The 56,891-nt window shown below is 45.0% G+C and carries 60 protein-coding genes and 2 pseudogenes (2 of these 62 cut by a window edge); 27 read left to right on the top strand and 35 right to left on the bottom strand.

The window, feature by feature from the left end:
• On the top strand, window positions 1-589 hold the 3' end of the coding sequence (locus tag NBH16_RS01995; protein ID WP_004300581.1) for a YobI family P-loop NTPase. It extends 3,032 nt beyond the left edge of the window; the window shows 589 of its 3,621 coding nt (coding positions 3,033-3,621); its start codon lies beyond the left edge, outside the window; the stop codon is at window positions 587-589.
• 120 nt (window positions 590-709) lie between these two features.
• Here NBH16_RS01995 and NBH16_RS01990 read toward each other — a convergent pair whose 3' ends face one another.
• The 8 genes from NBH16_RS01990 to NBH16_RS01955 form a co-directional block, all read right to left on the bottom strand.
• On the bottom strand, window positions 710-1,249 hold the full coding sequence (locus NBH16_RS01990; protein WP_005677524.1) for a hypothetical protein: 540 nt from the start codon (window positions 1,247-1,249) through the stop codon (window positions 710-712).
• Window positions 1,250-1,253: 4 nt separating this feature from the next.
• Complete coding sequence (locus NBH16_RS01985) at window positions 1,254-2,465, bottom strand: relaxase/mobilization nuclease domain-containing protein (protein WP_004300579.1); 1,212 nt, start codon at window positions 2,463-2,465, stop codon at window positions 1,254-1,256.
• Entirely contained in the window at window positions 2,462-2,881 is a 420-nt protein-coding gene (locus NBH16_RS01980; RefSeq protein ID WP_032855182.1) for a plasmid mobilization protein, read from the bottom strand. The genes NBH16_RS01985 and NBH16_RS01980 overlap by 4 nt, the downstream gene beginning before the upstream one ends.
• Before the next feature lie 314 nt (window positions 2,882-3,195).
• Window positions 3,196-4,266 (bottom strand): AAA family ATPase, encoded by a 1,071-nt coding sequence (locus NBH16_RS01975; RefSeq protein ID WP_004300576.1) that lies wholly within the window; start codon window positions 4,264-4,266, stop codon window positions 3,196-3,198.
• A 2-nt stretch (window positions 4,267-4,268) separates the two neighbouring features.
• Entirely contained in the window at window positions 4,269-4,643 is a 375-nt protein-coding gene (locus tag NBH16_RS01970) for a helix-turn-helix domain-containing protein (RefSeq protein ID WP_004300575.1), read from the bottom strand.
• Window positions 4,644-4,742: 99 nt separating this feature from the next.
• A complete protein-coding gene (locus NBH16_RS01965) occupies window positions 4,743-5,516 on the bottom strand; it encodes a hypothetical protein (protein ID WP_005677526.1) in 774 nt (257 codons plus the stop codon).
• Window positions 5,517-5,683: 167 nt separating this feature from the next.
• Window positions 5,684-6,799 carry a tyrosine-type recombinase/integrase gene (locus NBH16_RS01960; RefSeq protein WP_250788017.1) on the bottom strand — a complete coding sequence of 372 codons (1,116 nt, stop codon included), beginning with the start codon at window positions 6,797-6,799 and terminating at the stop codon, window positions 5,684-5,686.
• A 117-nt stretch (window positions 6,800-6,916) separates the two neighbouring features.
• Window positions 6,917-7,795, bottom strand: a complete 879-nt coding sequence (locus tag NBH16_RS01955; RefSeq protein WP_004300570.1) for a helix-turn-helix domain-containing protein — start codon at window positions 7,793-7,795, stop codon at window positions 6,917-6,919.
• 1,160 nt (window positions 7,796-8,955) lie between these two features.
• On the opposite strand from NBH16_RS01955, the gene NBH16_RS01950 reads away from it, so the two are divergent.
• The 5 genes from NBH16_RS01950 (at window position 8,956) to NBH16_RS01930 (ending at window position 11,275) form a co-directional block, all read left to right on the top strand.
• On the top strand, window positions 8,956-9,249 hold the full coding sequence (locus NBH16_RS01950) for a hypothetical protein (protein ID WP_151927819.1): 294 nt from the start codon (window positions 8,956-8,958) through the stop codon (window positions 9,247-9,249).
• Window positions 9,250-9,269: 20 nt separating this feature from the next.
• A complete protein-coding gene (locus NBH16_RS01945) occupies window positions 9,270-9,449 on the top strand; it encodes a hypothetical protein (RefSeq protein WP_008771328.1) in 180 nt (59 codons plus the stop codon).
• Between the two features lie 17 nt (window positions 9,450-9,466).
• Window positions 9,467-9,799 (top strand): molybdenum ABC transporter ATP-binding protein, encoded by a 333-nt coding sequence (locus tag NBH16_RS01940; protein ID WP_151927869.1) that lies wholly within the window; start codon window positions 9,467-9,469, stop codon window positions 9,797-9,799.
• A 10-nt stretch (window positions 9,800-9,809) separates the two neighbouring features.
• Window positions 9,810-10,097: an LPD28 domain-containing protein gene (locus tag NBH16_RS01935; RefSeq protein ID WP_008771330.1), complete on the top strand. Its 288-nt coding sequence runs from the start codon at window positions 9,810-9,812 to the stop codon at window positions 10,095-10,097.
• A gap of 797 nt (window positions 10,098-10,894) precedes the next feature.
• Complete coding sequence (locus NBH16_RS01930; RefSeq protein WP_136000356.1) at window positions 10,895-11,275, top strand: single-stranded DNA-binding protein; 381 nt, start codon at window positions 10,895-10,897, stop codon at window positions 11,273-11,275.
• A gap of 679 nt (window positions 11,276-11,954) precedes the next feature.
• Here NBH16_RS01930 and NBH16_RS01925 read toward each other — a convergent pair.
• The 3 genes from NBH16_RS01925 to NBH16_RS01915 form a co-directional block, all read right to left on the bottom strand.
• A complete protein-coding gene (locus tag NBH16_RS01925) occupies window positions 11,955-13,145 on the bottom strand; it encodes a hypothetical protein (RefSeq protein WP_151927820.1) in 1,191 nt (396 codons plus the stop codon).
• Window positions 13,146-13,274: 129 nt separating this feature from the next.
• Entirely contained in the window at window positions 13,275-14,630 is a 1,356-nt protein-coding gene (locus NBH16_RS01920) for a hypothetical protein (protein ID WP_151927821.1), read from the bottom strand.
• Between the two features lie 42 nt (window positions 14,631-14,672).
• Window positions 14,673-15,299 (bottom strand): recombinase family protein, encoded by a 627-nt coding sequence (locus NBH16_RS01915; protein ID WP_196010013.1) that lies wholly within the window; start codon window positions 15,297-15,299, stop codon window positions 14,673-14,675.
• Window positions 15,300-15,569: 270 nt separating this feature from the next.
• Here NBH16_RS01915 and NBH16_RS01910 point away from each other — a divergent pair, with 270 nt between their 5' ends.
• The 8 genes and pseudogenes from NBH16_RS01910 to ltrA all read left to right on the top strand — a co-directional run bounded on the left by NBH16_RS01910 (window position 15,570) and on the right by ltrA (window position 24,069).
• A complete protein-coding gene (locus NBH16_RS01910) occupies window positions 15,570-16,634 on the top strand; it encodes a hypothetical protein (RefSeq protein WP_250788015.1) in 1,065 nt (354 codons plus the stop codon).
• Window positions 16,635-16,663: 29 nt separating this feature from the next.
• A complete protein-coding gene (locus NBH16_RS01905) occupies window positions 16,664-17,110 on the top strand; it encodes a hypothetical protein (RefSeq protein ID WP_196010014.1) in 447 nt (148 codons plus the stop codon).
• Window positions 17,107-17,487, top strand: coding sequence for a hypothetical protein (locus NBH16_RS01900; protein WP_008771341.1), 381 nt, complete (start codon window positions 17,107-17,109; stop codon window positions 17,485-17,487). The genes NBH16_RS01905 and NBH16_RS01900 overlap by 4 nt, the downstream gene beginning before the upstream one ends.
• 104 nt (window positions 17,488-17,591) lie before the next feature.
• Complete coding sequence (locus NBH16_RS01895) at window positions 17,592-18,002, top strand: hypothetical protein (protein ID WP_230328060.1); 411 nt, start codon at window positions 17,592-17,594, stop codon at window positions 18,000-18,002.
• Between the two features lie 86 nt (window positions 18,003-18,088).
• Window positions 18,089-18,937 carry a helix-turn-helix domain-containing protein gene (locus NBH16_RS01890; RefSeq protein WP_250788014.1) on the top strand — a complete coding sequence of 283 codons (849 nt, stop codon included), beginning with the start codon at window positions 18,089-18,091 and terminating at the stop codon, window positions 18,935-18,937.
• A 227-nt stretch (window positions 18,938-19,164) separates the two neighbouring features.
• Window positions 19,165-20,628, top strand: coding sequence for a MobV family relaxase (gene mobV / locus NBH16_RS01885; protein WP_151927871.1), 1,464 nt, complete (start codon window positions 19,165-19,167; stop codon window positions 20,626-20,628).
• Window positions 20,629-20,682: 54 nt separating this feature from the next.
• On the top strand, window positions 20,683-22,179 hold the full coding sequence (locus tag NBH16_RS01880) for an OmpA family protein (RefSeq protein WP_250788012.1): 1,497 nt from the start codon (window positions 20,683-20,685) through the stop codon (window positions 22,177-22,179).
• A gap of 495 nt (window positions 22,180-22,674) precedes the next feature.
• Window positions 22,675-24,069 (top strand): annotated as a pseudogene (gene ltrA, locus NBH16_RS01875) (group II intron reverse transcriptase/maturase).
• A 104-nt stretch (window positions 24,070-24,173) separates the two neighbouring features.
• Here the strand turns inward: ltrA and NBH16_RS01870 are convergent.
• Entirely contained in the window at window positions 24,174-25,238 is a 1,065-nt protein-coding gene (locus NBH16_RS01870) for a nucleotidyl transferase AbiEii/AbiGii toxin family protein (RefSeq protein ID WP_151927826.1), read from the bottom strand.
• The gene (locus NBH16_RS01865; protein ID WP_151927827.1) at window positions 25,235-25,963 is read right to left on the bottom strand and encodes a type IV toxin-antitoxin system AbiEi family antitoxin domain-containing protein; all 729 of its coding nucleotides are present in this window, start codon (window positions 25,961-25,963) and stop codon (window positions 25,235-25,237) included. The genes NBH16_RS01870 and NBH16_RS01865 overlap by 4 nt, the downstream gene beginning before the upstream one ends.
• Window positions 25,964-26,470: 507 nt before the next feature.
• Between NBH16_RS01865 and NBH16_RS01860 the strand changes: the two genes are divergently transcribed.
• The 8 genes from NBH16_RS01860 to NBH16_RS01825 all read left to right on the top strand — a co-directional run bounded on the left by NBH16_RS01860 (window position 26,471) and on the right by NBH16_RS01825 (window position 31,232).
• The gene (locus NBH16_RS01860) at window positions 26,471-26,755 is read left to right on the top strand and encodes an LPD11 domain-containing protein (RefSeq protein WP_151927828.1); all 285 of its coding nucleotides are present in this window, start codon (window positions 26,471-26,473) and stop codon (window positions 26,753-26,755) included.
• A gap of 513 nt (window positions 26,756-27,268) precedes the next feature.
• Entirely contained in the window at window positions 27,269-27,754 is a 486-nt protein-coding gene (locus NBH16_RS01855) for a hypothetical protein (protein ID WP_151927829.1), read from the top strand.
• Window positions 27,755-27,759: 5 nt separating this feature from the next.
• Entirely contained in the window at window positions 27,760-27,951 is a 192-nt protein-coding gene (locus NBH16_RS01850; protein WP_149941803.1) for a hypothetical protein, read from the top strand.
• An 8-nt stretch (window positions 27,952-27,959) separates the two neighbouring features.
• Entirely contained in the window at window positions 27,960-28,400 is a 441-nt protein-coding gene (locus tag NBH16_RS01845; RefSeq protein ID WP_151927830.1) for a PcfK-like family protein, read from the top strand.
• The gene (locus tag NBH16_RS01840) at window positions 28,397-29,662 is read left to right on the top strand and encodes a PcfJ domain-containing protein (protein WP_151927831.1); all 1,266 of its coding nucleotides are present in this window, start codon (window positions 28,397-28,399) and stop codon (window positions 29,660-29,662) included. Before NBH16_RS01845 ends, NBH16_RS01840 begins: the two co-directional genes overlap by 4 nt.
• A gap of 508 nt (window positions 29,663-30,170) precedes the next feature.
• A complete protein-coding gene (locus NBH16_RS01835) occupies window positions 30,171-30,482 on the top strand; it encodes a hypothetical protein (RefSeq protein WP_007850547.1) in 312 nt (103 codons plus the stop codon).
• A 5-nt stretch (window positions 30,483-30,487) separates the two neighbouring features.
• Complete coding sequence (locus tag NBH16_RS01830; RefSeq protein ID WP_122204321.1) at window positions 30,488-30,820, top strand: hypothetical protein; 333 nt, start codon at window positions 30,488-30,490, stop codon at window positions 30,818-30,820.
• Window positions 30,821-30,869: 49 nt separating this feature from the next.
• Window positions 30,870-31,232 carry a hypothetical protein gene (locus tag NBH16_RS01825; protein ID WP_151927832.1) on the top strand — a complete coding sequence of 121 codons (363 nt, stop codon included), beginning with the start codon at window positions 30,870-30,872 and terminating at the stop codon, window positions 31,230-31,232.
• A 59-nt stretch (window positions 31,233-31,291) separates the two neighbouring features.
• Here NBH16_RS01825 and NBH16_RS01820 read toward each other — a convergent pair whose 3' ends face one another.
• The 19 genes and pseudogenes from NBH16_RS01820 to NBH16_RS01730 form a co-directional block, all read right to left on the bottom strand.
• On the bottom strand, window positions 31,292-31,900 hold the full coding sequence (locus tag NBH16_RS01820; protein ID WP_250788010.1) for a hypothetical protein: 609 nt from the start codon (window positions 31,898-31,900) through the stop codon (window positions 31,292-31,294).
• 255 nt (window positions 31,901-32,155) lie between these two features.
• Window positions 32,156-32,686 (bottom strand): DUF7010 family protein, encoded by a 531-nt coding sequence (locus NBH16_RS01815; RefSeq protein ID WP_205126827.1) that lies wholly within the window; start codon window positions 32,684-32,686, stop codon window positions 32,156-32,158.
• A gap of 87 nt (window positions 32,687-32,773) precedes the next feature.
• Window positions 32,774-33,058 (bottom strand): annotated as a pseudogene (locus NBH16_RS01810) (DUF6577 family protein); the annotation flags it as partial.
• 202 nt (window positions 33,059-33,260) lie between these two features.
• Window positions 33,261-34,973: a zincin-like metallopeptidase domain-containing protein gene (locus tag NBH16_RS01805; protein ID WP_196009602.1), complete on the bottom strand. Its 1,713-nt coding sequence runs from the start codon at window positions 34,971-34,973 to the stop codon at window positions 33,261-33,263.
• A 5-nt stretch (window positions 34,974-34,978) separates the two neighbouring features.
• Complete coding sequence (locus NBH16_RS01800; RefSeq protein ID WP_151927836.1) at window positions 34,979-35,590, bottom strand: hypothetical protein; 612 nt, start codon at window positions 35,588-35,590, stop codon at window positions 34,979-34,981.
• Window positions 35,591-35,672: 82 nt separating this feature from the next.
• A complete protein-coding gene (locus tag NBH16_RS01795) occupies window positions 35,673-35,846 on the bottom strand; it encodes a hypothetical protein (RefSeq protein WP_250788008.1) in 174 nt (57 codons plus the stop codon).
• Window positions 35,846-37,384 carry a glucosaminidase domain-containing protein gene (locus NBH16_RS01790; protein ID WP_250788006.1) on the bottom strand — a complete coding sequence of 513 codons (1,539 nt, stop codon included), beginning with the start codon at window positions 37,382-37,384 and terminating at the stop codon, window positions 35,846-35,848. The genes NBH16_RS01795 and NBH16_RS01790 overlap by 1 nt, the downstream gene beginning before the upstream one ends.
• Window positions 37,385-37,396: 12 nt before the next feature.
• Window positions 37,397-39,397 (bottom strand): zincin-like metallopeptidase domain-containing protein, encoded by a 2,001-nt coding sequence (locus tag NBH16_RS01785; protein ID WP_250788005.1) that lies wholly within the window; start codon window positions 39,395-39,397, stop codon window positions 37,397-37,399.
• 13 nt (window positions 39,398-39,410) lie between these two features.
• Complete coding sequence (locus NBH16_RS01780) at window positions 39,411-41,243, bottom strand: hypothetical protein (RefSeq protein ID WP_250788004.1); 1,833 nt, start codon at window positions 41,241-41,243, stop codon at window positions 39,411-39,413.
• A 3-nt stretch (window positions 41,244-41,246) separates the two neighbouring features.
• Window positions 41,247-41,528, bottom strand: coding sequence for a hypothetical protein (locus NBH16_RS01775; RefSeq protein WP_008771370.1), 282 nt, complete (start codon window positions 41,526-41,528; stop codon window positions 41,247-41,249).
• A gap of 23 nt (window positions 41,529-41,551) precedes the next feature.
• The gene (locus NBH16_RS01770) at window positions 41,552-42,382 is read right to left on the bottom strand and encodes a M23 family metallopeptidase (RefSeq protein ID WP_122204329.1); all 831 of its coding nucleotides are present in this window, start codon (window positions 42,380-42,382) and stop codon (window positions 41,552-41,554) included.
• A 29-nt stretch (window positions 42,383-42,411) separates the two neighbouring features.
• Entirely contained in the window at window positions 42,412-43,068 is a 657-nt protein-coding gene (locus NBH16_RS01765) for a hypothetical protein (RefSeq protein ID WP_250788003.1), read from the bottom strand.
• Window positions 43,069-43,096: 28 nt separating this feature from the next.
• Window positions 43,097-43,777 carry a hypothetical protein gene (locus tag NBH16_RS01760; protein ID WP_122204331.1) on the bottom strand — a complete coding sequence of 227 codons (681 nt, stop codon included), beginning with the start codon at window positions 43,775-43,777 and terminating at the stop codon, window positions 43,097-43,099.
• Window positions 43,778-43,797: 20 nt separating this feature from the next.
• Window positions 43,798-44,487, bottom strand: a complete 690-nt coding sequence (locus tag NBH16_RS01755; protein ID WP_122204332.1) for a hypothetical protein — start codon at window positions 44,485-44,487, stop codon at window positions 43,798-43,800.
• On the bottom strand, window positions 44,468-44,953 hold the full coding sequence (locus tag NBH16_RS01750) for a PH domain-containing protein (protein ID WP_122204333.1): 486 nt from the start codon (window positions 44,951-44,953) through the stop codon (window positions 44,468-44,470). Before NBH16_RS01750 ends, NBH16_RS01755 begins: the two co-directional genes overlap by 20 nt.
• 5 nt (window positions 44,954-44,958) lie before the next feature.
• The gene (locus NBH16_RS01745; RefSeq protein ID WP_122204334.1) at window positions 44,959-46,131 is read right to left on the bottom strand and encodes a toprim domain-containing protein; all 1,173 of its coding nucleotides are present in this window, start codon (window positions 46,129-46,131) and stop codon (window positions 44,959-44,961) included.
• 20 nt (window positions 46,132-46,151) lie between these two features.
• Window positions 46,152-47,771: a hypothetical protein gene (locus NBH16_RS01740; protein WP_182320002.1), complete on the bottom strand. Its 1,620-nt coding sequence runs from the start codon at window positions 47,769-47,771 to the stop codon at window positions 46,152-46,154.
• 9 nt (window positions 47,772-47,780) lie between these two features.
• Complete coding sequence (locus NBH16_RS01735; RefSeq protein ID WP_075965714.1) at window positions 47,781-48,005, bottom strand: hypothetical protein; 225 nt, start codon at window positions 48,003-48,005, stop codon at window positions 47,781-47,783.
• Window positions 48,006-48,026: 21 nt separating this feature from the next.
• Window positions 48,027-48,785 (bottom strand): DUF4099 domain-containing protein, encoded by a 759-nt coding sequence (locus NBH16_RS01730; RefSeq protein WP_122204336.1) that lies wholly within the window; start codon window positions 48,783-48,785, stop codon window positions 48,027-48,029.
• A 220-nt stretch (window positions 48,786-49,005) separates the two neighbouring features.
• On the opposite strand from NBH16_RS01730, the gene NBH16_RS01725 reads away from it, so the two are divergent.
• Window positions 49,006-49,683, top strand: a complete 678-nt coding sequence (locus NBH16_RS01725; RefSeq protein WP_182320004.1) for a M23 family metallopeptidase — start codon at window positions 49,006-49,008, stop codon at window positions 49,681-49,683.
• Between the two features lie 280 nt (window positions 49,684-49,963).
• Here NBH16_RS01725 and NBH16_RS01720 read toward each other — a convergent pair whose 3' ends face one another.
• Window positions 49,964-50,944 carry an IS982 family transposase gene (locus tag NBH16_RS01720; RefSeq protein WP_034522583.1) on the bottom strand — a complete coding sequence of 327 codons (981 nt, stop codon included), beginning with the start codon at window positions 50,942-50,944 and terminating at the stop codon, window positions 49,964-49,966.
• Window positions 50,945-51,003: 59 nt separating this feature from the next.
• Here NBH16_RS01720 and NBH16_RS01715 point away from each other — a divergent pair, with 59 nt between their 5' ends.
• Genes NBH16_RS01715 through NBH16_RS01705 form a run of 3 tightly spaced genes read left to right on the top strand, consistent with a single transcriptional unit; the run spans window position 51,004 to window position 54,683 of the window.
• Window positions 51,004-51,552: a zinc ribbon domain-containing protein gene (locus NBH16_RS01715; RefSeq protein ID WP_117589815.1), complete on the top strand. Its 549-nt coding sequence runs from the start codon at window positions 51,004-51,006 to the stop codon at window positions 51,550-51,552.
• A 1-nt stretch (window position 51,553) separates the two neighbouring features.
• A complete protein-coding gene (locus tag NBH16_RS01710) occupies window positions 51,554-52,573 on the top strand; it encodes a BMP family ABC transporter substrate-binding protein (protein ID WP_005832166.1) in 1,020 nt (339 codons plus the stop codon).
• Window positions 52,554-54,683, top strand: coding sequence for a C13 family peptidase (locus tag NBH16_RS01705; protein WP_149920711.1), 2,130 nt, complete (start codon window positions 52,554-52,556; stop codon window positions 54,681-54,683). The genes NBH16_RS01710 and NBH16_RS01705 overlap by 20 nt, the downstream gene beginning before the upstream one ends.
• Window positions 54,684-54,971: 288 nt before the next feature.
• Here NBH16_RS01705 and NBH16_RS01700 read toward each other — a convergent pair whose 3' ends face one another.
• A complete protein-coding gene (locus tag NBH16_RS01700) occupies window positions 54,972-55,910 on the bottom strand; it encodes a hypothetical protein (RefSeq protein WP_250788002.1) in 939 nt (312 codons plus the stop codon).
• A 251-nt stretch (window positions 55,911-56,161) separates the two neighbouring features.
• Between NBH16_RS01700 and NBH16_RS01695 the strand changes: the two genes are divergently transcribed.
• Window positions 56,162-56,566, top strand: coding sequence for a hypothetical protein (locus NBH16_RS01695; protein ID WP_005832157.1), 405 nt, complete (start codon window positions 56,162-56,164; stop codon window positions 56,564-56,566).
• 27 nt (window positions 56,567-56,593) lie between these two features.
• On the opposite strand, the gene NBH16_RS01690 is transcribed toward NBH16_RS01695, so the two are convergent.
• Window positions 56,594-56,891, bottom strand: the end of a protein-coding gene (locus tag NBH16_RS01690; RefSeq protein ID WP_250788001.1) for an IS982-like element ISPrsp2 family transposase. Its footprint extends 677 nt past the window's final position; 298 of the gene's 975 nt are visible here — the last part of the coding sequence; the start codon falls outside the window, past its right edge — the gene reads right to left on this strand; the stop codon is at window positions 56,594-56,596.

Genomic DNA, 56,891 nt, shown 5'->3' with positions numbered 1-56,891 from the left:
TTTTAAGTCGTTACTTTGTGCTGATATGCTTCCATATAGCACATATTATACGACAACAATTAGAGACAATCATAGTGATGTACTTACTTATTATGTAGATAAGTATTTGGATGAGTGTATTATAGAAATAGAGGAGTTGCCTACAGATATGAGGCTATACAAGCATCTTATGAAAAATCCAAGAGTAATCGGTGAAAAAGCTCTAAGTGTAGTTCAACATTTTCTTCCTCATATTGTGTGGGATAACGAATTGGCAAATATCACTCTTCCTGTGTTGAAAAACAATATTGAAAAATTTGATTATGACATAGAGAAGAACATTTTGGTCGCCTCTACTAATTTGCCAGAGCGATTGTCTTTTTTGATAGACTTGGTTGAAAAGTTTAGAGATGATTTTGACATTGTGACAGAATTAATAGAGTCTTTAGGCGATTCTTATCGAAGTATTACAGATAAATCAAAAAAGGCTACTATAGAAAATAATCACATGAATGAAATGCTTTTAGGGAAGCTAAAAACTATTGGATATATCTCATCATATAGAGAAGATGATGATAAACTTCGTGTAAGTCATAAACGTAATCACTAAATCAAATGCAAGAGAATAGAGGAATTTATAACTAAAGTTATGGAAAGAAAAGGGATTGTTTGATAACGAATAAAATAAAGTCTCAACCGATAGCATTCCTATCCGATTGAGACTTTTCGTTTATTTATCCCTGTCCGAAAACTTCTGTATAATTACAGCAATACCAATCCCCAAAACAACCATAAGAATACAACCAATAACAGCCTTCCAAATCAATCCGGAATGCAAAATCTCTGCATTAGCTACTATCATGCACACGAAAAAAGAAGATAGAGCAACTACAATGGTAATCAAAATGTAGAATGCCGTATCTGGGATGGGGATGGCATTGCTGGCTTTCTTTATTCTTCGCTCGGCTTCCTTACATTTGCTCTCAATCTGGCTGAGAAAATTGTATAGAAGGGTCGCACCGAATTCTACTGCTAACTTCTGTATTTCTTCAGAAATAATAGGTTTGCACTCATGTATAGAGTCGGATAGATTTTCAACTTCTGTTCTCAGCTTATATACGTTGTCATTCAGGCTGACAAGTTCCTTTGCGTTGATATCGAGTAACCGCTTTTCTTCCTCCAGATATTCATTCTTGGGAGTGGCTTTTATGGCTTCCGCTTCACTCATTTCCGCGGAAAAATCGAATTTCTTTTTCATGTTCGGTTTCATGGGCTTATCGTTTTAATCCTGTTTTCAGTTTCTTTCCTAACGAACGACTGGCGGCATGAGCGCATCTGCGAGCCCATTGCAAATTGTCTTCATCCTTGTCTCTCCACGGAAGGTCGCTTTGTGAGCCTCCACCACCTCCACCGGTTGTTACGTTGGGGGTATCTATCAGTCCGACAAATATAGCTACTGCCATATCGGTAAGTTCCTGACAGTTGGCAATAAACCTGTAATCAAATTCGTCATTAAAACAGTCAAGTATTTTTTCCGGAATATAGAATCTGTAATCCTTACCTTCATGGCTGAGGGCATAGGAAATCATATCCTGACTATATGTGAGATATTGGGTATAGTCAATAGGAGCAACCTTATGTATCGCTGCCTGTTGAACGGCTTTGGGAGCATTATTTCTAATGACGGTAGCTGACTGATGGTGCAGTTTCTCCCATGTCGCAGGAAGTTTCGAGACCATCAGGTTCCTGCCGATTCCCAATTCTGAAGCCTTGTATTTGGTGTTTCCATTCATGAGGGCATATCCACGAAGAATACCTTTCTTGTCCTCTCTTTCATGGACGGTATAACCTTTCCGTATAAGAGTGTTCTTGTACTCATCCCATGACCATGATGGCATTGCTTTCAACACCTCCATACAGTCCCGGTTCACTTGTGGAATGTTACGATTTCTGATTTGTTCTGCAGTCGTCCAGCCACGTTTCTTTGCCACTCGCTCGGCGGCACGTTGCGCCCGAAGATGAATGTTATGGTCGTTGTTGATATTGCCATTTTCATCCAAACGGCAGACCGCAGCATGGAGGTGGGGAACTTCGCCTTTGGATTCTGTATGCAGCCAAACAGAGTATTTACTGTTAGCTAAATTGGTTGGACAGGAACGGATTTTTCCATCCTTGCCGGTAATCACCTGTTTGTCGAACTCCTCGGCGAAATCTTGCCAAAGTTTTTGCCAATCTTCGATGTCATAGAATTGGGTATGTTTGGGCGATGGACTCAACTCGATTCTGATAACGGAGTTCTTTATCGGGCGATGCTGGGATATGGTCAACTGCATGGAGTTCCATATCCCCATAGCGTCCGGTTCTGAGGGCAACAGATTGTCCAATACCCGATAAATTTTCTCCGGATGCTTCTTATGTTGTGATTCACCGGTAATGTAACGGAGGTCGTTGATGCCGTGCGATATGGCTTTGGCTTTTGCAATCATTCTTCTTCGGATTTAAGGTTGGACGGAATTTTGTTCTTCTCTTTTACAGTATTCAGGAACTGGCAGACACTTTCGGCTACATTGCCAAGTTCCTTGAGCCAGTTGACCATGAACGGAATCTGATTGAACATTGCCATGCGCTGCTTTGTGGACATTCCGTGTAGGGCGGAGGTGTATTTTACGAGGTCTGCCCGACAATCGTCCAGATTCTGCAACAGGGCTGCTTCTTCTTTCGTAAGTCTCACTTTGGGCTTGAAGTTATAGGCACACGACAATAGGTAATCACTTATGGTCATACCGCATTGGGTAGCCATTGATTTTATATACTCCTTTTGAGTAGGAGTGACTTTCGCTCCGATGAAGACGTTTCTGGTTTCTTTAGAGGAGTTCGATGTATTTTCAATATCTTCTTTCATTTGAATCATTGTTATAATTGTGAATAGGTGCGAGCTTGCGAGTACCGCACCGGCGAGGGAACTGAGCAGGCAAGAGTGCCAGTGTACAACCGTAACGTAGTGAGGTTATACCTTGGCATATCTTGCAACAGATACCTGTTGATGCTTTCCGGCAAGCCATATTGGATGTACATACAGAATCGGCAGACGGATTTGAACCAGAAACTAAGATATTCATCTAAAAGAGGGGGGATAGAATGAATACCTTGTGTGCAACCCCTGACTACTTTGCTTTATTCTTATATATACGCCCCGACAATAAAGTAAAGTTGAACTCAATAATGGTATTCTGGATTGAAGGCATAATCTTTCCCTTCTTTTATAACCATTTGTTTGTCACTGAGCAATGTTGCGACCTTTACCGCCTTGTTATAACCGAGTTTTATACCCTGTAATCCGTAACCCTCTTGCAAGCGTTCTATATAATCATCGTAATTGTTGATGTTGCCATTGGCAAAAACGGCATTCAATGCTGGACGATGTACATTCTTTGGAATCTCCTTGTCCGGATCGAACGGTCCTTTGGTTGGTCGTCCGGTCTTCTTCTCTTTTGGCAGATAGGACTCTACCGGTTCGGGTATGGCTTCCTCGTTTATGCGGAAAGCGAAAGGTTCAAACTCACGGTCGCGGATATGCACGGCTTCGACCACGCTTATGGTCTTGTCCTCTTTATCCACCTCGATCTGCATAATGGTTTCCGCTTTATTGTTGAGTTCAGTGCCGATGTGACCACGAGCATGTTCGTCATTCTTGTTCTGATGCAGTACGGTATGGATGTGAATCTGTCTGTCGTCCGTCCACTGCATGAATTTGGAGATGATATCGGTAGATTCACCGGGAGAATTGATGTCATACAGGAAATCACGAATGCCATCTATGATGACCAATCCCAAATCCGGTATTGTGCCAATGGCCTGTTCGACTATCGCCAGACGTAGTTTAGGGGAGAACTTGCGTAGAGCCAGCATGAGCAGATTATCCGGTTTCTTGTCTTCCGGCAATTCAGCTAAACGTAGGATTCGTTTCAATATCTGCTGGCAATGATGTCGTCCTTGCTCCGTGTCGATGTACAGAATATTTCGCTTATTATCGGGAAAAGTGGACCGATAATGAAGAACGGTGCTGTTTCTCAATGCCGATGCGACTATGGCCGATACGTTAAAGGTTTTCTTGCTTTTGGCTTTTCCGATGGACGCACTGAAGTTTCCTAATGTACCGATAACAGCATCGTCTACCATCAGCACCACTGGCGACTGCTCGTAGGTATTCGTCACGCTCACGATTGAATCTTCCATGTAAACCGCCAATTCTTCACATGAAGGAGTCGTATTGTCCGTCTTCTCCATCTTTACCAGTTTTTCGGGTTCGGTTTACGACGATGGGATGCGAGCATGGACTCATTCTCTTCCTCAAAACTTTGCGGAGCCGGAGTCTTTCGGGAAGATTCCAGCCATCTATCCAGTTCATCACGATAGATGTAGAGATGTTTTCCTTGTTTTATAACCGGAATATCATCCTTTTTGACCTTGTAATAAAAGGTTGACAACGGCATTTTAAGATAGTTGCAAGCCTCCTGTACGGTCATGGGAACGTGCGTGTTCTCTTTGGTTTCGTACTGCTTGGAAAGTTTCTCCGTTAGCAGATTTTCCATACTTGCGATTCTGTCGCATAGTTCGCCCACCACAGTCGGCAGGTCGTTGAATGTCAGTTGGTCTTTTTCCATATTATACTCTTTTAATCGTTTAATATACTGCGAACCAACTCAATGAAACCTTGCAGAACAATACAGACCGGATTAATTATTTCGTCTGCATGCGTTTTTTTAGTCTGAGTTACTATTATCTGTTTCTAAATGGAAGCGATAATCGCCTTTATCGGGCACGTCAATAGGAATCTGACTAGGAACTTGATCCCGTAAATTAAGTTTGAGATATTCAAGAGTCGCATTTTCGAGTTCGTGAGGAAATGAAGACTTGATAAAAACGGCTCTTTTTGCCAATGATACTCCCAAGCGTTCACCTACATTCCATGCCAGATGGCGAAGTCCCGGTGATCTCAGTGGATTATCTATATTGGAGCGAATGGGCTTGTATAAATCGGATCTATCACAGGCCATATACTCAATATTAGAAATGAGGATTGCAATAGCTTCTTTAGACAGATAGGGTGCGGTTTTAATAGTTACATATTCACGAATAGCATTCATGACTTCTACTTGTTTTTCTGCTTCTTTCTTTTTGATGTTCTCTCGTATTGTATCATAATTATCTATAACTGAATTATTGGGCTGTTCAATAGTTTGAATTTCATCTGCACAATCGGTTTTTATTTCGAAACCAGAGTCAGTAATAATAGGAGATTGCCGGTCAAAAGAAAAATTGATTGGATTCTTCGTCAACCATGTGTAGAAAAATCGTTGCAGTAGACCACACAATAGGATTGTAACCACAAGGCCGATTATAACTGGAGTCGTTATTGTTGTGGTATTGATTTTGTGATAAGTGAATAGGTAAGTGTCTACTGCCACATAGGCAATTACCAATAATGCAAGAATAAAACTTATCCTCTTGGTCCGAATTTGAGTATTATTTGTCATCTGCTGCAAGTATTTGAAATGGTTATATGGCAAAGTTATGTGCTATATTCCAGATATATATAATTAGTGATGACGAATCGCTCAATATTTGTAAAAAATAACGGTTAGAGTATGATTTCAGACTAAAAATCATACTCTAACCGCTTAAAAATAGGGATAAGTGGCTGTCAGTCCTTCCGTGTCAAGGTAATCTTCTTGCTAGCTTCACGTTTGTTGGCATCCACTACTTTGATATACCTTTGAGTGGTGGTGATACTCTTGTGTGCCATGATGCTCTGTATGGTGCGGATGTCCGTTCCGGCAGCTGCTTGTAGCGTTGCAAATGTTCTACGATACGAGTGAAATGTTATGTTCTTGGTAATTCCGGCAGAACGAATCCACTCTTTCATTGGGATTTGCGTCCAACTACGCATAAGTCCCTTGAATACCAAACCTTTCTTTTCAGAATTATAGCCTATCAATCCCAATGCTTCTTCACTAATAGGAATGATATCTTCCGCTTTGTTTTTTTGTGTAATGATATGTACGCATTTCCCTCCGGCTGAGTAGTCTACAATATCTTCCCAGCATAGTGCGAGTATATCACTGATACGTAAACTGGTCATACATGAAAACAGCGATGCTATTTTCAGAATGGGCTTCTTGCACGGTGTTTCAGCCAACTTGTACAGTTCATCTACAGACAGATACTCCTTGACTACATCCTCTGTTTCAATCTTATCCAAAAAATCATTGACATTGGTCTTTATCATTCCATTGCGGTAGAGTATTTTCAGGAATCCCCTGAAGGTAGACCAGTATCCCGATGCGGAGTTTCGTGTTATGCGTCCTTTGCGTCTCAGTTTTTTAGCTGTGAGCAGATACTCCCGAAACTTGTTGCAAAGGTCTATGTCAATCTCTTCAAAAGTACATTTACCATGTACGAAGTTGTTGAAATGCAGATAGACAAACTCCCATTTCTGGTCATGCTTACGGAGTTGCTTGCGATAATGCTCCAAGAAGTCTGCCTTGAGTTTGTACCTGTCAAAGAAGTCATACCGTTCATTGACAACTGACTCGAACCTGCGGCAACGGATGGCTTCGGCTTTCTCGGTCATTACCTCGTTGAAATTCTGTTCTCGTTTGTTTCTCGGATTGGCATAGACATAGATGCCAAGCGATTCATGACGGATAACTTTCATAGTCTCTTTGTCTCGATACCCAGGATAATAATCTAGATAGAAAGACATCATTCTACCTTTTAACGGACGTGTTCTCAACGTTACTGTTTTACATTCATGCATACTAATATATTTTTATGGTTATTATTAATTCGCTGGCAAAACTCTGTAATGTAATCATGCAGATTATCTACAGCAGAGATTAATTTTTGAATAATTAATGGATAGCGACAAATTAGATTATTTGTGAACACCCATAACCCTGTCAAACTCTACTTTTAGGAATCGGACGAACCGTCCGTTCTTCTCGCGATTGATCTGATGGAATTGCAGAATTCCGTAAACAGAGTCGCGGGAGAGTTTGAATTTTTCCATAGCCTCCTTGACGGTATAGTATTCCGCTTTGCTCTCCTGTTCTGAACTCTTCGAGAGGTCGAAGTGGAGCTTTGAGTAGAATATCTGCCCATGTTCCTTCTTGGATGGGATATTGTTCCGATACACCTGCGAACGGATGGCGACGCGTGTCATACCGTATTTTTCCTGAATATCTTCCGGTGTGTACCATTCGGTCAAGTCGGAATCCACCTCGTATTTGGCAAAGGCAGCATCGATATGTTTCTTGCTATAATAGTTGAATTGGCGTATTCGTACCTTCGGAACTTTGTGCTGCCGTGTATAAGTCCACACCCATTTGGCGTTGACCTTATATTTCTCTGCAATTTCTTCAGCAGTGTAATACTCAGTGATGTCGAAGTCCTCTTTAGGCATGATGCGCTCATACGGTTTGGTTTTCATCATTAGTTCGATGTCAGCACGACGAATGAGCGACTTCTTACCACTGATGCGTGAAGCCCGAAGTTTGGATTCCTTTACCAATTTATATATGTATTGTCTGGTTACGCCCATCAACTTTGCTGCTTGGGCAAAAGAGAAGAAATCCTGTCCCTCGGCGGCTTGTCGAGGTTGTAGCAACTCTTGCGAGCGTTTCAACTGCCGCTTGCGTTCCCGGATGCGTTCTTTGTAGCCAAGATTGGAACACTGATGGCTACAATAGCAGGTCGTTGTCTTTTGAGCTATAAATGGCTTTCCACACCATTGACAAATCTTTCTTACTTCCATATTTTCCTCGTTTATATTGGGGATAATTTCTCCTTATTTCTCCCGGATTTTGTCAACACATGTAAACCATTGTCAACACACGTCAACTAATGCGTCATTGTGACATTCGGGCTAACCGTGAATTTGTGTCGCGGTAGAAATATGATAGAAAAATATGGATAAAAACCGTTACTACCAAATAAGGATTAGAAAGTGTTAAAATAGAAAAGCCGCTGAAATACAGCGACTTTATTCTAAATGGTTATAATTGGTTATGGCAGTTTCTAAGCCATCATTTGCCGACGCAGAATGTTTATTTGCCCACGCAAATGATATTTCTGTTGCATAAAGTATTGTATGTCAACATGTAAATTTTTGAAGGATATTTTTGGGGGACAAACGGGGGACAAAATTTCGCATACCAAAAGAAAGAAAAACAATAAAACCACTTCACAAAAACCGTGTTGAATTGCAAGAGACACGGTTTGTCCCTCGCAATTATTTTGCTTTGTCTCTCCTTGTCCCTCGGATGTAGGGTTAGATTCTGTATTATTTCATAAACACTAAAGCCGTAATCTTGCATACCAAAAGAAAAAAGCTATAAAAACATTCCTGAAAAACCATGCTGAAATGCAAGGGACATAATTTGTCCCTCGTTGTATCGCTGTTTGTCCCTCGCTTGTCCCTCGGACAAAAGTTAGGTTTGATGCAGTTTCCAATAACGTGAGTAAAGTAATGATGGAATAGGTTTAGTTTGGTTTTTGTATATCTAATCAAGTTCTAAACTAAACTGCTTGTTTTTCTCAATTTCTAAACTCTTGGTTGCTTTTTCTTTTCGTCAGCAAATCCTTCTTTTTATTCGCTATTGCTTGAAATGCGTTTTGCCGTTTATAGTGCTCCTGTTGCACACTTACTATCCTTTCTCGTCTTCACATCGTCTTTCGGGTTGGCAGATAAGAATTGTGTCGCAAAGGTATATATCCCGTCTTTCTTCCTTGCAAGGTCAAGCCTATCGGTTCAAGCCAAAATCTCCACACTCGGTTTTCAACTGAGGTCGTATTTTGTCTGTGAAGCCTTGAAGGAAGAGCCGGGACACCTTGCAAAGCGACATAATTTTAATCAAACCCGAAAGTAGCTGATGCTAACAGAGGGAAAAGTAAAAAATCAAATCAAAAGCGATTATGGCAAATTATGCGACTAACATCTTCTACGCAAGTACGGAGAACGGGAAAGACCTTGATAAGGTGGAGAACTTTTTGGAAGACACATTTTGCGACTGTTACCTTGACAGGTCGGAAGACAGTATCGAGGGCGAGTTTTCGTCAAAATGGGACTATCCCGAAAAAGAGATAAACAAGATGATTTCTCTTTTGGAGGACAAAGACAAAATCTACATTCGAGTGCTGACACACGAACTATGTAACGAGTATGTGAACTTCCAAGTGTTCTCTAATGGAGAATGGTCATACCGATAACCTTTAAAAATTCACTGAATATGTATTACGAGGACGAACAAGATACGGACATTATCGGGTGCTTATGCACATTACTTACTCCTTACAAGGGGCATACAGAGGGTGAAGTCGTGGGAGACTACGGCAACGAGATAGTGGTAAGGCTCACCAACGGCAAGGAGGTGGTGGAATACCGGGACGAAGTGCTAATCTATGACTAATGGAGGATTGCTTTATGATGACACCGATAGCGACAAGGTTTGTGGATTGGGATATTCCCGAACTTTCAACCCTGCAAGACAGCAAGGTCTATCAATTGAGAGTGCAACTCAATGAGGGTACGCCAATGAGCCGACAACAGAAGAATTGGCTTACGGACAACGTGAACAGCAACACCTATTTCAAAAGGACTGTTCCGCTAATGGGCTACCGCTTTGACTTCTCGGATATACTGAAACGCTACTTTATCAAGCAATACGGACATATAGCCGAATACTATGCTGTGGACAAGACCGCTTTACGGACATTCCTTTGCGGTCGGATTGATGAAATAATAGAGATAACAGATTAAAAGAAAGATTATGCTGTACGATTACAGAAAAGAAAGCAAATCGCCTATGCTTCTGACTTTGGCGAATGGCAAGACCATTGAGGGCGAATTTATTGATTTGCGGATTGCTACCGAAACCTTGCCCAAGGGTAAACTGTGGTATCATATCCGACATACGGACGATGATTGGAGTGAACCAGCCTCTCTGAAAAACGGCTGTGTAGTAGTCAATTTCTGTGGTACATTCATTTGTGACCCTATCATTGATTTCCCTTGTGGCGAGGAACTGGAGATAACAGAATGGTCATACCTGAACTGACCGGCATCTGGCAGAATGGCAATGTGGGGCAATGTTCCACATTGTTGTGTCCACGCCATTTGGAAATACATTTCCAATGGCATCAACTTTTATAATTTGGGCTTGCCTTGCAAGCCGTTCTCCCTCTTATATATTCATCTTTGACTGTCAAGTCTCCTTTTGTATATATGGCATTTCATATTTCGCAATGGCGACCGTGCTGCTTTGTTCAACGAGCACCGGACTTCTTGCCATTGTTTTCTTTGCCTTGATTTCTCCAGTTCTGTCGGTAAGGTAGAACGCGGCTATTCTGATGCTGGTTTCCGCGATCGTCGTGTGCCATTCTGTTCTTCGGATATCCCTTCCATAGCAAAATACCTTTGGCTGTGCAGCGTCATAACGGATTCTGTATTATGGCATCCACATTGAGAGGACATACTTGATCCCTCGCTTCATCACTCTGCTTCTTTTGGATTTACAGCCGAAGCGTACCTGGAACTTTGTGTCTGCGGACGGATGCTGTCCTTTGTCTGCGAACCTCGCTCACTTGTTTATTCACCAATCCATATTGTTACAGCTTTTGGTCGTGTTATTCCTCATTTTTCCGTTGCAAAGTTAGTATGCAGCCGGGTACGGCTGAAAGCCTTGGTCAATGGTGTAGCTTCACAAATCTTCCTTTATCGAGCCGGAGGTTTTGATGGCTTACGCTGACAAAAATAAAGAGTATTTGATTGCTAACCTTGTCGCAACCCTGTAACTGCACTCACTTATATTGGCAGCGTAAAAATAATTTAATTAACAGCTTAAAGCATTGTAACATGAAACAGATTGAGAACAATTTCGCAGTATCAGGATTCGTAGGTAAGGACGCAGAAATCCGTCAGTTCGCAAACGCAAGCGTGGCACGCTTCTCATTGGCAGTAAGCCGTCAGGAGAAGAGTGGCGATGAAACAAAACGTGTGTCCGCTTTCATCAACGTGGAAGCCTGGCGCAACAACGCCAACACCGATTCGCTTGCCCAAATCACCAAGGGAACCCTGCTCACAGTGGAGGGCTACTTCAAACCCGAAGAATGGATTGACAAGGACGGCGTGAAACACAACCGCATCGTCATGGTCGCTAACAAGTTCTACCAGACACCCGACAAGGAGGAAACTCCTGCGGAGCCGGAAAAGAAAACGAAAAAAGGCAAGAAATAACTCCTGCCTCGTTCCGACAAACAAAGCGGCTTCGGTCGCTTTTGTTTTTGCTCGTATGTTTACCTATTATACATCTATGGGTTGCCCATTATAAGTTTTCCCCCATCCCGTAAACGGCTTCTTCTACTTTTCTTCGAGAGACTTGCTCGGCTGCGCAATGTTGCATGTTGCTCCTCTTTCGCAATACACTCTGCCGAAATCGCCCGATACAAAAAGATTTGCCAACCGCTCCAAGACTTCGTTTTCTCCCGGTAGGCAAAACATTTTGTTATTTATCGGGCTTGCAGAAGAAACTCGTTTACTGCCCGCCCTTTGCTTGGGTTGATATTTTCGACAAGAGGGAGAATTAAATACTGATTTTTACTCCCTCGCTATGCCAGACATGAACGACTGTCATAGGCTGCATTCTGTTGGTTGAATCTTACCTGTCCCGCTGGTAGTCGCTTTTGCTCCAGCCTCCGAATATCACTTTCAAGATTTTGATGAACACCCACAATCCCAATACTGTAATGATTACGTCTCCCATATTACTGATTTATTTCTGATTATCACTTGTAAAGATACGAAAAAAATCACGATATAAACGAATGTATAATGTTAAATATCAATATAATATGATCTGTTATTAAATGGTGCCGAGAGCTTTTTTGACAATGTCGATTAAAAATAATATTAGGGATTACTGCTTGCAAAACATCAATTTGAAAAAACTAATACATTCATTAGATAATTCAGTGATTAAATGACATAGGTTTATTATTGTTTGTTTAAGTCTGAATGCGCGAATGTTTTTAGATGTTGGTTCAGCTCCTTCGCTTACTACAAATGCGCCACTTGGTTTTCTATTAGTAGGCCAATCCACAAAAGCTTTGTTATTTTCGCGAGCTACGTACTGTTCGAATTCAGATTGCATATACTTTAACCCAGTTATGCGAATATCTCCATGTCGAGAAGTCCAATTCCCATTATAAGTAGCAGGTTGTGTGACTCTCCATAATTGTTCTGTCACGAACCACTGGACGTGAATCGAATAAATCCAAGGATCGTGAGTAAAATTATTGCACCAGTTATTTAGCATCTCAAAAGTCTTAATTGGTACTGGTGTAGTTATTGACCATAAATTCAGTGTCCCTGCTGCTTTACAAGTATTTTTATCTTTAGTTCTATATTGATTGATAAATTTCCAACCAATTTGCGTGAATTGTTTTAATGTGTCGCCATTCTGATTCCTAATTCTGCAATATCCTATTGCATCATGCCACATAATTTCTAATGCTTGACGTATAAGAATGGCAGCATGAGGACGTAAATCTCTAAAAGGTAAATCCTTTATGTCTGGATGTTGTTCAAGCCAAAAAACAGAGTTAATCATTGTTCTTCTATCAAAAAGATTAATATTGGGATTTCTTCCAATATTAACCGTCCTTATTTTGGGGTTTGTGGGTTCTGTTCCTCCACAAGCTTTAAATCTTCTTAATTGCTGTTTGTATTTTCCTAATGCATTTACATACTCATAAACGGATAGAACATTTTGAGTATCCGTCATTACATCAAGAAATAATGTTTTATATCTTTCTGTATATTGTATGTTAATTTCTGCTTTTAATTTTTCTGCAAATTTTCCAAGTGTATATAAATGTATTTTTAATGGCTCAATTGCTTTGCTGTAATTATCTGGGTTGAATCCTTTGAGACTTAAAAGAACAATTGCTATATCATCGTCGGAATATACCTTGCCATTCATCTCTTGATTTCTAAACGAAATAATGGAATCAAGTAGTTTTACAAATTCGTTATATGCATTCGTGTAATTATTATTATGCATTTCTTGTGAAATGGTTTGACATATGCTAAAGATGTTATTTATCATACATTTATTATCTAATAGTTAATTATTTATGATTGATTATCTATATGGCCATAGTTATTTAAGGAAGGATAACGACTTAAATAACTCACTACACTTTGGATTAGAATATCTAACTTTTAGATACTTTCTCTAATCTAGCCTTGTTTTTACAAAGAAATTCTGCCCTAATTCTTTTGTTAGATATTTTGCTGCAGCGTCTGCTCCAATCTCTAATAATTCAAGGTTGCAGGTTCGATATTCATCAACATCAATATAATAATCTCCATTAGAATATGCTTTAGCAAATCCTGCATCTTGAAGAGCTTGTGTTACTTCTGAGATATGGCTAGTACATACATGGGCAAACCCCCAGTAACCTTTTTGTTCATCAAATGATGGTTTTTTAGCTAAATACTCTTCTACAGATTTGATTGAAATTTCATTTGCTTCTACTATAGCTTTTCTAACTTTATCTGTCAATTCAGATGAAACATCAAATTCAGGTATCATACGCATCTGTTTCATAGGAAGATCCTCTATTTTCATTGTATGAGGGTCTATGTCATTAGAGCTGGCTATAGTTTCAAGTGATAAAACTTTTACTGAAGAAATCATCTTTTTATTGTATTCAGGGCCGGTATTTCTACATCCTGCATCATATAGATTTTTAAGATGTAATAGCAAATCTTCCTGTTCCTCATTCGTACAGACGATGATAATTATCTCAGAAAAGAAATTTGCATAAGTTTCAGCCAATAAAAAAGGTAATCCAGGAACACCATAACGAGCATCGGGTAATGCCCAACGCCATTCTCTTTCATGCGTCCAATCAATAGTCAAACCTTTCTTTTTTTGCAGCATAGTAGAAACATAACGATACTGTTCTTGCTTGCCTATACCACAAGAAGAATCTATTAAGCGTCCTTGATAAACTCCATTCTCATCTAAATCTGTTTCCTTAAATGTAGATGTTAATCCATATATTACAGGACGTGCTCCTGCTGCAAAAAGTTCATTACGTCTAAAAGCGATACCGTAATTCCCTACATATCCACTCTTTTCCCCTCGCACTTTTGCATAGTCAAGCAGAGCATATAACGGCATTTCGGTAAAACACACTGCGGATTTTGGACCATATATCGAAGGTACCAGATTCCGTAGAGACCAACTACTATGAATAAATCCATCATGTAAGATTTTCTTCAATACATCGTATCCTGGCGCATCTTCTTCAATTTCATATTCATTCTCCATATACGTGTCGTGAATGAAGTGACCTTTTCCGTGTTCGTCATAATAATCGGGTAGCCTAGAATCTTCTTCTGTCAAAATTCGTGTATTATCCGACGTCTCTTGTTCAAACTCCTCAGAACGCAAAATATAGTCTTCATACAAGCCAATAGGGTTATCCATAGGTTTCCTATCATGCACAAAATGGATTATCCATTCTGTGAGGTCTAACCTTTGTCGATTCTCCATAATTTGAAGTTTGTTGTTCTCAATCATATGAAAAATTTTTGATATTAAAAACGATTTTATGAATAACTATTATTCCTCTTTTGATTTACGTTTCCCAAGCGGCCCGCTGAACTTACCCCGATTGAGCGAAACTCCATATTTGTTTAGTATGCGGAATACGGAGCTGCGGCTGCTGAATCCGCTTACTTTCCAGATGTCATCGATTGAATGCCCGTTGTTGTACATTGCCACGATGGTTTTCTCCCTTTCCGCCTTGCTGATGTTATTCTCTTTGGACGGCTGGTTTATGTTCTGCTTTAGTTGGATGATATGCGCTGAAGCCTTTCGCAATGCTGCACACTCTTCCGGAAGCGAACCGAATATCTCCAACACATCTGATGCTTTGGTTTCAGGGAACAGGTCGCCACGGCTGTCCACCTTGTCGTGAATGGAGACAATCCGCACCACCTTTACACGGCAGAACTCGATGAATGCCGCCAGTTCACGAGAACCACGCAGGGCGTTGCTGAATTTAGCGAGTACGATTTCGTCTCCCCGTTCCAAACTTGCCATGAGCTGTTTCCATTGGGGGCGCAGTTTCTCGTGTCCGTTTTCCTCTTCAATCACTTGTACGCAACCGTATTGCTTCATCCACTCCACATCAGTGTCGAAGCCGTCATAGCCAGCTGTCTTGAATATGTAACCTACTTTTGCCATAGTGCTGTTCAATGCTAAATGATACCAAGTGCAAAGATACAAAGTTTAATTCGGCTAAAATCATACTCAATAAAATATTTTTCAATTATTATACTTTGTATTTTCACTTGTTACGCTCTTGTTTATTTCGCGGATTATACTCGTAAGTATGAAAAAGAAAATAGATTAAAGTTTTATTTTAGAGTATTATCATACAAATTTTTATACTTAACTTTGCCGCCATAAACCAATAAAAATATCATGCATAAAGGCTTGTTTAAAGTAGAATCAATGCAAAAATCGAAGAAAGGAAACTTGAAATCATACTCAAAGAAACGTGTTTCGTATGCCAAATCTTTTGCCGTATGTTTTGCCATTGTCACATTGGTATCATGCGGAGAAAAGACCGGCAACAGTATGTTTCATACCGTTAAAAATGCTGCCGATGCTTACAGGTCATACTTGTTCGAGGTGCGAAAGGAAGCAAACCTGCCAACAGACCGTCTGATTGAAAAAATCAACGACTGGCAGTCGCTTCGGGATTCGGTCTCAGCCTGTGTCGCCAAAGACACGGTAAACCGTATTCACGCCAATTACGAAAGCGAAATTCGTGGATTGCACGATTCGTTGCGCATTGAATTTACCCGTCTGGCTCTGGAGAAGCCGAGAACTTTTGCGGATGTGTTGCTCCTCAGAGAGCAGACTTCCCAATACCGGCAAGACACGGAGCTGATGCAGTCGGCAGCGGAAGTGGAGCCGTTTTTCAAACCATTGGATTCCGTCCCGACATATAAAGGTAGTGCCAATGCTGTTGTTGAAAAATACCGGATGTTCCTTTCCAAGACCTTGAAATCCGGAATAAGCGGAAAGAGTGAAATGCTTGCTTTCATAAAGGAAGAGGACAGGCTGTTCCGTTCTTTCCTGAGCCATCTTCCTGAGCTTGCCGATGCCGACCTGTCTGCCATTACGCGCGACACGGAGAAATGCTGCCTGTCGATATTCCAGTCTGCGGAGAATGGCAGGCTCTCTTACCGGGATGCCTTGGTATATACAACCAGGCGAACCAACCGGAGAATCATACTCAACGCTTTGGCTTGCCGTGATGACATCAACCAAGGCAATGTAAAGACCGAAGCGCAGGCAAGGGCTTACGTTTGGATGTTGTTGCAGCCGTATGTTGCCTTGGATGGTTTCAGCGTGGCTATCCTGTCCGATATGGAAAGGACAACACTTCATGCAGTCGCTGACCGGACACCTCAGATGATAGCCAAACTCAACAAGACTGCCGGGACGGACAATGACCAATGGCAGGTATTGCCCGGAGTGCTGATTAAGATAATGCTCACATCCATTTGACGAACCAGAAACAAATAAACACAACAGTTATGCTACAACTTTTTTACGATGACTTTCTCTCCTTTGTGCCGCTCCAGCTTCCGCAGTTGCTGGATGTAACCAAAATGGAACAGCCGCAGTTCTATGACGATTACGTCCTCCTTTCGTTTCCGCTTGCCGACCCATACGATCTGGAAGAAGTAATGGACATCTTCGAGGACGACATAGAGCTGATAACCCTTTATCATCATATTCCTTCAAGCGCAACGACATTCGGCAGCAGCACCTGTGCCTATTCCAATCCGGCTTTCGGACAGATGTTCAAAATGAATGCGAGAGTTTCTGATACCGGCAAGGTTGACAGCATTGACGTGACCATCTATGAATCCCTGGAGTTCATGTGTTCTGACATCTGTCTTGACTTGAAACTTCACGAAAAGACCGGTCATTTCAAGTACCGCAAGACCAAGGAGGAGTTGCTTGCCGAATTTATATGAGACGGACGATATACCTGCAAATGCTATATATTATCAATATGTACAGGAGTTGGATAGTCGTGGATGACGGATATGGATATAGGCAAAGTGTCGTGTTCAGACGGGGCAGGCCGGTTTCCTGCGTGTGCCGTATGCTCCGGCTCCGTTCCACTTATAAGCACAATGGCTATGAGCGTGGCACGAAATGGAGCATATCCGAATACGAGCTGGACAAGGCATTGGCAAGGTATCGTCAAAAGAATCACGAGCTAAAGGCGCGGCTTAAAAAGGGGGCGTCATATCTCGAAGCCAAGGATGTGGAAGCCATTATAGAGATTGCCACCTATGGGCTGGTCAAACTGGAACTGACCGAACTGCCATTATTCAAACAATACTGATTACACAAAGGATTACGATTATGATTTGGATTATCATCGAAATGTCATTTCCGTCATTGCTCATTATACTGCCCATGTCATTGTACAGGAGCAACCGGCTTTTTATGGCAAAGTTTTACCTTAGAATGGTGGGTAGCGAGAGTGCAAGGAAACTCTATGTGCAGTGTATGCTTATCTTCCTCCTGCTATATCACTATGTCTATGCCGGCGGACACTTCGGAGAGTGGGGAGTTCTGATATCCACCATACCTTGTGCCGTTCTGTTCTCGTTCAGACGTGCCGACAGGTGGATGCACAGACTCCACGAGGATAAGAAAAGGTTCGTTATGGCAGCCTTGATCACATTGGTCATCTGCGCTGTACCACATCTGCACACCACGGTATTCACGCTCGCCTTTCTTCTTTTGGCTGCCATGTTCTATCCTTCTTGCCGTGTGTTAGCCGAATGGCAGGATGAAGACACGCACAAGCATTTGAAAGAAAATCCAAAAATAATGTCCGAACATTACTACTGACATCATCACGCGAAACTGCCACGAATAAGTGGATAGTGGCAGGTTAATAGAATCCACATATAGTCAAACAAAAATCAAATGAAATGATGAAAGACAAGAATAGAGCCGCCAATCAGGTATTGGCAGATATGATGTTCTTCGACTTCCTCAAAGAGAAAGTCGGTGAACGGAAGACAAAGACCGGTGCCTACTACGACCTGTTGGAGAAAGCAACGGCAGGTTTTATCGCTCCCTTTTTGAAGAACCACGAGTATGTGTTGCAGGCTGACCAGTGTCATGTGACCATTTCAGACCTTGCGGTGGAATGGCACTGGCACAGGGCTACCGTCAGGGCGTTCCTTGACAAACTGGAGGAGATGGGATATATTCGTCGGACAAGGTTCGCAAAGAGTGTGGTCATTACCGTGACTTTTGCGCCATTCTCCAGTGGCGAAACTCCTGCCTCTTATATCGGTCATACAGGATCCGGACTTGCCGATGATTTGGACAAGGCTTTGTCCGAATGGATAAATGGCAATCTGTCTGACGAAGATATGGGAGAGATTTGTGGACAGTATCATGAAGCCGGAAGGAAACGGCTTGCCGATGAATCCGGCAAAGATCATTCGGGCGACAAGCCGGCAATAAAGGCAGGTGCAGAAACGGAGTTTGCCCAAGAGATTGTCGAGCGTGTAGCCGTAGCCGGACTGAAACGCACCATACGAAACTCACGCTTCGATGATCCGACCGATTTCCTGGAGTTCTTTCATAAGGAACTGGAAGGTGACTGGACTTCACTTTTGGAGGCATCCAAGATAATCGCCAAGATGATTCTGGACGCTGGAAATGACGGCGCGGCCAATAGTTCGAGCGAAACGGATATGCTCGCCACGCTCCGACAGCCGTTCAGGGCGTTGTGGGCAAAGTACCAGGAGCGCGATTTCACCCTTTTATAGACTCCACAACCGATGTTGTAAGTCAAAAACTATTGTATAACCACGGACGGGCCGTGATGCCCTACATTTGTAGGCTTGCCATTTTAAGCGTGCAGCGGTGCTTGCACGTTGACCAAACAGAGGGAAGTATGGGTAACTCAATACCCCACACGACTACGGTCGGTGGGAGTGGTTGCCGGACAAGCAGCAAGCTGGGGCAAATCGGTTGTCCGATAAAAACGAATGATATGGCTGAAAAATCATGGCAGGTGATGCACATGAACGTGATGAAAGGCATAACCACTGCGCAAAGCAACGAACACCAGCGTAACTGGACGGAATGCGGCTGGAAACACGCCATAGACAAGGGAACTTATGACCGCCAAAGGGAACGGTTGAATTTTGAGATTGTAAAGGGCGGTAAGGTGCGACCTGTAAACAAGGACAAGTCTATTCCTGAACGCATGGCTGAAAACCTTGCCGGGCGTGGGATAAAAGATCCCAATTCGGATTTGGCAGAACCGAAATTTCGCACGGTCGTGGATTTTATACTGGGCGGATCGAAGTTTCAAATGCGGCAGCTTGCTTTTGGAGACCAGGCTGTTGTGTATGGTTCCGGTAACAATACCGCCAATGCTTCGCTTCAACGAAAGCCGGAAATAGAAGAATGGGCAAAGGATATGTACCGGTTCATGAGTGAAAGATTCGGTGAGGAGAATATTGTCGGGTGTTATGTACATCTTGATGAAACGACCCCGCATATGCACCTTACCTTATTGCCAATCCAAGACGGCAAGTTTGCGTTCAAAAAGATGTTTGCAGGAAAGGACAAATATGAGTTTTCTGCAAGAATGAAAATGTTACACGATGAACTCTCGCAAGTAAACGAAAAATGGCAACTGGAACGGGGACGTAATGTTTCCGAAACTGGGGCAAAACATCGAAGCACGGAGGAATACCGCCGACACCTATCGGAAGAATGTACCAATATAGAGGAACAGGTTGTTCAACACAAAAAAGCACTGTCCGACCTTAAAGTGGAAATAAGTCTGGCAGAGCGCAGGGTGAAAGGTTTGACCTCTATGGTGGATAACCTCCGAAAAGCGAAAGCGGAAAAGGAATCCCAGTTGTCGGCATTGGAACACACCCTTCAATCCCATCAAGGAGATACGGCTGCCATTATAGCCGAGAGGGAACGGTTGGAAAAAGAACTGGCTTCTATCCAAACGAAACTGGAAGACAAGCAGGATAAGCTACGGACGGCTGACCAACAGCTTGAAGTCCTTAAAAGGGACATGGATGCCATTGGCGAGCGCACGGAGGAACTGAAAGGCGAAGCCTATAAGTACAGTCGTGAAATCCATTCCAACGTGGATGTGCTGCTCAAAGATGTAATGCTGGAAACATTGGTTGGAGAGCATTCGGCAAGAGTGGCTGAAATGGGAGCTGCGGAGCAATCCGTCTTTGACGGTTCTTTGTTGCAGAGCCTGACCGAGCAAGGGGCGGAAGTGATGCACTGCGCCACGCTCCTCTTCCTTGGTATGGTCAACGACGCCACTACATTTGCCGAAACGCATGGTGGTGGAGGAAGTAAAAGCAACCTTAAATGGGGAAAGGATGATGACGAGGATAACCGTGCGTGGGCAAGGCGTTGCATGATGATGGCAAGCAGAATGATGCGATCGGCTTCCGGCAAGAAGCAAAAGAGGTAATCGGCAGAATATGTTTTTCTGCAATGGATAACAAAACAAAATAATGCGTTGAATATGACAAAGAAAATATTTTTAATTCTGGCAGTGGCAGGTATGGGCTGTTCACTGCACATGAAAGCGGCTGTACCACCTGTGACAAAGGACACTGTACAGCTGGAGTCGTACACGGATGTCGAACAGAGGCTCCGGCCTATGGAGCCGACTTACCATAAGGGTGTATTCGTGACATCGCCTTGGAACGGAAATTGGTTTGTCAGTCTTCAAGGTGGTGCAAGTGCGTTCATTGGCAAACCGATTGGCTGTGCTGACCTTTTTGATCGGGTACGACCAACGGTTTCCGCATCGCTCGGCAAGTGGTTCACTCCGCAGATTGGAGCAAGAATCGGTTATGGAGGTTCGCAGTTCAAAGATTGCGGACTGGTCACAAATGACTACCATCACTTTCATGCTGACTTGATGTGGAATGTGCTTGGATGTCGGTATGGCAAGGTGGAGAATCCTCGTTGGGGAATCATTCCATTCATAGGATTGGGACTATTGCACAATCCGCAGAACGGACATAATCCGTTTGCCGTTTCATACGGAATACAGGGGCAATACCGTATCTGTAAACGGCTGTCTGCATTGTTGGAAATTGGCAATGTTTCCACATTCCAGGACTTTGACGGCTATGGTAGAACTAATCGTTTCGGAGATAATATGCTCTCCGTGTCAGCCGGCTTGTCGTTTACGATTGGAAAGGCTGGCTGGAAACGTGCCGTTGATGCGAGTCCTTACATCCGGCAGAACGAGTGGCTGATTGGTTACGCCACACAGCTATCGGAGAGTAATCGCAGATACACCGGACAACATGACAGGGCGATGAGAACGATAAACGAATTGAAGAAGATTCTGGAAATTGAGGGCTTGCTTGATAAATATAGCAGAATGTTTGATGACCGGGAGAGTTTGGGCAATGTCTATCCGGTAAACGATTACAGCGGACTGAACTCGCTCCGGGCAAGATTGAAAAACAGGCATTGGGATGGCAAGTCTCCATTGTCCAATGACGGTTTGTTCAGTAAGTCTGAATTTGCCAATGCCATACTTAATAATGACGGTAGCGTTGTAAACGACTTCTATGTCACAGGTGCCGATTCCCTGCTGTCTCCAGATATGAATAATGACAGCATTTCCATTTATAGCCATTCGGATTATCTCTCCTTTATAGGTTCCGGCAACGAGTGCATCGGTTCACCTGTTTATTTCTTCTTTGAGCTCGGCACGGCTCAACTGACCGATAAATCCCAGTTGGTCAATCTGGATGAACTGGCGCGTGTGGCAAAGAAATACGGATTATCCGTGACTGTTGCAGGTGCGGCCGACGCTGCCACTGGAACTGCCGATATAAACAATAAATTGAGCGCATCAAGAGCTGATTATATTGCCACGGAGTTACGCAGGCGCGGAGTGACTGTTGAAAATATAACAAAGGTCAGTCAAGGAGGTATTTCCAATTATGTACCCACTGAAGCTAACAGACATACCAAAGTTATGCTATATATGAAATAGGCAAGTGTAAGATTCTTTTTGTTCAAATTGATTAGTTGAATGTCAATTCACAAAGAAGAGCCTGCCCGTGACGGGTCGGCTCTTCTGCATTAGTTCGTCCAGCACGAACATACTCTAATGGGTGCAAGTCCCTAAACCGCCCTGATAGTGGGAAGGTTACAGCCAAAGGCAAGGGTGTCCGCCGCGAGGCGGAATCTGAAGGAAGCCGGCGGCAAACATCTGGTCTGACGGACAGAAACCCGATATGAGGCCTAGGGGTGAGGATAAGATTGCTAAGGAAATCGAAGTCCGATAACTATCCGAAATCGCCCAAGGTAAATCGGGCAGGCATAAGATGGAAAGAGTATGTCCATAACTGGAGAGGTCTCGCAGGCGAGCGAAAGCGAGCAGTAACAACGAACTGCGAGAAGTCAGCAGAGGTCATAGTACCTGCCTAATATCGACACGCAGGGAAGGGCCGAACTTTATCTGAAGTAAGTCTAATGAAGAAACTCTATGGAGGAAAGAAAGCAGAAAACGAATGGGAGCTGCCCACGGGAAGATAGGCTGGAAGCCGAAGTCATCGAGGGAGCGCAGACCTATATGGAGATAACTGAAGGCAGACTTGCGGAAGTGCAGATAGATGAGAAGCACCTGATGGAACTCATCCTTTCTCCCTATAATATGAACCGAGCATATAGGAAGGTAGTATCGAACGGCGGGAGCGGAGGTGTCGACTCGATGGAAGCAAAGGACTTGCTGCCATACTTGAAACTCCACAACGATGAACTCAGGAACTCCATCTTGAACGGGAAATATAAGCCTATGCCAGTGCGCAGGGTGGAAATCCCGAAAGACAATGGCAAGACGCGCAAACTGGGTATACCGACCCTGGTGGACCGCGTCATCCAACAAAGTATAGCGCAAGTACTTACGCCAATGTATGAGCCGCAGTTTAGCGAGGGAAGCTATGGCTTCCGACCGAACCGCAGTGCACAGGGAGCGTTGAGGCAAGCGCAGAAAATACTCGACGAAGGTTATGAATATGCCGTAGGCATAGACTTGGAACGATTCTTTGACACCGTAAACCAGAGTTACCTGATAGAATTGCTCTCACACACCATAAAGGACGGCAGGGTCATAAGCCTGATACATAAATACCTTTATGCAGGCGTGATGGTTAACGGAGTATATCAGCCGACAACGGAGGGAACGCCACAAGGCGGCCCGCTCAGTCCGCTGTTGAGCAACATTGTGCTCAACGAACTGGACAAGGAGCTGGAACGCCGCGGTCATCCGTTCGTGCGTTACGCAGATGACAGCTTGATCTTCTGCAAAAGCAAGAGGGGTGCGGAGCGCGTATGTGAAGGCCTGACCAAGTTCATCGAGAAGAAACTCCACCTGAAAGTAAACCTCGACAAGACGGAAGTCAGCTATGTCCGTGGGATGAAGTACCTAGGACATACCTTCTACAAGACTGGAGAGGGCTGAAGGTTGTGTGTCCATTCCAAGAGCCTGTTCAAACTGAAGGCGAAACTCAAGATGCTGACGGGCAGGAGCAACGGGATGGGATATGAACGCAGGAAGGTCGCGCTACACCAAGTCATACGCGGATGGGTGTCATACTTCAAATATGCAGATGCGAAAACATCGCTGATGAGCATTGACCAATGGCTTCGCAGACGGATACGTATGTGCATATGGAAAAGTTGGAAGAGACCTAAGACAAGGGTGAAGAATCTCATACGATGTGGCATCAAGCCATATTGGGCAAGAATCTATGGCAACAGCAGCAAGGGATATTGGGCAAATGCGGAAGGTATAATGCACCACGCTGCGTCCAACGATAAACTCCGCGTCGCAGGCTATCCTTGTCTGATGGACTACTATGTCAGATTGCACGTAAGATAAAGAACCGCCGTATGCGGAACCGCACGTACGGTGGTGTGAGAGGTCGGAAAACGAAAGTAGGAAGAAAACTACTTCGTTTTCCTCCTACTCGATTAAAAATCTCATTATAATAACTTTTGTATTTCGCTCCAATAGAAGAACGCTTCTGCATTCGTCTTCTTTAATTTATTCAATTTGGTTGAGAGTGGAGAGTGTATCGTTACGTTGACCAATAAATTCGCTTCGGACGGATTATAGTGCTTTATCTCATTTATGCCTTTACTGATAAGTTTGGCAAGATAAGCTGCCTTTGAAGCATTTGTAATAGCACTTTCCAAAGTATAGACTTCACTATGAATAAAGCCACGCACTTTTTTTATTCCATCTTGAATCAGGTCAAATTCCTCCTGACTGTCTTGCCCGCGCATTACTATACATTTGGCAGTATCATAAATGTCATCCAAAACTTTTTGAATTGCATCAGGATTCTCACCTCTGTATTGAAGTTCAACCATCGCAAATTTATTGAATGTTTCCGCTGTAACAGATAAGTCTCCAACTATGTCGAAAAGCGATGCAACGTCAAATAACTGTTTACAGATTTCCATTGAACAATTCTTTTCTCCTTTGAAAAATGGGATCCCAGTCGTGTGAGGAGCAAATGCAGTTAATTTATCGCCGAGCAGATCTTCTTTACTTGGCAACTTTACCATTACGGGATTTCCTTCTGTTTTTAACAAGCGGCTCTGAATAGGAAGTTCCACAACATTTGCATAATAAATTTCCTCGAATAATACATCCAACAGAATCTTGTCTTGACGTCCTCCTGCCGGATATGCCACCTGGTAAAAGAATTTGGCATGTTGTTTTGGAATATCGGTACGAGAGATACGTTCTACCAATTTAACCTCTCCAAAACCATATTCTTCGGAATACTTTTCCAGATAATCTTCAATCCTTGTTCCAGGAGGACAAATTATATCAATGTCGATTGAAAGTCGTTTGCCGGTATCAAGATGAAGCATTAAGGAAGACCCTCCCTTGAATAAAAAGGGACAACCGGATCGGGCTAATGCTTCCAACAATGAGAATGCACGGATTGTTTTTTCAACGAGGGCTATATCTTTTATCTTGTTGTCTTTGGCTACTTGTTCTATCCAAGATAATGTCCTGCTATCGGGATGTATCATATATTGATTGTATTGATAATTTGTTCAACTTTTTGTTTTCTGTTACGGCGTGCCGCATATCTCAACAGCCGTGGCATTTTGATTTCATAGTCCGAGAAGGCGTTTGAATATATAGTATATAATTCATTACCTTGAAGATGTTGTAGTTCCTTGTCGGATATGGCATCAACAAGCATTTTCTCTAATGTGGGAACGGGACAGCCATCAATAATATCTATTGGAGCCTCTTTGACAAGAGGACGAACAATAATCATATCACGATTTGTAATATATCGATCTGCATCTTCTTGCTTCGGATTCAAAAAAACGGGGATTGCAAATTCCATGTTTTGTAATGACATAAAAACGGATTCCATTGCCTCCCTTTCAACATCTACCAATGTGGTTCTTACCGCAGGTACATGTAACATCATAGAAGCGAATATAGATGGTTGCCATATACAATAATCTGTGAAAGGGAATTTTTCTTTTATATGTCTGTTGAGTGAAAGCATAAATTCGCTTGGCTTATACAAAAAATCATATTTCAAATCTTCATTTAATTTGTATTTCCCGTATGAAACTCTGATGATTTTGTTCTCTGCAAGCATCCTATTCAAAAGCACAACAAGAGAACCTTCTGATATGTTTTTCATACCAGAACGCACCGCATTCAGCAGGTCTTTTCGTGTGAATAGCCCGTTCTGTTTTCTGGCAATATCTATTATCTGATTTTCGGCAGTCATTATTGTTCTTTAATCATATTGCAAAGTTATAACTAGTTTGGCAAATATCAATGCGTATTGCCTATTTTGTTATACTTTCAATGAGAAAAAACATGGACTTTATAACAACTCTGTCAAATATCGAAGGAATTTGCCGGAGTTGTTATACTTTGTCCTATTTTACAGTTCCTACTATCTATCTGCCAATTATAGCAGTTTTACTTGTCATATATGATGAACTCCTCCGGCTCATCTTGCCGACTCTATTTTCCTTTGCAAAGGTACTGCGGCGAGGGAACGCCAAGTACCGTTCCACCGGTCGGCTCCACTAATGCCTTATGGACTTGACGACAGCTTTCCGCAATTTCCGGCAGGCGCAAATTGGGTATTTCATCAACTCCTCTGCCATTTACTTGTCTTATCCCTCTGTTTCCACAGTCTTCTGGTTGCACGTAAAATTCAGATCCCGACAAGAAAGCCGATAAAGGCTTCTAAATAAGGGAGAAGAAAAATCAAAATAAAAAGATTATGACAAATATGGAAACAAATTCAGATGAGAGAAAGATAATAGACAGAGTTTTACATCGTGATATGGTATTCAGGTACCAATTATTAGGTCGTTTACAAGCTGATTGCGAATACTACCTTGATTACGGCAATCGGAATATCAGACGCTTGTGGGCAGGCAATGTAAATCTGCAAATTAAGCTGATGGCTGAACTTTATAATAGTTTCAAGGAAGACGAAAAACCTCAATGGCTTACAATGGATGAAATCATTGCATACGGAAAAGCAATGGCAGAGGAAGAATAAAATTTGAGTATCAACGGGCTGAACCGGTATTTTGGTTCAGTCCGTCGTCATCGTTGCCCTCTTTGATGGCAATACCTGTTTTACCTCATTTAATATAACCTAAATGTCTGTTTAATACCCTTTTTATCCGGCAGAGAAATTTTCATTTCCTTTTCTATGGAATGCTTTCGACTTTTATATAAAATGAAATTCTATCGAATTATGAACTTCTCCGGCTCATCTTGCCGGCTCTATTTTCCTTTGCAAAGGTACTGCGGTGAGGGAATGCCAAGTACCGCTATGCAGGTCTGCTCGCTAATGGCTTGGTGGACTTGACAACAGCTTTCCGCAATTTCCGGCAGGCGTAAATTGGGTATTTCATCAATTCCTCTGCCATTTACTTGTCTTATCCCTCTGTTTCCACAGTCTCTTGGTTGCACGTAAAATTCAGATCCCGACAAGAAAGCCGATAAAGGCTTCAAAATGAGGGAAAAGAAAAAAAGACAAAAGTTCAACGATTAAAACAGACAGATTATGCACAGCAAGATTTTTCAAATCACGGAAACGAGGGTTGATAAGGATTACTATTTGAATGAGAATACCCTTGAACAAGGTGACGGACATTATTATGACTATTGCTCGGAGATAGACGAGGAAGAACGCAAATTCCATATTGCCAATCTGATAGAAAAGTCATTGCCCAAAGGGATGTTCACTCTTGTGGGAGAAAACACAATCCGATACAATGGCGGTGCGGACAAGTGGAAAAAGGAATTTGTTACAGCCATCCAAGAAAAGGCACAAGCCGTTACCGTTGAAAACTGCATGATGTGGATTGGGGCGGTGTACCAGCTTGAAAAATTTCTCAAAAATCCGCTTGACCTCGGTTATCAGTTCTATATGGATGAGTATGGTGTTAACGGCTATGCCGAGCAGTCTTACTCGTTTTTACAGACGGTCAGCCAGTTTGAGCCGGGAAAACTGCTTTACATAGGTGGAGTTATTGACTATCATTTCTAAACGCTATGAGGACAAGACGAATGACAAAGGAACAAGGGAAGCGGTACAATATCAGCCGATTTCCAAATTTTCACCACACAGGCAGTATCAAAGGAATGAAACGGATGTACTACGGAAACCAAGCACTTTTGGTAAGGTGCGGAGCGTACATATACAATGTTTCAAGTGAACCAAGTATCTATTATCAAGCAAAATAACAAACATCATGAAAGGAACAGAACATTTCAAGCAGGCAATTAAGGTATATTTGGACGAAAGAGCCAAGACTGATGAACTCTTTGCAGTGTCGTATGCCAAAGAGAACAAGAATTTGGACGATTGCGTGACATTCATACTCAACCAGGCAATGGCAATCTGTAAAGAGGGCGGTTGCGGTATGACCGATGACGAGGTTTATTCGCTTGGGGTACATTACTATGATGAAGATGATATAGAAGTGGGTAAGGCGGTCAACTGCGGAGTGATAGTCAACCATAGAGTAGAACTATCTCCTGAAGAACAAGCCGAAGCGAGGGAGAATGCACTCAAAGCCTACCAAAACGAGGAACTGCGTAAAATCCAACAGCGAAACAGCAAACCGAAACCGACCCCGAAAGCGGTCAGACAAGAACCCGAACAACCGACATTATTTGATTTAGGACTATGAGAGCGAAAACGAGATTACAGCATAAGGTAGTAACCGCCAACGGTCGGTTACTGCCACAGACAAAGAAACAGGAGTTATGGGCATTTCGTCAATGTATCAGCCATTACGCATACCGCACCAAAAACGGAGAAACGACCTGTATGGATTGCGGTTATCAATGGAACGAGAGTAACAAAAAGGTGTGCCGTTGCCCACATTGCGGTGCAAGACTGGAAATACTGGACACCAAGTGCAGGACATTTAAGGACAAAGCGTATTATTCCACACTTGCCACACAGGACGGTTTACAGGTACAGCGTGTATTTCTTATGAACGTAAACTTCCATAAAGGCAGGAAGGCGGAGTATTATTCTATGGAGATTGCACGCTATTGGGTGGATGATAACGGCAAGACGGAGATAACGGCATTGAAACGCACACTCGGACATTACGCGGACACTTTTGTTTTGGACGGCTGTCTGGAGTTACGGAGAGACAACTATGTGTATAGACGGATTGCCGACTGCAAGGTCTATCCATATTATTCTGCCACTCCAAAGTTAAGGCGCAACGGATTGCAAGGCTCATTGGCTGACATCGAACCGACACGGCTTATCGAAGCCTTGTTGACAGACAGCAGAGCCGAAACGATGTTCAAGGCAGGCAGGAAAACTGATTTGAACTACTTCCTGCAACATTCAATGTACTTTGATTTGTATTGGAACACTTACAAGATAGTCTTACGCAATGGCTATCATATAGCAGATATTTCTCTTTGGATAGATTACATCCGCTTACTTGAAAGGTGTGGCAAGGATATTCACAATGCCCATTATGTCTGTCCATTAGACTTGAAAGCCGAACACGACCGCTACCAAGAACGGGCAAGGATTATCCAAGAACGGGAGGAGCGAGAGGAACAAAGGAAAAAGGCAAAGGAGAACGAGGAGCGTTTTAGAGAGTTGAAAAGCAAATTCTTCGGACTGTCATTCACGGACGGACTGATTGTAGTCAGCGTGTTGGAGAGCGTGGATGATTATTACAAGGAGGGGAACGCCCTGCATCATTGTGTCGGGCAATGCGAATATTATCTCAAACCACAGTCGTTGGTATTTTCTGCACGGATTGACAACCAGCGTGTTGAAACCATTGAATTGAGCCTTGAAACATTCAAGGTATTGCAGTCAAGAGGGTTTTGCAATAAGGCTACGGAATACCACGACCGAATTATCCGGCTTGTTCAGAAGAACGCCCGGCAAATCCGTAAGCGAATGACCGCTTAATCTGTTCTTTCGTCAGCCACTTGTTATGATACACATTGTAGCAGGTGGCTACGGTAACTTGCTGATTACCGTAGCGATTTCTGTTATATAGGACTTAAATGCGAACTGTTATAATGTACTGCATATATATCCTTTTGTATAATGTCGGCAACAAATAAAAACTTTTGCCGAATTTATATCCTAAAACCTTTATAGGATAATCTCCCATTATAGTCATCGGAGGTTCTCCTTAGAGCCGGCCATCACGCCACTCGGCATTGTTTTATTGTGCAAAGGTACTATGGAGGTAGAATGCCAAGTACCGCTTGCGCTAACAATTCAGTGGACTTAACGACAGTTTTCCACGAATGTGCCATTAGTGGTATTTCATTAACTCCCTGGTTGTTTACTTGTCTTATCTCCCTTACCCCACAGTCTTTAACGCACATAAAACATATCCCGGTGGCGAAGTTTGACAGCTTCAAGCAAAGGGAAAAGAAAAAATGTTTAACATCAAAATTCATTAGAAATGGAGTACAACAATCAACTATCGGAGAACGACAAACGCTTTGCGGACGAGTTTTCAAACTATGTGAACGGAAAAATGGCTTCACCCCGAAAGGTAGGCAAGGCATTGGCAGATGACCACCGCTATTTGGTAAACGAGAAAGCCAAACTGATGTTCTACTTTATGGAGCAGTTGGCGGAGAACTGGCACAAGGGAAGATATGACCAGCGCAACGAGTGGGCGTGCCGTCTGGCAGCGGAAGCCATAGACCATTTGGCGGAGAACGACCTCTATCATTTGCCCGAAGAGTATTACGAAAACCATAAACAATAATAAGTATGGGAGCATTGCAAATCACTATTCCAAGATGGAACATAACAGAGATGAACGGTTACGAGCCGATAACTACCTTTTGGCAGGACTTCTCCATTGCTGACAAGTTCGGGAACAATGCCATAGCCGACACATACAGGCGAGCCAAGTCCGAATGGAAAGACAACTACAAGTATTGGACGGAACTTTGCCTTGTCCTCAATCACAAGATATGGCAGTGGCACGAGAGAGACAACCAAAGAGCCATTCTCTATGACAAACTGTGGAGGGAAGCGGATGCAATGACCGCTGAATGGTCGAACGAGGAACAGGAATATTATTTTGAGATAACGGATTAAATCAACCAGTGGGGAGATTGGAGAGGTCTCCCCACAAAAAACAATGAGTATGACTACCCAAGAACAGATACGGAAAGTAACGGACATTGCCCAAGAAAAAGGCTGGAGCATAAGCGTTGAAGACGAGAACAAGACAAGCATACAATTTGAGTTTCAACGCTATACCAAATACGGGCAGGACTTCAATTTCAATGCCGATATGCAGGATGAAGACATCAACACGCTTATTGCCGGTATGAAGCGATATTACGAGGACTTTGACCCGGGTTATGAAGCCTATTTATGGATTGGCGATGACGGACACGGCAGAAATGGCGCACCTTATCATATCAAGGATATTGTGTCGGATATGGAAGAAGCCGAAGAACAGATATACGAGTTGCTGCAAGCACTTGAAGTTGAATTTATCTAATGGCTACAACTATGACTTTATCGGACATTTTCTGTATTTGGTTTTTGAATTTATTTTAATTACTCAACTATTTTATCAGATGCTGTGAGTGTAATGGCTATTCCTGCATCGCACTCTGCATTTCTAAAGTCATCAGTTATATCCATAGCTTTCATGCTATTGGTTATTGTCCCAATTTTGAACCAAATCGGTATCTCCTTATTTAGCTCAATCGGTGTCTCCCGATCAATTTTTGTTCCGCCAATCCCCATGGATTCATCAAATTGAGTTTCCAAAGTTGGGAAACTGTACTTAACATGACCGCTCTCATCAATGGTATATAAATCACAGCTGGTTTCGGTTAGTCTAACGGCTATTCTCCCAGTCAGATGGTCAATATTTCCGACAGTCATTCCATCTTCAGCCCATTCACCATCACGATAACCCCAAACCGATATTGCATACGATTTTACAGTCTCATCAAAAGAAATATCAAAGAATTGAATTTCATCATCGAACAAATCGAGGACTTCCATCGTTTCATCTGATAATTCACTTGGCTTTATATACATTGTCGAGTGCTTATTTTGTGAACACGCACATAATGTAAAAATAAGCACTCCAACAAGTAATGCATATATAATTTTCTTCATCTCATGCCCTCCAAAATCAATATTTTCCAGTTCCAAACTTGCTGGCGGCGAACAGCATTTTATGCTGTTTGCGGACGGCAAATCCACAGGGGATAGCCGCTTTAGCGGCGCAAGGGGGTGTAGCCACCTTGACGGAACGAAGTGACGAAACATTCTCCGTCTGGCAGTTTCTTTCTGCTGACGGAGAATGAAGCTCCGCAGGACGCACGATACTCCCGACAGGAGAGTATAGAAGTGCGCCCTTTAGTTCCTAAAGGGATTTTATCAGTTCGGTAAACTTGAAGTTGACGATTACTTGTTAGTGAATCTGCCCAACTCTGCAAACAAAGCAGCAACAAATATACATTCAACCAAGATAAGCGTGAGTGCAATAAAAAGTTCAGAAAAAATACACCCTATAACAAGTGATAAAACAGGGATGATAATTGCGAATATCCGATAGCTTATCGACTTATATAACCACGAATATGGCAATAAATGTGCACCAAATACCATTGCATAGACCATTACCATTTTATCGGGTACAGCATTAAATACCCACATTACAATCAATAAATACAAAAACTGATTACAGGTAAATAGAAATCCTACATTACCGAGCGGATTGCTTTTATCAAAGATATCGACCTTTAATATTTTACCAATCGCCCAAGAAATCGGTAATAACGGGCATGAGCAACAAAATACAAGCAAATTCTCTGTATTTTGTGGCAAGTCCAACAATATTACAATTAGTATCAATAACCATATAATTATAGAAGCACATATAAACGGTAATCCTTTTTTCTGCTTAATTGCTATATTGCTTCTTAATTCATCCAAGCACATATTCTTTCCTCCAAACTAGATATTCCGGCGGATAGTCGGCCACCGATTCCGGTGATACTCGGCCTCCTGAGTTAGATTTGCAAAGATATCATATTTCGCAAATGGAAAATCCGATTGCAACAAACCGTAAACCTCCTTCACTTCCTCTATCGGTTGGGGTGAGAAGACCTGCTTCATCACTTTGGCATACGTTCCCCTCCCTGTTCTGACCAGTACATTTTCATTCACGAGCTTGAACAGATACCAGGACAAAGAGGATTTTTTGATGCCTGTCTTCTCTTGTAGATAAGCAAACAAATCTCCTAAACTAAAGTCACGATGAACTTCAGCATAGTCAAGTATGAATGTCGTCGTCTCGTTGCTCATGTGATTATTATTCCTTTCTTCGACTTCAAAGATAACAAATTTTCGGCACTAATTCAGAATAGTGCCGATATTTTGCGGCCAATTAACATGAAAATCACTCTCTTTTTTGTGTAAGTAGGACTTATCGGTGGGACTAAACCAATTCAGCCGCAGAGAGGACGACTCTCTACGGCTGAACAGAACAGATAACAGACTTTTATACTCAGCGGTGCATCCCGCCACTGTATTCCAACTCCTCTTTTTGATATTGCTCCATTTCATTCAGCTTTTCATTGACGGATTGGAGATTGGAATCGAGTGAATTGTCGTGGTCGTATGGGAAACTGTGGCTGACGGCAATTCCGGCATTGGTCGCCGTGCCGACATCAAGGGTGTCGGCATCCCTGTTATACCCGATATGGAGAATATCTCCGTTTGGCATTTCAAGGACAGGAGTACGCTGCTTTGTCATCGCAGAGAACTGCTCGGCCGCCATGTCTTTGGCAACCTCTTTTATGTCACTGCTTGCCAGCCGGACACCATACCGTGTAATATGGTCACGGATTTCCTGCTCCGAGTATTTCAGCATCACCTCGTAAGATCCTCCCACGCTGTTGTTATAGATCACGGCAAAATCCTTGTCTTCTATCAGCAGATCATCACCCTTGTTCTGGCGAGGAGAGACAAAGGTATATTGCTCGTTGATTCCATCGCCGTCATAATACTCCTTGGCAAGCCGGAGCAATCCCTCATAATCGCCTTTCTCCCGAAGCGCATCCAGTCGTGAGGTGTCATCGGTGGATTGCAGATAGGCTACGGAAGAGTAGAACACCTTTCCTTCGGGTACGGACTGTTTGACCTCATTCCGCTGTCCGTTATCCTGCTGCACCTTGTTTTTCTGTTCCAGTTCCTGCACTATCTTATCCACATTCTGTGTAACGAGCGAGGTTGCCTTTTTTACATCCAGAAGTGTGGTCTTGATAAACTGGGGCGATTCCTTCAAGTGGTCCAGCCAGGATTTCAGATAAGCGCAGCTCTCTTCTTTCAATGCCTTGCTCATACCGTAACGCTGTGCCACCAATGCGCTGCCCAATTCTGCCACCAGTTCCTCACGGGCGTATTCGTCCGAACCGAAACCGGACGGTTTGATACGGTCGAGTTGCCCCTCAATGCCCGTGCTGTGGGTCATCTCATGCCAAAGAGTACCATAATAGGATTCGCCGTCCTTGAACTGGGATTTTTCGGGAACCACAATCTCGTTCTTGGAAATGGAAAAGTATGCCTTGTCCTGGTGCATCGGCTTGATAGGGCAAATCCAGCGGTTATCACGGATCACCACATCCATCGGTTCAAAAGACATCTTCTCGCTTTCATCCAACTTTACGGCATCCCCATTCGCCAGCTTGTTCCAAAGTTCCGGACGGGCTTCCTGAAGATTGGTTTGGGCTACATTGAATACCCGGAAGACCTGCATCTTCGGATATACATTGTACATCTTCTTCTCTTCATCGGAGAGTTTCTTAAAATCGTCATACTTGATCTTCTCCTTGGTCTCCTTGTGGATGCAGGTAAAGGTAGTGAGCATCACGGGGAAGGATTTTTCGCCCTTGTTCACTGAAACTCTTGGTAGCTCCACGCCCTCCTTTGCCTGCTTTTCGGACGGTTTGTTCATCCGTTGCACGCAGTCAAAGGTGCAGAAACGCGGTATCTTGTAGCTCTCGTTCTCGCAATGAAGAAGCAACATCAGCGCGTTCATCCCATTATACTCACGTCCGGACAGATTCTTCGGCCACCCTAAGCTGCCTTCGGTAATCCATGGTTTCGTCCAGTCCTTGCTGATGGTCTCGATGCGCTCGATCATCATTTCCGCAAAGAGGTCAAGAGCCTTGTCCTCCGCGGACGGACCGTCATTGCTGTTTTTCCTGTAACCGGCCATGACTGTCAGTTGTTAGGGTTATACGGCTGTTTTACATATTCCGACATTTCCGATACCTTGCAGGCAATGTTCAGCTTGTCGTTATAGACGGACAGCTCCAGTTCACCTTTGGCCTCGATGCCGGTCTGCGGTTGCAGCCACTCCTCACGTTTACGGTCAAAGCCCAAGAAGCGTACCCACAGGTACTCGAAGCCGTCATTGACCTTTTCCGCAGAAAATGCGGAGAACTGCAAGAAATTCCTGCCTTTCTTGTCTGTCTTCTCCTCGATGTTCTTGCCTGTCTTTCCACGGAAGTGCATTTCGCCCTTGATGGAATCCTCGTTTGAAGCCACGGTAAGGTTGACCGATGAAGCCGACATATTGAAATAGAGATTGTCTCCACGCTTCTTGAAAGTCAGCACACCGGAAATTTCCACTCTTTTGCCTACGGTATAGTCAGCCCGGTTGTATTCCTCCCCATCCTTGGCGACAGAGATTTCCACCGTTTTGTTGATACCGTTTCTTGCCGGAATCACGCAATTTACGGCAAATGCCGTGAACGCCTTGTTCTCATTGTTGGTGCGCACTACAGCCGCTTTGCTGATAGTTCCGCACACTGTTACATTACACTTAATCATATTGCTTGTAGTTTTATTTAACCAAGACCATTTGACCGGGATATCCTATTAAATGTGAACTACTCGCATATACGTTCCGTCTTTAATCGGGCGCACGGATTTTAATCCAGACTATCCCTAATGCAATGACAACCTGCACACCCACAATCACGAGTGTCGCCACCAAGCCGAACAGCCGGTAGCATACGAGGGTGTGCAGTCCTGCAAGGGACAGCCCGATGACCAACAATCCTATTTCCATCATCACGCGTTTCATTATCTTCTGATTTGTTCGTTTTGGCTCTGCTGTTCCGACATTCCCTGCTCGAAGTTTTGTGAAGCCTGTTGCGAAAGAACAATGGTATTGACCATTCCTGCCACACGCATCCGTTTGCTTTCCTCCGAGAGTTCAGGATTATTCAAAGTGGCGGACAGCCGGCTCAATTCGCTTGCGCTTAACTCCCTTGAAACCTGCACGGCTCCGTTATCTGCTTGCAACACGGCTTTATTGCTTTCGTTGATTATAATGGCACAGGCTTTCATGTGGGGCAACAATGAAGTCAGTTCCACCTTCCGGCTACCTGCCATTTCAGAAATGGCTTCTTTCTGTTCTTCCTCGTTCTTGTTGTCAATGACTACCGCCAGCATCATCAGCGAGGAAAAGGCTTTGACCACCATATCCATAATCGGGTCATTCGTTCCTGAAAGTCCGACACCGCTGTCTTCCGATGATAACAGTTTCTTCATCCATTCTTCAGGACTTTGTGATTTTGTTTCCTGGGGAGTGGCAGTAACCTCCGTCTTGTATTTAACCAACAGGTCGTTGCCATTATGTAAGGCTTGCAACTTGATGTTTCCCTTTTGGGCAATGTCTGCCAGATAGATTGCGGGATCAATGTCTCGTTTTTGTCCGTCAGCGGTAATCTGTGCCACTCCGAAATGCAGGTGTTCGCCCGTAGTCCGTGTGCCGGTGTTGCCTGACATACCGAGTCTCTGTCCGGCTTGCACCTTGTCACCCACCTTGACATCAACAGAGGATAGGTGCATATAAGTGTTCTGTATCTTGCTTCCGTCAGCCCTCTCGTATTCAATGGTTACGGACTTGCCTCCGGCGGTTTTGGCATTTTGGTTTACCGCCACCACTTTGCCGTTATTCTCGGTAGCCAACACCGCATCGCCCTTACAGCGGATGTCCATACCCTTGTGCATTTGCTGTTTGTCAGCATTCATGGGGTCGGTACGCATTCCGAACGGTGAAGTGACAAATAGGAACTCTTCGCGCTCGACCGGGAATGAATAGGCGTTTGTCGTAACCGCTTGTCCGGTTCCTGTTTCCAATCCTTTTGCCTTCATTTCTGCCATGACCATCCGGTCATACTTCTGCAGCCCGTTTGCTTCAATGATTTTTTGCAGACTTTGGGCATAATTGCCGCCACTTGCATACCCGGCCTTGGCAAGTCCTTCCGTCCAACCCTTGTAATCGTCAGGAGACAGGTCAAAACATTCCGCGTACCGTTTGTTCTCTACAAGGAATTTGGAGTGATGCTCGTAAGAATCGCCCACGCTGTCGTAGCTGCAAAACTTCTCGTTGGGCTTGTCATCGGTGTAAATACCGTATTTGCCACCTTGCGCAATCCATCCCGGAGTGGCTTTGATACCAAAATGGTTGTTCTCGTTCAGAGACAGACGGCTTTGCCCGTTGCTGCTCTCCAGTATGCCCTGTGCCAAGGTCACGGAGGCCGGGATGCCGTATTTGCGCATCTGTTCCATCGCAAAAACGGCGTATTTTTCCGCATATTCTTTATTCTTGCTCATTGCTTTGTCTGTTTATCGGTGCATTCCTTTTGATACCTCTTCCTCTTCTTCAACTTCCTCTTTAGGCTGGTCGTGCTTGATTTCCTCGTCACGGCTGATTTTCGTTTCCACTTCCGACTCCTGTTTTTCGGAAGAGGTCTGTTCCTGTGCCTGGCTCTTGTTCAGCACGTCCGCGAAAAGCGTTGCCGCCAGATGTTGTTTGAAACTGTTCCTGTCCTCGGCGACCCACATCCGTTGCCATTGCTGTGGTGTGACGCTTCGGGGCTGCGGTTTCTGGTTGTCAATGGTGGGAGCGCAGAGTATCGCCCCGTTCTTTGTCTTGAACACGGCCACTCGTTGTATGCGGTTCAAGTCAATGCTTTCATCTGCCGTGTGGAACAGGTCCACTTTTAGATCCGGCTTGCTCTCGGCAAGGGCATAGTATTTTCTGGCCAATTCTCCACGCACCTTGTCTATATTATCCAATGACTGTTTCAGCGTGGTGAAGAAACGGTTCAGGTCATCCTTTTCGGGATAGACGCTGTAACCGGCTTTTCCTTCCGGCTTGATGAACAAAGCCCAGCGGTTCTTGTCATCCTGTACCATCTGTATCTTCTCAAACCAGGGTTTGTCAGCTTGCTTCACCGCGGGGTGCGCATCGATGGTGGAGAGTGTTTCCAATGCCCAGTTTTTCAAACGCGCCACCTCTATCTGCTTTTCGGCGAAGTAACGGTCATCGGGACGGTAGCCCAACGCACCGTCCGGATTATAGAAACGCACGTTCTCAATGCCGCTTTTCTCCAATGCGCTTTGTATGCGCTGTTTGCTCATTCCCTTGATTTCGTTGTTCACCTCCAAGGATGCACCGGCAGGGAGTATCACATCGGCACTCTTGCCTTGTTTGTTGATGACCAGGACAATGGTCTTGTTTTCCTTGTCGGGATGCTTCTTGATTTCGTCAGCCACGAAGAAATGCTTGGGCATTTGCTCCCGCATCTGTTCTGTCTGGCGGTGGTTGCGATAGGTGGCATACTCGATTTTCTCGCCCCGTTCCGCCTTGCGTATCACTTCCAGCGCATTGTTCACATCGCTCTCGATGGCATCTATCAGACAAGGGTTCTCTTTCAGTTCACGGTTCCAATAATCCACCAGTTTGACACTCTCGTCCGACAACCGGGCCGGAAGTCCCATTTCCAGCATCTTGATACCCGAAGCGATTTCGGCAATCAGCCGTTCTTGCTTGACGGCATCCTCTGTTGGGGGAATCCCGTTTTTCATCACCATTCCCTCACGGGCAAGGCGTTGCTGGTGTCCGGTGGCTGCTATGATTTGCCGAAGGGTCTCCTGCGCGTAATCGGTGTAATGTGCGAAATCCTTTTGCCGTGGAATATATATCGCATCTTTCTGGCTGTCATAATGCGCCACACCGCTGCCATCCGTGCGAATCGGTGCCAGATTTCTCGAAATAGATTGTACAAAGGCATTGAATTTCGGCCTGAGTTCACGCAATTCCTTTTCTCCGAATCCTTGCTCGACACTGTTGCCGTATTTTGCCAATGCGTCATCGTATGCTTTCCTGTCAACGTGGGGCAGCAAAGTCTGGTCGATATTGAACAATGTGCGTATCTCCCTGTTGTGTACGCCTTTGTATCGGTTCTTCTCTTCGGGAGAAAGTTTTTGGTAGTCATTCCTTGATATGACCTCGTTGGGATTGTTCCTGTTCACGTACTTGTTCCAGTTATAGAACAGGAACGGTACTCCTTTTTCGTGTTCCTTGACGGATTCGCCTCTTGCCTTTGCTTCGCTATATAAGGTGAAGAGGTTGCTCTTGCATCCGTGCTTGTCCGAGTGCAGAGCCATGAACAGGGCGTTGAACGGACTGACCGCCACGCCTGCCGGATAAAACTTGGGATAGCCCTTTCCTGTGGCATTGAGCCAGTGGCCGCCCGCACTGACCGCCCCGTTTAACGCTCCGGAGAGCAGTTCCACTTGTTTGTCGGCGGCATTTTTCTCAAACTGTGATTTCTCTTTCATATCTGTTGCTGTTTTATTGTATTCCTCTGGTACGAACAATCGTTTCCCTGTCGTTCTCTTCGTAATTCTGCGACATCAGTTGCTGGGTACGGTCGCTCTTGGCAAGGATGGCATTGGCAAGGGTATTAAGCGGCAATGCCCCGGCATTGTAAGCTGACACCACTTTTTCAGGCAACTGGATGGTGCAGGGTACATGGTCTATGGTTGCGATAAGGTTGTTCCCTTGCAGTATCGGACCGGAAATTCGTGGATTCAGCGGTTCGTCCGCATAGACCCGGTATCGGACGGAACGGTTTCCCGTATTCAAACCGTTATATTCATTCCGTTCCCATCCTAATGCCTCGTGTCCTGCCTTGTTCAACAAATTGGCACCGCCCAGTCCGATCATCATCATTTTGAGAATAGGATTCTTAATGAATATGCCGGCGACGATGCTGGCGATAGGCAGTACATTGTCTCCCAAATCCAATGATTTTGTCCTGCCCGTAAACATACCCACCAGAATATCCGGCAACATGGCAAGCACATAACCCAAATTTTTGCTTATGTCTCCCATGCCACTCAATCCCAAGGTTGAGAAAAAATCGCCCCAGCCGTTTTCGTTGGCATTGGCGGTTTGCTGTCCTGCCTGTCGGTTCTGTCCTGATTCAATGGCTGTTTCTTCCCTTGATTCTTCCGTCGTTTCCGTTTCATTGGCTTGTTGGACGGATTGTGCGGTATGGGTGTTTCCCGATTGTCCCGGATTGCTTGCAAGCGCGGATTGACCTTTAACCTCTTCTTTCTTCTCCATATCCTGCAAATAAGTTTCCATGTATTCCGGAGCGATGACCATCGGAATATCCTTGTATCGCTCATCTTTTATCTTTTGGCCGGCAATAAAATCAAACGGCATTTTCGCTTGGGCGTTATGGCTCATCCAGTCCCTGAAATCAAAACTCTGTACGGGAATCTTCTTGGTCAGCCGTTCATTGGTGGCGATGATATAAGGATTGTCATTGGCTCGAATTTCCTTGGCTTCTTTACGGAATCTGTCAAAGACATTCCTCTCACTTCCGAATACGCCCTTGCTGATGCAATCTTCAACGGATGCTGTGTTTCCTGTTTTGTCCTTGGAGGAAGTCAGTGCTGAAAATGCCAGGTCAGCCCCGACAAATTTGGCGAAGCTCGCCCAGCTTCCCGTACCGCCGAGTGATATGGCATCGATGCTTGCACCGATGACTTTGCCTGTCCCTTTTTCCAGTTTGGACGGTTTGTAGGCTGCTTCCCCACGTCGCTCGATTTCTGCGGCAAGCGGTGACTGGTTCAATGTGTATGACAGCCCGAAAAGCGTGTTCTGTGCCGCCTTGCGCATGATGTATTCAGCGGAAGACTTGGGCATATTGTCTTTGACCATCTTGCCCATCATCAACTCTCCGATACGGTATTCCGTATATGCGTAAGCGAGGTCGCACCCTAATTGCCCGGACAGTTCATCATATCTTTCCCTGCCGATTTCATCCACCACGGTGGAACGCCACTCGTTTGCCAACAATGCGAGGTCTGCCTGTATCTCCTTATTGTTTGCAATCTTCTCCCTGCACATTTCCAGATAGTCCTCCGTGGTCTTGGAGTTCCATTCCCCGGTCACTTTCAGTGTCTGGTACGGATCCATCATCGGATTAGCGGCTGCCGCCATAGAACCGAGGATGCCGGCTGCACTGGTGGAATACGCTGCCATTTCCTCCGCTTGTTTGCGGTTGAGATAGTCCTGCGTGTCTCGCATGACAGGGGCAAGGTGACTATTGAAGTAGTCACCGAATATCCTTTCTATCTCCGCAAAGCGTGCTGTATGCTTGATTTCGCCCATATTTTAATAATTCAATTGGTTCAACAGTTGTTCCTTGGTTTGCTCTATGGCGTTGTGGTATATCTCCATCTGCTTGGGGAAGAACTCTTCCAGCCATTCATCCTTTTCTATCCGGTCCTGAATGAAACGGATGGCGGCCATCCGGTCGATTTCTACGGAATGTTCGCCTTCCTCCCGGTTATTGAACCATGCTTTCGTCCACCATCGGACTCCGGCACGGTCGGGATAGACGGACACCATTCTCGGAATATCGAAGCTCTGTACATCTATCTCCAGTTCCGACAACGGGTCGATAATGCCACTGTCGGCTACTGCCTCGGATTGAAGTTTTTTTTTACTTCCTCGCTCATGGTGGAGAGATAGACATTGTGCCTAAGAGCGAGATAATTCAGAAAATCCGCTATCAGGAGATTCTGTACCTTGCCCGCCAAAGGCAAGGCACGGCCGCCTATGCCCAAAGGGTTCGCCATGCTCGGCATCGACTCAAAGAAGTAGTTTTTGGCCGCTCCCACGGTGAACACATTACGCAGGGACTGTTCTGTATATTCGGGTACGATGTACTCGCCACGGAACAGGTCTTCCATATAGACGGGAAGGAACCGGAGCATCAGTTCCTCGATTTCCTCCTTGTCACGGTCGTACCTGGTTTTGATCTCACCGTCAAACGGAGTGAACTCGTGTGCCGCACCGTGTCCCGATTTGCCGAGTGCCTGGATATTGCCGTAAAGCATGGTCAGGAACTCTATCGGATTCAGTTCCTCGCCGTCAAACGCCACTTCCATGTGAAGGTCGTTTCCACTGATGGCTACCGTCTGACCTGCTTTTACCTTTTGTCCGAAACGGATGAATATATTAGCAAGATGCGCATAGGTCACTTCGTATTTGCCGTAGCGTATGACAATATATACACCATGCTCTTTGTCCGTACCGATACTTGACACGACACCACTGGCCACTGCCGCCAAAGGACGGTGACTGGCATGGAAGTTTATGCCGTGATGAAAGGATGTCTCTCCGGTGACGGCATCTTTCTGTTCCCCGTAACCTTTTGATAAGGTTACCTCTTTATTCTTTTCTTCCTCAAAGGGCATACAATAGCCGCTTGGGGACTGTAGAATCATTTCTTCCGTGTATTTCATTTGTAGAATAGTATTGTGTTATGACTGTCTTATCTTCTCATTCCTCCGCTATGGGTCTGTTCCTCCTGTTCCTGCTGTGGACGGGCTTGACGCTGATTGTCGGTAACGGACGCTTCTTGCAGGCGTCGGGTGTTGTTGCCAATCATCATCATGGTCAAGAAGATACCGGCTATCTTGCCGAGCCAGCCTGTACGTCCGAACACGAGGAATGCCCCGGCAATCAATCCGACTATGCTTAATCCCGATACTCTGCCATGCGCGAGGTTGCTGAAGAAGTTGCCTAACATATTCCCGGCATTCCCGTTGGAAACACCGCTTAAAAAATTGGACGCTCCATCGAGCGTGGAAGAGAGCGAACTTGACGCCTGGCTCACGCTGTCAAAAGTCTGTTCGGCTTTGCCGGTAAGTTTGTTTACCGTTTCGGTAGCCGCTTTCGCCGTGCCGCTGATGGCGTTGGTGGTATCTTCTCCGATGACGGCATCGCTCACGATGCGCACCACGCTTTTGTCGGTGGTCAGTTTCTCCCAGCCGACATATCCGGCCGCGGCTCCTACGGTTGCCGTCTTCAATGCGCTTCCTGCCCCTCGCAAGGTCTGTGATGGGTGCAATACGGCTCCACCAACGGCTTTGCCTGTCACTCCTGCGGCTTTGCCGCCTGTCTTTAATAATGAACCCCAGAATCCCATATCTTTTAGTTTTTACATTCTCGTTATGTTAAAAAGCACCGGCCTTTCCGCTTCGTTTCCACCGTTTCATGGCAGACCTGGCTATCTCTGCTTTGTTGGCTTTGGGGTGTTCCCGTTCCGTGATTTCTGCCCACACGTCACCCATCGAGGTGTATTTCACCGCCATGGTCAGCCGTCGCAGCTTTTTGTTCATCAGTTGCAGCTTGGGACGGATTCCGAACACGATTTTCATCCGCTGTTTCTCCGTCATCTTGTTGTCTGACAGGCAGACCGTGCGTATGTCATTGACAATTTCCACGGAGTTGTATATCAGTTCCCGGTATATCTTGTTCCGGTTCGTGGAGAGTGCTACTGCTACGGCATTGGCTGGACTTTTCCTGAGTTGCCCGGTGAACTCGCCCATATTCTCTGTCAAATGCGTTATCTCGTGATAGAAGCCGTATATCTGTGCGGCGTAACTGATGACCGAACGGAATGAATCCAGATAATCATTGAACTCCCGTTGCAGGTCGGTGACGGCTTCTACCTCCTCTTTCGTCCAAATGTGACCGGTGGTTTGCAGGAGCATGATTTTCTCTTGGTTCTTCAAGGTCTTCTTGGACTTTTCGGTATAGATGAGAACCATTCCGGCAAGGGTGGGGTCTATCTGCGCGTGGACTTTCACGCCTATGCACAGCAGTGTGATTATGATAAAGATTGCCCGTCTCATTTTCTCTTTCCTCCATCTTTTTATCTTACCGTTGCTGCCCTGCGCCACCTGTTCATTGCCATTCGTGCCACTTCACCATTGTTCCTGTCCAGCATACCTGCCGTCACGTTGTTCCACACGTCCGTCATCGTGTAAGTCCTGATGCTCAGGTAAAGCAAGTTGAGTTTCTTTTGGAATGCGGACAGTTGGTCGTTCAATGCCCATAGGGTCTGGCTCCGTTCCGCTCCCGTAAGCATATTCTCCTTGCCTCCCTTTGCCACGGCATCACGGAGCAGGGAGAATACCGTCACCAGTTCGGTTGCGGTCTCGATGTACAGGTTGTTCATGCTCATTGCGGCGACAATGCCCTGTGGATTGTCGCTGATGGCTTTCTTCAACTTGCATAGCGAGATAAAAATCCTCACACCGTCATTGTACAGGTGGGTACAGGCTTTCAGCGAGGATGCGAAACCGCTTGCCGTTTTAAGGTAGTTGTTGTATTTCTTCTCCCACTGGCGCATCTGCTCGAACTCTGCGGCAATGGTATTCTGTAAAAGGGCGGTTTTCTTCTGCCCGTCCATCTGGTCTTTGACTTTGCCGAGAATCAGTTCGTTGCCTTCTGCCAATGCCACATATTCCAACGGATTGGTCGTGACAATCTGCGCCTTCGCCGTGACAGACAAGATGATGCCGAATAGGAGCATCGTTATTTTAGTGATTGGTGATCTCATAGATTCCTTTTCGTTGTTTGTTAAACTCTACACGCTCTCTGATAATATCCACGATATTGATTCGTTTGGGCAGACCTGTCAATTCCAGCTTGGGCGTGGTCCTGTCCATAGACAACACCGTGACAGTCTTTAGTCCGAAAATCTGCTGCAACAAGCTCTGCTGTTCGTGGAAGTCCACCACACGGTACAATTCGATGTAACCGATACTGCGTTGGAACACGCCATGCTCGTCAGTCAGCTGTTCGCTACCGACGTGATAGCGTATGCGTTTCAGGTATATAAGCCGGTAAATCAAAATGAGGGAAAGGAGAACGGCAAGGAGGGTGGCGATAGATGCAAGAGGGGCGTTCTCCATTCCTCCATAGACCAGTCCCACGGGACAAAGCAACAGCAAGGTCAGTTCGTCAATGAAGAACTGTGCCGTTTGCGGTCGTAGCGAAATCTCTCTGTATATCGGTTGTTGCATGGCTCTTATCTGTGTATATTGGGTTGTCGGTGTTCTTCTTCCTTGTCGGTTGCACACCCCGTTGTACCGAGTGGTGCTCCCAATGGGATAATCGCGTCCTTGATGCTGTCAAGGTATTCCTCGCCTGTCTTGCCAAGCAGGGCATCGTTCCAGTCCTTGTAACAGGGCATCAAGGGAAATACTTTTATACGGTCGGAATTGATGTGCATGGATTCCGCTATGGCTTGGAACTTCTTCACGAACTCACGCCCGGCACTGTCGTTGTCGAAACACAAGTAGTGGTTTATATCCGGAGTGACGGAAAGCATACCGCGAATCTGCATATCGGTGGGAGTGCCGCCCGTGGAGACGAACACGCTTTTCTTGGAAAGGTCAGGGTTGTCCCGAAAGCCATTCCTGTGTATCTGGTAGAAAGCCATTGCATCGTAGGCACTTTCAAACCACGCAACGCCGCCTGCCTTTTGTAAAGGCTCACCGCTGAAATTGGCTATCCATAAGCCCTCGCTGCTGTTGCTGCCCTCGGCTTTGCCCTTGTAACTTCCGCTACCGTCCATCTTGGGACGGCCTCGTTCCTCCAGTCCTGCAATCTTGTCCGGCTCTTTGGGAAGTACCAGTGGAAAGGCAAGGTTGGCATACGCCAAACCGTCTGAACGGTGTCTGGTAGCCAGAAAGAAATGGTCGGCAAAAGCCCGTTGTGTGAAGATGTCGATGCCACGGTTCTTGAAGTAGGGATAAAAACGCTTGTGAGTCTCCCTGTCTTTCACGTCAAAACGGTGGATGTCGTAATCATCCAGCCTGAACGGAGTGTTCTCCCGTCTGGGTTGGATGATGCGCAAAGGTCTGTCATTGGTGGGCTGGTTCAGCAGCCTGTTGCAGACAAGGTTGACCAACCTGTCGGGAGAGACGCCGTTCCGGTGTTCCGCAAACTTCTCCGGGAATGCCTTGATAAAGGATATGATATTATAGAGCTTTTGCTGTGGTGGCTGGAAACAGCATTTGCCGTTCGGTGTGACGATGAACTTGTCACCCCGGATGCGTGTGCCGTTGCTGTCCGTGCGGATATAGGACGGATAACGCAAGCCGTCACGCTTGTTCAGGTGATAGCCTGCGTCCATCAGTATATCCTGAATGTCCAGCCGTTGCAGGAAGTCATCGTATGTCAGTTCTCCGTTTGCCATTTCCGTGTTCCTTTTATTCCTTAAAATCCTCTGCGCATCTCTGCCACCTCCTTGTTCATCTGCGCTTCAAAGTTCCTTGCTGCCACATCCATCGGCGAGTCCACTCCCGGCTTGAAATAAGGACGGGGTGCGGAACTGAAACGCTCTCCGTAAAATTCCGGACAGGGATGGTGCAGCCCGTGGGCGACATCCGACAGCACTACCGCACCTGCGGCAAGTGCGGCGAATATCTTTGTCCCCAATCCGCTGCTCATTTCGGGACGGGTCTTCATATCCACTTCGTTGAATATCTTGGAAAAGAGCTTCATGCGGTGGTAGTCATCGACTGCCAGGAACTTGTCGTACTGTTTCTGGCTGATTTCATGGGTGATGGGTTCTCCGTTGATAATGGCGGTCATCTTGTATTTGCCCTCTGTTTCTGCCGGTTGTACGGCGATGGCTTCCACTTCCACCTCACGTCCGTGTTCTCCTTCCCGGTACCAGCCTTTGTTTTCGTTGATGTATGACAAGTCCCGTCCGTCAATCAAGGCTCCTTCTTGTGACTCTCTGATGATATGTTCGTCTTCTTGCAGTACGGTCTGTTCGGTAGAGTGCGGTGCAAGGCTGTTATCGGATTCCAATGGCAGGAGCAAGTCCTGTTCCTGCTGGTTCCGCATAGCCAGATCCTGCTCCACTTCGGGGTGCAGGGCAGTGCTGATGCGCTCCTTGCTGTTCAGCGATTCCAATGTGACTTTATCGGAATAGTCATTTTGAATGACATTGTTCAGAATCTCCAGGCGTTTCTCAACCGGATGCTCTTCAATGGAATTAGATACCAGTGCGGATAATTCCTCTTCTGTCAGGTCATAGACCATATCGGCACTGACTTTTTCCGACTGGACGGTCAGTGTTCCGGCTTCCGTATCCACGATGATGCCGTGTGACGAAAGGCATTCCTGCCACTTCTCATTGGAGAAATAGACGGGTGAGGTAATCAGCTCCTTGTAAGGCTTTGCCGGTTCTTCGCTTCTTGGCTTGTTTACCATCGGGGTGATGACTGCCTGCAAATCCTGCAAGACATCCTGTCGGACTGGCTGTACCTGCTCTTGTGGTTGCCGATGCCCTTTGTAGTAGAATCCGTAACCGCCGGATTGCATTTCACCGGGTTTCATTCGTCCGTCCGGGCGTTCTGCCACCATAGGCGTACCTGCATAGAAAAGCCGGCCGCCGACCCTGCGCAAGTGATAGCCTTCCTGCTGTCTGGGAGTCCATCCGAGGAAAGGGGGTGGCATACCGTACCTGCCGACCCTGCCATACTCACCGATGCCGATACGGTAGCCGTGAAGTCCCATTGCCACACGACCGTTGGCGTTGCGTGCGTGGACGAAGTTGCGGGGCATATCAAAATCGTCCTTTACGATGTCCGTGAAGGTCTCGTAGGCTTTCTTGTTGGCATGGTTCGTTCCCCAGTCGGTCAGGGCCTGCATCTGCTGCCTGCTGATGGGGTATCGTAACAGTGGGGAATCGTGCCCCTGTACTACCAGCTGGTAGCTGTCACCCACAGGTACGACATGGGCTTGCATACCGTTGCGCATCAAAAGAGCACGCATTTCGGGTTGCAAGTCCGGTCTCATCGGGTTTGTGTTGGTTCGTATTGCCATAGTCCGTGTTTATGCTTCACCGCTTTCCATGGCGGCTTCTAATTGTTCGCTCTTGTAATGGACGAATTGCTCGGCTGCCGCATCATCAATCGTGAGCGAGTGCGCCTTGCAGTATTCCACCAGTTCTTCCTGCCATTCGGCAGAAAAGTGGTTGACGTAATCCAGCCAGCCGTATTCTCCGCGCTCCATCTTTTCGATGAGCACTTCTTCAGGATAATAGGTGTTTTGTGCCATAATTACAGTATTTGAAAGGTTTTACTTGTGAAGTCCTGCACCCATATTGCGTTGGGCACTCTTTTTCTGCTCGTTCCAGAGTTCTTCCGTGTATTGCTCTTCCGGGATATAGTCGAGATTGCCGTCATCGTCCATCATCCAGCAACCGTAACAGCCGAAAGTGTATTTATCCCATTCTCTTTTGGTCTGCTCGCTCCATTTCTTGGCGTCTCCCTGGCAGAAGCGGATGCCGTCCTTCTCGTGCAGGCTGATGCCGACTGTTACAGGCTCGTCTTGCATCACAAAGGTCAGCGGTTCGCCTTGTTGCATCACCTTGATTTCGGCATTGCTGAGTTTCAGTTCTTCTGCCATCACCTGGAGGTTCCGGGCGATGACCTGCGTGGGGACGGACATGACCTGATTGGTCTCGGTATCGATTTGTACGAAGGCTTTTGTCTTTCGCCCGTCAGCCGTTACCGTGTCGGCAAGAATGACTTTGCCGGAACGGAGCTGCTTCTGTTGTTCCTCGCTGTACTTCTCCAAAGAGGATTTCTTCAGCACCGGGTAGAACACGACATCGGCTTCTCCGTTCTCTTTGCGCACGAAAGCGAATCGGCTACGGTCGGTGGCCGTGTTTCCGTTATCATCGTTTACCTTGATGGGAAGTACAGGCGAGTGCCTGCCGTGGCTGAGTTCTTCCAAAATGTGCATAGGAAGGTCTTCAATCATTTCCCGTGTGAGTCCGAACTGCGAGAGAGTTTCGTAAGGCAGTTCTTCAAATTCAAATCGTACTTGTTTCATATTTTAATATGATATTTTGATTATACTTTGGCAAAGGTATATACTATTGTTCATACTTCAATTAGCGTAGTTCTAAATAGCCTAATTATTTGTGTTTATTTATGCTTTAAGTATGATTATAATGCAGTGTTCATACTCTAAACTTATTTAATGTTATATTTTGGAGGTAAATCAAGACATCTTTTGGCATGGTCGGAGAACTGTTCCTACATTTGCATCTATGAGTAATGTACGAATCGTTATAGTCCTTCTTTTGTTATTATCCGGGAACCATGTGAAAGCGCAGTTCAACACGGTTTCCTGTCCGGGTAATCGCTATAAAGCCACTGTTGAAAATCCCACCCGGACGACAAACGAAACAGAGGCGACACCCGAAAGCATAACCTCTGAAAATGAGAAGTCCGTACCCGACAAAGTTTCATTGTCAAGTGCGGACACAAAAAAGGAAGAGCAGGTAGCACGCTATCTAAGCGTATGCTATCCGCTCTCACACATCAAGATAAATTCGCCTTACGGTTATCGGAAAGACCCATTCACTGGGAAGAGGAAGTTTCACAACGGCATTGACCTCCATGCCCGGAGTGCCAAGATATTTGCCATGATGCAGGGGAGAGTCATTGCTGTTGGGCAGGATAAGGTGTCCGGGAAATATGTCACCCTCCAGCACGGTGGCTTCACCGTCAGTTATTGTCACCTCTCACGGGTTTCCGCATCAAAGGGGCAGATTGTCAAGGCTGGGGATATAGTAGGTATTACTGGCAATACAGGTCGCAGTACTGGTGAACATTTACATATTACCATACGTCAAAAAGGAGAATATATCAATCCAAAGATATTCATTGACTACATTCATTCCGTTCAAGAATCATGTGTAATGGCATTGGCTCATATGTTATGACACTATAATATGGGTGAATACCATTTGTGGGGAACTTAGTGCTTGTCTACAACTGTCTCAACCGTCTGTTTTCCTATCGGTACTGAGTTAACTTGATTTTGATTGACTATCTCGAACGGAAATTGGTTGCCGAAACCGGATTATGGTTCAATGTCGGAATAATATACAACAAAGAGAGTTTGAAGTGTTTTGCGGATTTTGCGCATTCAGGAGATGGTATTTAGTGCTGCCCCTCGTTTGGGGTAAAATGAATACAGAGAGTAATAACCCGTTGGCGGAATTAATTTAGTGCATACTTAATTCTGCCAATGGGCTTGTTGTTGATGAAGTTTACGTATTGCAGAATGGTAAGTGCACTAATTTTGCCGATGATTCTGGCAAACAAACCATTCGTTATTTTCGCATAGTTTCTGATGGCCAAGAACTGGTCTGTAAGTTGTGAGAATATTGTCTCAATCCTCTTTCTTGCCTTTGCAAACGGAATGAATGTCGGCTTCCAGTCCTTCTGGTTGAGCCGATACGGACACTCCAGTCTTATGTGTGCGGTTTCGAACAAGTCAAGCTGTACATCAGCTCCAATATACCCTTTGTCGCCATAGATGCTACAGTCGTGATAAGCATGTTTCACATCCTTCATATAATGGAGATCAGCCGCACTTGCCTTTGAGAGATCATAGGAATGGATAACTCCACATAACCAACAGAGAGCGTGTAACTTATAACCAAAATAATACGTGTTCTGCGAAGCGCAGAAACCGAAGTCTGGAGCTTGCGAGAAATCACCGGTACGTCCCATCTTGCATCGTTTCCCTCTTGCAACCCTACAGACCTCTATTGGCTTGGAGTCAACAAAGAATTGTTCCTCTCCACCATCCATTTCCATGGCAACCCTTTTGCGCAGTTCCTCACACAAGCCTGCAGTTTTCTTCCTGCGGTCATTGAACTGTCTCCTTGATATGAGATTGGGAATGCAGTCCTTGTACTCTTGCAATTTATAGTCGAACAACCACTTCTCACTATCAATGCTCTCTGTCTCTGCTGTCAGGGACAGTGCCACTACTTCCAAGTCAGAAAACTTAGGAACAGGACCACGGCGTGGAACATTACCCGATTCATTGACGAGATTTTCAGAGAATTGCTTGCATATCTCAAGTATTTTGACGAATTTTGTATAAAGGTTGTACATACGATGGTTTGAACTTAATGTTTTGATTGTCGCTAAGTTACTAAAAATCAACGATATGTGCAACTTTTTACTCATCTTTATCAACTTAAATTAATTCCGCCAACGGGTAACAAGCAATTAAAAAACAACTTGTTATGGTAAAGAAATTTTTAACAATCATGTTTGCTTCAGTGATGGCAATGCTCGCTTTCACTGCTTACAGCAACGACGATGAGCCACAAGGACCGTTTGGAGAAAAAATGTTGGAGAATATCGACAAGATAATAGTCGACCAAGCTGATGCCGGAAATCTCTATCAGAAAAAGGATGATGCTGCCCGGTTTATATTGGTAGCAGACTCAAAGGAGGCTGCCCATGGAGTGTGTGAGAAGTTCATTCTCGATCAGTGGGACGGAAAGCAACGCACTGTCAAACTCCCTGACAACTGCGGCAGAATCTCACTCACACCCGGTTCGGACGAAAGTATCTTTTACACCGTTTCGTTCAATGCTCTCAAGAATTTCAAAGAACCGGACATGACAGTCGTAATCGTTCCGGAGGAATACATGGACGGGGATAATCTTGCTATAGACCAATACTTCCCGGCAAGATGGACTGAAAAATGTCCCAATTGTGGTCATAAGTGGAAAACATTTGCATCCGGACCATATACATGCTCCGAATGTGGTCATAAGTTTGATTAGTATGCACAATACTTTCCGCGCTATCTTGGCAATGACAACGTTCCTGGTAACAGGAGCGTTGTCATCCTGTAATCATACCGATGAGTTGGAGCCGGAATCTCCGGCACCACAGATTGTTTTTCTCTTCTCTCCGGGGGGATTGGGTGACATGAGCTATAATGACCGTATACTTGAGGGTGTTCAGAGATTCAAGATGGAAAACGGAGATATAGACATCTATATCTACTCCCCGGAATCCCTGCAAGAGGCTGAGAAAATTTTTGCGGACTGGCTTGAACGTCCCCAAAGCAGCATACCCGTGCTTTTTGTATTAGGTAGCAGTGATTATGAGCCAATGGCGGAACTTTATCTGGCAGAACACGACTTGACACCCAACAAAAGTATTCTGCTTTTTGAAAGCCGGAAACAGTATAAGGACGAGAACATCCATACCTTCCAGATTTCGATGTTCGGGGCTTCATACCTTGCAGGAGTATGTGCAAGAAAATGTTCTGAGATGACACCTCTGGTGCTGCTTGCCAATAATACCGACAGCCCCATCAACATAGCCAAGGACGGTTTTATTGCAGGCTATGGCAGCGACTGCGATGTGGAGTATCTGGCGGATGATTGGACGGGATATGTGTCGGCTTCGCTCGCTTACCGGAAAATGAGCGATTGGGCGGTTGATTACGACTTCATCTTTCCGGTGGCAGGTGGCTCCAACGCCGGTATATACCGCTACTCCCGTGAATTTGAGGTCTCACCGTACCTTGCAGGTATGGACATCGATCAGTCAAGCCTCTCCAACCGGATTACGGGTTCGGTCATTAAGCATATTGACCAATTGATTTACAGGTATCTGACGGAATGGGTCGTCACAGGGGATATGCCGGAGAACCAACTTTACGGTCTTGAAAGCGGGTATGCCGACTGGCTGGTCGCACCCCGATACGTGAATGATTTCAGCAGCTTAGTCAATGGAATGCGCCCTCAGGCTATGATTTTTGAGAAAGAGTATTATGAAACAAGTGGTTATTAAACTTATTGCACCGCTCCTCTGCCTGATTGGTCTGTGGAGCTGTTCGGACGATGAGCCTTCCCTGTCTCCTGACAACAAGCAGTGGACAGAGAAGGTTGTTGCCGTGGTGCTTCCCATGGAGAAAGGGCTTGATGTGCATTGGAAAAGGACATTGGGAATGTTTACAACCAACTTTGAGCGTGCATTCAAGAACCACGAAGCGGGTATAAGGTTAAAGTTTGAATACTACGATGAGGCAAAGACCGATGTGCGGGAACTTGCCCGGTCGCTGGCATTCAACGACGAGGTGTATGCCGTAATCGGCGGGCTGTATTCTTCCAATGCGGCAATCCTCGCGGCGGAACTGACTATTGTGGGCAAAACATTCTTCACTCTCGCCACCGCCGAACAACTGGTTCGTGCATACGCATCGACAGGCTATCTTTGGGCGATGACCGAGACCGACATTACGCAATGTGAGGTGCTTCTCTCCAAGGTGATTAACTATGAGGGTAAAAGTGTGGCACTTTTGGTCAAGGAGAACGACGGTTACGGACAAACGTTCATTGACTGGTTCGCATTTCAAGCACGCGAACTGGGCTTGGAAAACATGGGATGCTATGCTTACACCTCTGACAATATAGCTGATGTGTCTCGCCAAGCCATGCAGTCAGGTGCAGAGTATGTGATATGTATCCCCTCTGAAATAGAAGAGATGAAGCCGATGCTTGAAGCGCATAAAGCACAAAGTCTGAACGGGCGCAGTGTACCGCGGATGTTGTTTTCGGATACCGCCTACGGTGCGGATGTACTCAAGATTCACGGTGATGCCGCCGAAGGCATAGAGGGAGTCGCATTTGGTGCCGACCCTGAGTCGGGGTTTGACGTAAGTTACAGGACCTTTTTCAATGCTACGCCTACTCTTGGAGAATCTCAGCTCTACGATGCCGCTATGCTCATCGGCTATGCCGCATGGTACCAGCAGTTCAGACCGGAGTTGTCGTTACAGAAATCATTAAGGGCCGTTGTTTCGGGTGAAGGCTTGAACATGGGCAGCTGGACAGGTGAGGATATGGGGCTTGTGGTGGATGCGCTCGCTGCCGGAAAGTCGCCCTATGTCCGTGGAGCGTCAGGACATTTAAGGTTCGATGCCAAGGTGTTTACCAATGTACTTGCCACCACTTACTATAATTTCAAGGTTTACAACGGACAGTACATCATCCTTGACTATAACACCAGCGACGGGGGGAACCGCACGGATGCGACACTTGCCGGTTGGAACTGGAAAGCCTCCCGGATGCAGGATTTCGACAATTCAGGAGAATTCAATTACCCTGCACATACCGGCAACTGGGCACTCCTTGTCGCTTCCTCCAAGGAATGGACCAATTACCGCCATCAGGCAGATGTGCTCGCTATCTATCAGCAGCTCAGACAAGCCGGATATACCGACGACCGTATCATTCTCATTGTCGAGGATGACATAGCCGATAATATATCAAATCCCAACAAGGGAGTCATACAGGTGACTATCGGGGGAAACAATGTATACGAAAATGTAGAGATTGATTATCGTATGTCATCGTTGAATACAAAAGATATACTTGCCATTCTCAGTGGCGAAAAAAGCGAAAAACTGCCCACGGTAATCGAATCTACTGAGAACGACAACCTGTTCGTTTTCTGGAGCGGACACGGTGTGCCGGGGGCCATGTGTTGGGATGAGGAAGCTTACGCCATGACAGGCGATAAACTGTCTTCTGTTTTTGAGGATATGAACCGCAAAAGGCGTTACCGTAAACTTCTCATGATGGTGGAGGCTTGTTTTTCGGGCGGTGTGATGAAGCAGTGCGAGGGCATCCCCGGGATGCTGTTCGTCACTGCGGCCAACGGCGACGAAACATCCAAGGCTGATGTCTTCAATTCAGAGATGAAAGTGTGGATGAGCAACCGTTTCACCTCCACCTTTATCGAACAAATAACCGATAACAAGGAGGTGGCTATGCGCGACCTCTATTACCGGCTGTTCATCAATACTGTCGGAAGCCATGTTATGGTGTATAATGCTGAAAACTATGGCAATCTTTATTCAGCCAATATGTCAGAATTTATAAATTCAATAGTTCGTTAAAAAATAGCCACGCCTAAGCGGCTCTGGCAGTAAATAAAATGAGTTCTTTGAAAAGTTTGTCAATAACTTGCATGTCTGGGTTAATCCCGAACACGCAAATAAATCGTTCAAGCATATAAGCATTGTGTATAAAAGACTTGCAGGAGGATATGGAATAGGTTATTCCGAGCCTCTTACATGCCGCTTTGGCCAAGTTGACAGCAGCAAGCGATGCATTGAAGTGAAAATCCAACTTTCTGAAGTCGGTTGACTGACAGTTGGTGATTCCTGCATGTTGCTTACCATCTCTCAAAATTCCAATTGGAACCTGGTTCTGTAATAATCCAGAACCTCCCGTCCATCCATCGAATCGTCTGTAGAGAAGTAAAGCTGCCACTTGTCTGTCCTCCCGTCCATCGGATACCAGATGGCTAAGGAAACATACCTTTTGAGAGCTTTTGCATATACCCTCAATCCGTATAGCTTTCCTTTGTTCACCTCGTATTCCTTGCACCGGGTCAGATCCAGATTGGCAAAGTCGATTTTTCCGTCAAACCACTTTGGATGGCCACGTTTTCCTGTTTTCTGTTCCAATGTCGGATAGTACAGGATTACGTCATTCCGAAAGCGGCTGATGACATGGAAATCGTTCTCACACATAGGCGTTATGAATGTTTCCTTGGAAAAGAATGCGTCTGCAACCACCGTTCTTGATATGCTCTGTATCTTGTCTTTTCTACTGATAAGATAGCTGCTGTACCAGTCAACGAGGTTCTTGTCCATATTATCCAAGGTTTTACAATCCGGTGTCTGAATGGAACCTAAAGTCATGCATTCATGGTTGTCGATGTCTATGACACCGATGCCCATGATTTCCAATCCACGCTTGTACTCTCCTGCACAACCAGACCAGAAGTAACCTATCCAAGGTGTCTTCTTGCCTGATTTGGAGATATAGGAAGGATCGATGGCGATGGCTTTTCTTTTACCTGTGAGATGCTTGCTGATGATAGAGCCGTTGAACGCAAACCAGTCGAAAGTTTCATGCTCAAAAAGGTTACGGTAGGTCTGTTCCGAAAAACGTCCATACCTACCCAATTGGAGGAAGTTTATACGATCAGGGATGGCCATGAATAATTTCATTGCATCCATGAACGTTTTTTCAAAAGGTTTGTGTATATTCACGACTGATTTGAGAGCCGATAGGCACTCGGATTGGTATTGCATAAGGAGTGTTTCTTTAGTCATAATCAGAAGAGTTGGGAGACTTCTAATTTACTAAAAATCAACGAATTATACAATACTTTCCACCTTTATTATCAGCAGGTTAGCACTCTTTTTTCAGTACATTTCTTCATGCTTAACCATTCGTTTTTGACAACATTTCAATGACCTCTTTAGTGTTTTCGAACCAGCTTTTGCCGGTTCTATTGTTTAACTTTTAATTTTTCGGTAAAAATTTACCGAAGTATTGTAAATTTCAAAAACAATAAATCAAAATGAAAAGTTCAATCAAAAAAATGTCAGCACTGCTGACGATGATGGCTGTCGCCATCCTTACTTTCACCTTCACCGCTTGCAGCGATGATGACGATCCTGTGACGGAAGTGACTTACACCTACGGCTTCTCCAGCATGTCGGCCTCACACCCCGACTTTCTCGAAGAGATGGGGAAAATAGAGAACGCCTTCCAGTCAGCCCTCGGTATCACCGGCAAGCTCTTCACCAAGAAAGGTACGATAGAAGAATGTGACAAACAGGTTTATGAGGCTTGCCGGAAAGCATTCGATTCGCTCAAAAGCGAGGCCTGGCAAGGGGATTACACCTTCCAGGTTACGAACGTAGGAACAGGCAAGGTGGTATGCACGGCTACATTCTGTGCCGACAACGAAAACTTTATATAGTTTTATTAGCATGACCTGTTGGCGGAATTAAAATAGCGCATATTTAACTCTGCCAATAGGCTTTTCATTTTTGTAGTTAATATATTGAAGGATTGTAAGTGCGCTAATCTTCCCAATAATCCGGGCAAACAATCCATCTGTATCTTTCGCATAATTCCTTATAATCATAAACTGGTCACACAATTGCGAGAATAGGGTTTCAATTCTTTTTCTCGCTTTGGCAAAAGCTGGGAATGTTGGCTTCCATTCTTTTTGATTACATCTGTATGGTACCTCCAATCTGATATTGGCAGTTTCAAACAAATCCAATTGCACTTGGGCACTT

The organism is Parabacteroides sp. Y3-G-102, assembly GCF_023656845.1.
In the GTDB taxonomy this organism is placed as follows: Bacteria; Bacteroidota; Bacteroidia; order Bacteroidales; family Tannerellaceae; genus Parabacteroides; species Parabacteroides distasonis.
The sequence above is the reverse complement of the archived record's forward strand: the minus strand, read 5'-3'. Positions and strand labels throughout refer to the sequence as shown.

What these genes read in the sequence shown, in the direction of transcription:
- NBH16_RS01935 (WP_008771330.1), top strand. Translation starts at nt 9,810, where the DNA reads ATGCTGTACGATTACAGAAAAGAAAGCAAATCGCCTATGCTTCTGACT.
- NBH16_RS01740 (WP_182320002.1), bottom strand. Translation starts at nt 47,771, where the DNA reads ATGGCAATACGAACCAACACAAACCCGATGAGACCGGACTTGCAACCC.
- NBH16_RS01795 (WP_250788008.1), bottom strand. Translation starts at nt 35,846, where the DNA reads ATGAAACGCGTGATGATGGAAATAGGATTGTTGGTCATCGGGCTGTCC.
- NBH16_RS01845 (WP_151927830.1), top strand. Translation starts at nt 27,960, where the DNA reads ATGAAAGGAACAGAACATTTCAAGCAGGCAATTAAGGTATATTTGGAC.
- NBH16_RS01840 (WP_151927831.1), top strand. Translation starts at nt 28,397, where the DNA reads ATGAGAGCGAAAACGAGATTACAGCATAAGGTAGTAACCGCCAACGGT.
- NBH16_RS01965 (WP_005677526.1), bottom strand. Translation starts at nt 5,516, where the DNA reads ATGACAAATAATACTCAAATTCGGACCAAGAGGATAAGTTTTATTCTT.
- NBH16_RS01880 (WP_250788012.1), top strand. Translation starts at nt 20,683, where the DNA reads ATGACAAAGAAAATATTTTTAATTCTGGCAGTGGCAGGTATGGGCTGT.
- NBH16_RS01860 (WP_151927828.1), top strand. Translation starts at nt 26,471, where the DNA reads ATGACAAATATGGAAACAAATTCAGATGAGAGAAAGATAATAGACAGA.
- NBH16_RS01720 (WP_034522583.1), bottom strand. Translation starts at nt 50,944, where the DNA reads ATGAGTAAAAAGTTGCACATATCGTTGATTTTTAGTAACTTAGCGACA.
- NBH16_RS01760 (WP_122204331.1), bottom strand. Translation starts at nt 43,777, where the DNA reads ATGAGACGGGCAATCTTTATCATAATCACACTGCTGTGCATAGGCGTG.
- NBH16_RS01745 (WP_122204334.1), bottom strand. Translation starts at nt 46,131, where the DNA reads ATGGCAAACGGAGAACTGACATACGATGACTTCCTGCAACGGCTGGAC.
- NBH16_RS01710 (WP_005832166.1), top strand. Translation starts at nt 51,554, where the DNA reads ATGCACAATACTTTCCGCGCTATCTTGGCAATGACAACGTTCCTGGTA.
- NBH16_RS01915 (WP_196010013.1), bottom strand. Translation starts at nt 15,299, where the DNA reads ATGGCAAAAGTAGGTTACATATTCAAGACAGCTGGCTATGACGGCTTC.
- NBH16_RS01705 (WP_149920711.1), top strand. Translation starts at nt 52,554, where the DNA reads ATGAAACAAGTGGTTATTAAACTTATTGCACCGCTCCTCTGCCTGATT.
- NBH16_RS01945 (WP_008771328.1), top strand. Translation starts at nt 9,270, where the DNA reads ATGTATTACGAGGACGAACAAGATACGGACATTATCGGGTGCTTATGC.
- NBH16_RS01960 (WP_250788017.1), bottom strand. Translation starts at nt 6,799, where the DNA reads ATGCATGAATGTAAAACAGTAACGTTGAGAACACGTCCGTTAAAAGGT.
- mobV (WP_151927871.1), top strand. Translation starts at nt 19,165, where the DNA reads ATGGCTGAAAAATCATGGCAGGTGATGCACATGAACGTGATGAAAGGC.
- NBH16_RS01750 (WP_122204333.1), bottom strand. Translation starts at nt 44,953, where the DNA reads ATGCAACAACCGATATACAGAGAGATTTCGCTACGACCGCAAACGGCA.
- NBH16_RS01900 (WP_008771341.1), top strand. Translation starts at nt 17,107, where the DNA reads ATGAGACGGACGATATACCTGCAAATGCTATATATTATCAATATGTAC.
- NBH16_RS01925 (WP_151927820.1), bottom strand. Translation starts at nt 13,145, where the DNA reads ATGATAAATAACATCTTTAGCATATGTCAAACCATTTCACAAGAAATG.
- NBH16_RS01850 (WP_149941803.1), top strand. Translation starts at nt 27,760, where the DNA reads ATGAGGACAAGACGAATGACAAAGGAACAAGGGAAGCGGTACAATATC.
- NBH16_RS01735 (WP_075965714.1), bottom strand. Translation starts at nt 48,005, where the DNA reads ATGGCACAAAACACCTATTATCCTGAAGAAGTGCTCATCGAAAAGATG.
- NBH16_RS01770 (WP_122204329.1), bottom strand. Translation starts at nt 42,382, where the DNA reads ATGAAATACACGGAAGAAATGATTCTACAGTCCCCAAGCGGCTATTGT.
- NBH16_RS01780 (WP_250788004.1), bottom strand. Translation starts at nt 41,243, where the DNA reads ATGGGCGAAATCAAGCATACAGCACGCTTTGCGGAGATAGAAAGGATA.
- NBH16_RS01870 (WP_151927826.1), bottom strand. Translation starts at nt 25,238, where the DNA reads ATGATACATCCCGATAGCAGGACATTATCTTGGATAGAACAAGTAGCC.
- NBH16_RS01990 (WP_005677524.1), bottom strand. Translation starts at nt 1,249, where the DNA reads ATGAAACCGAACATGAAAAAGAAATTCGATTTTTCCGCGGAAATGAGT.
- NBH16_RS01865 (WP_151927827.1), bottom strand. Translation starts at nt 25,963, where the DNA reads ATGACTGCCGAAAATCAGATAATAGATATTGCCAGAAAACAGAACGGG.
- NBH16_RS01940 (WP_151927869.1), top strand. Translation starts at nt 9,467, where the DNA reads ATGACACCGATAGCGACAAGGTTTGTGGATTGGGATATTCCCGAACTT.
- NBH16_RS01830 (WP_122204321.1), top strand. Translation starts at nt 30,488, where the DNA reads ATGGGAGCATTGCAAATCACTATTCCAAGATGGAACATAACAGAGATG.
- NBH16_RS01970 (WP_004300575.1), bottom strand. Translation starts at nt 4,643, where the DNA reads ATGGAAAAAGACCAACTGACATTCAACGACCTGCCGACTGTGGTGGGC.
- NBH16_RS01785 (WP_250788005.1), bottom strand. Translation starts at nt 39,397, where the DNA reads ATGAAAGAGAAATCACAGTTTGAGAAAAATGCCGCCGACAAACAAGTG.
- NBH16_RS01975 (WP_004300576.1), bottom strand. Translation starts at nt 4,266, where the DNA reads ATGGAGAAGACGGACAATACGACTCCTTCATGTGAAGAATTGGCGGTT.
- NBH16_RS01895 (WP_230328060.1), top strand. Translation starts at nt 17,592, where the DNA reads ATGGCAAAGTTTTACCTTAGAATGGTGGGTAGCGAGAGTGCAAGGAAA.
- NBH16_RS01730 (WP_122204336.1), bottom strand. Translation starts at nt 48,785, where the DNA reads ATGAAACAAGTACGATTTGAATTTGAAGAACTGCCTTACGAAACTCTC.
- NBH16_RS01825 (WP_151927832.1), top strand. Translation starts at nt 30,870, where the DNA reads ATGACTACCCAAGAACAGATACGGAAAGTAACGGACATTGCCCAAGAA.
- NBH16_RS01800 (WP_151927836.1), bottom strand. Translation starts at nt 35,590, where the DNA reads ATGATTAAGTGTAATGTAACAGTGTGCGGAACTATCAGCAAAGCGGCT.
- NBH16_RS01790 (WP_250788006.1), bottom strand. Translation starts at nt 37,384, where the DNA reads ATGAGCAAGAATAAAGAATATGCGGAAAAATACGCCGTTTTTGCGATG.
- NBH16_RS01695 (WP_005832157.1), top strand. Translation starts at nt 56,162, where the DNA reads ATGAAAAGTTCAATCAAAAAAATGTCAGCACTGCTGACGATGATGGCT.
- NBH16_RS01930 (WP_136000356.1), top strand. Translation starts at nt 10,895, where the DNA reads ATGAAACAGATTGAGAACAATTTCGCAGTATCAGGATTCGTAGGTAAG.
- NBH16_RS01700 (WP_250788002.1), bottom strand. Translation starts at nt 55,910, where the DNA reads ATGACTAAAGAAACACTCCTTATGCAATACCAATCCGAGTGCCTATCG.
- NBH16_RS01855 (WP_151927829.1), top strand. Translation starts at nt 27,269, where the DNA reads ATGCACAGCAAGATTTTTCAAATCACGGAAACGAGGGTTGATAAGGAT.
- NBH16_RS01805 (WP_196009602.1), bottom strand. Translation starts at nt 34,973, where the DNA reads ATGGCCGGTTACAGGAAAAACAGCAATGACGGTCCGTCCGCGGAGGAC.
- NBH16_RS01715 (WP_117589815.1), top strand. Translation starts at nt 51,004, where the DNA reads ATGGTAAAGAAATTTTTAACAATCATGTTTGCTTCAGTGATGGCAATG.
- NBH16_RS01920 (WP_151927821.1), bottom strand. Translation starts at nt 14,630, where the DNA reads ATGATTGAGAACAACAAACTTCAAATTATGGAGAATCGACAAAGGTTA.
- NBH16_RS01950 (WP_151927819.1), top strand. Translation starts at nt 8,956, where the DNA reads ATGGCAAATTATGCGACTAACATCTTCTACGCAAGTACGGAGAACGGG.
- NBH16_RS01910 (WP_250788015.1), top strand. Translation starts at nt 15,570, where the DNA reads ATGCAAAAATCGAAGAAAGGAAACTTGAAATCATACTCAAAGAAACGT.
- NBH16_RS01890 (WP_250788014.1), top strand. Translation starts at nt 18,089, where the DNA reads ATGAAAGACAAGAATAGAGCCGCCAATCAGGTATTGGCAGATATGATG.
- NBH16_RS01725 (WP_182320004.1), top strand. Translation starts at nt 49,006, where the DNA reads ATGAGTAATGTACGAATCGTTATAGTCCTTCTTTTGTTATTATCCGGG.
- NBH16_RS01905 (WP_196010014.1), top strand. Translation starts at nt 16,664, where the DNA reads ATGCTACAACTTTTTTACGATGACTTTCTCTCCTTTGTGCCGCTCCAG.
- NBH16_RS01765 (WP_250788003.1), bottom strand. Translation starts at nt 43,068, where the DNA reads ATGGGATTCTGGGGTTCATTATTAAAGACAGGCGGCAAAGCCGCAGGA.
- NBH16_RS01980 (WP_032855182.1), bottom strand. Translation starts at nt 2,881, where the DNA reads ATGAAAGAAGATATTGAAAATACATCGAACTCCTCTAAAGAAACCAGA.
- NBH16_RS01955 (WP_004300570.1), bottom strand. Translation starts at nt 7,795, where the DNA reads ATGGAAGTAAGAAAGATTTGTCAATGGTGTGGAAAGCCATTTATAGCT.
- NBH16_RS01835 (WP_007850547.1), top strand. Translation starts at nt 30,171, where the DNA reads ATGGAGTACAACAATCAACTATCGGAGAACGACAAACGCTTTGCGGAC.
- NBH16_RS01985 (WP_004300579.1), bottom strand. Translation starts at nt 2,465, where the DNA reads ATGATTGCAAAAGCCAAAGCCATATCGCACGGCATCAACGACCTCCGT.
- NBH16_RS01755 (WP_122204332.1), bottom strand. Translation starts at nt 44,487, where the DNA reads ATGAGATCACCAATCACTAAAATAACGATGCTCCTATTCGGCATCATC.